The 41181-nt window shown below is 28.6% G+C and carries 38 protein-coding genes and 12 tRNA genes; 6 read left to right on the forward strand and 44 right to left on the reverse strand.

Going from position 1 to position 41181, the window contains the following annotated elements; genetic code table 11:
* Window positions 1-283: 283 nt before the first annotated feature.
* From dapD to ACRCZX_RS09075, 4 genes are all read right to left on the reverse strand, one after another.
* Window positions 284-985 carry a 2,3,4,5-tetrahydropyridine-2,6-dicarboxylate N-acetyltransferase gene (gene dapD, locus ACRCZX_RS09060; RefSeq protein WP_438582609.1) on the reverse strand — a complete coding sequence of 234 codons (702 nt, stop codon included), beginning with the start codon at window positions 983-985 and terminating at the stop codon, window positions 284-286.
* Between the two features lie 19 nt (window positions 986-1004).
* A complete protein-coding gene (dapB, locus tag ACRCZX_RS09065; protein WP_438582610.1) occupies window positions 1005-1700 on the reverse strand; it encodes a 4-hydroxy-tetrahydrodipicolinate reductase in 696 nt (231 codons plus the stop codon).
* On the reverse strand, window positions 1697-2572 hold the full coding sequence (dapA, locus tag ACRCZX_RS09070) for a 4-hydroxy-tetrahydrodipicolinate synthase (protein ID WP_438582611.1): 876 nt from the start codon (window positions 2570-2572) through the stop codon (window positions 1697-1699). The genes dapB and dapA overlap by 4 nt, the downstream gene beginning before the upstream one ends.
* 89 nt (window positions 2573-2661) lie before the next feature.
* A complete protein-coding gene (locus ACRCZX_RS09075; RefSeq protein WP_438582612.1) occupies window positions 2662-3384 on the reverse strand; it encodes an amino acid kinase family protein in 723 nt (240 codons plus the stop codon).
* A gap of 536 nt (window positions 3385-3920) precedes the next feature.
* On the opposite strand from ACRCZX_RS09075, the gene ACRCZX_RS09080 reads away from it, so the two are divergent.
* The 4 genes from ACRCZX_RS09080 (at window position 3921) to ACRCZX_RS09095 (ending at window position 6591) form a co-directional block, all read left to right on the forward strand.
* A complete protein-coding gene (locus ACRCZX_RS09080) occupies window positions 3921-5048 on the forward strand; it encodes a M20 metallopeptidase family protein (protein WP_438582613.1) in 1128 nt (375 codons plus the stop codon).
* Window positions 5045-5854, forward strand: a complete 810-nt coding sequence (locus ACRCZX_RS09085; RefSeq protein ID WP_438582614.1) for a Cof-type HAD-IIB family hydrolase — start codon at window positions 5045-5047, stop codon at window positions 5852-5854. The genes ACRCZX_RS09080 and ACRCZX_RS09085 overlap by 4 nt, the downstream gene beginning before the upstream one ends.
* Before the next feature lie 106 nt (window positions 5855-5960).
* Complete coding sequence (locus ACRCZX_RS09090) at window positions 5961-6296, forward strand: DUF2023 family protein (protein ID WP_438582615.1); 336 nt, start codon at window positions 5961-5963, stop codon at window positions 6294-6296.
* A gap of 16 nt (window positions 6297-6312) precedes the next feature.
* Window positions 6313-6591 (forward strand): DUF2325 domain-containing protein, encoded by a 279-nt coding sequence (locus ACRCZX_RS09095; protein WP_438582616.1) that lies wholly within the window; start codon window positions 6313-6315, stop codon window positions 6589-6591.
* Window positions 6592-6610: 19 nt separating this feature from the next.
* Here the strand turns inward: ACRCZX_RS09095 and ACRCZX_RS09100 are convergent, their stop codons facing one another.
* The 3 genes from ACRCZX_RS09100 to ACRCZX_RS09110 all read right to left on the reverse strand — a co-directional run bounded on the left by ACRCZX_RS09100 (window position 6611) and on the right by ACRCZX_RS09110 (window position 10500).
* Window positions 6611-8056: a flippase gene (locus ACRCZX_RS09100; protein ID WP_438582617.1), complete on the reverse strand. Its 1446-nt coding sequence runs from the start codon at window positions 8054-8056 to the stop codon at window positions 6611-6613.
* A 14-nt stretch (window positions 8057-8070) separates the two neighbouring features.
* Window positions 8071-9375, reverse strand: coding sequence for a Na+/H+ antiporter NhaC family protein (locus tag ACRCZX_RS09105; protein ID WP_438582618.1), 1305 nt, complete (start codon window positions 9373-9375; stop codon window positions 8071-8073).
* A 111-nt stretch (window positions 9376-9486) separates the two neighbouring features.
* Window positions 9487-10500 carry a PTS sugar transporter subunit IIC gene (locus ACRCZX_RS09110; protein WP_438582619.1) on the reverse strand — a complete coding sequence of 338 codons (1014 nt, stop codon included), beginning with the start codon at window positions 10498-10500 and terminating at the stop codon, window positions 9487-9489.
* A gap of 264 nt (window positions 10501-10764) precedes the next feature.
* Between ACRCZX_RS09110 and ACRCZX_RS09115 the strand changes: the two genes are divergently transcribed.
* Window positions 10765-11142, forward strand: a complete 378-nt coding sequence (locus ACRCZX_RS09115) for a RidA family protein (RefSeq protein ID WP_438582620.1) — start codon at window positions 10765-10767, stop codon at window positions 11140-11142.
* 32 nt (window positions 11143-11174) lie between these two features.
* Here the strand turns inward: ACRCZX_RS09115 and ACRCZX_RS09120 are convergent, their stop codons facing one another.
* The 17 genes from ACRCZX_RS09120 to yaaA all read right to left on the reverse strand — a co-directional run bounded on the left by ACRCZX_RS09120 (window position 11175) and on the right by yaaA (window position 29149).
* Window positions 11175-12173, reverse strand: coding sequence for an RnfABCDGE type electron transport complex subunit B (locus ACRCZX_RS09120; RefSeq protein WP_438582621.1), 999 nt, complete (start codon window positions 12171-12173; stop codon window positions 11175-11177).
* A 16-nt stretch (window positions 12174-12189) separates the two neighbouring features.
* Complete coding sequence (gene rsxA, locus ACRCZX_RS09125) at window positions 12190-12774, reverse strand: electron transport complex subunit RsxA (RefSeq protein ID WP_438582622.1); 585 nt, start codon at window positions 12772-12774, stop codon at window positions 12190-12192.
* A 1-nt stretch (window position 12775) separates the two neighbouring features.
* A complete protein-coding gene (locus ACRCZX_RS09130; RefSeq protein WP_438582623.1) occupies window positions 12776-13384 on the reverse strand; it encodes an RnfABCDGE type electron transport complex subunit E in 609 nt (202 codons plus the stop codon).
* On the reverse strand, window positions 13384-13923 hold the full coding sequence (locus ACRCZX_RS09135; RefSeq protein ID WP_438582624.1) for an RnfABCDGE type electron transport complex subunit G: 540 nt from the start codon (window positions 13921-13923) through the stop codon (window positions 13384-13386). Before ACRCZX_RS09135 ends, ACRCZX_RS09130 begins: the two co-directional genes overlap by 1 nt.
* Window positions 13923-14855, reverse strand: a complete 933-nt coding sequence (locus ACRCZX_RS09140) for an RnfABCDGE type electron transport complex subunit D (protein ID WP_438582625.1) — start codon at window positions 14853-14855, stop codon at window positions 13923-13925. The genes ACRCZX_RS09135 and ACRCZX_RS09140 overlap by 1 nt, the downstream gene beginning before the upstream one ends.
* A 10-nt stretch (window positions 14856-14865) precedes the next feature.
* Window positions 14866-16176 carry an electron transport complex subunit RsxC gene (rsxC, locus tag ACRCZX_RS09145; protein WP_438582626.1) on the reverse strand — a complete coding sequence of 437 codons (1311 nt, stop codon included), beginning with the start codon at window positions 16174-16176 and terminating at the stop codon, window positions 14866-14868.
* A 101-nt stretch (window positions 16177-16277) separates the two neighbouring features.
* Window positions 16278-16844 (reverse strand): aminoacyl-tRNA hydrolase, encoded by a 567-nt coding sequence (gene pth / locus ACRCZX_RS09150; RefSeq protein WP_438582627.1) that lies wholly within the window; start codon window positions 16842-16844, stop codon window positions 16278-16280.
* Window positions 16845-16915: 71 nt separating this feature from the next.
* Window positions 16916-18124, reverse strand: a complete 1209-nt coding sequence (locus tag ACRCZX_RS09155) for an L-serine ammonia-lyase (protein ID WP_438582628.1) — start codon at window positions 18122-18124, stop codon at window positions 16916-16918.
* 29 nt (window positions 18125-18153) lie between these two features.
* Window positions 18154-20547, reverse strand: coding sequence for a phenylalanine--tRNA ligase subunit beta (pheT, locus tag ACRCZX_RS09160; RefSeq protein ID WP_438582629.1), 2394 nt, complete (start codon window positions 20545-20547; stop codon window positions 18154-18156).
* A 15-nt stretch (window positions 20548-20562) separates the two neighbouring features.
* Window positions 20563-21579 carry a phenylalanine--tRNA ligase subunit alpha gene (gene pheS, locus ACRCZX_RS09165; RefSeq protein ID WP_438582630.1) on the reverse strand — a complete coding sequence of 339 codons (1017 nt, stop codon included), beginning with the start codon at window positions 21577-21579 and terminating at the stop codon, window positions 20563-20565.
* Window positions 21580-21604: 25 nt separating this feature from the next.
* Window positions 21605-22066 carry a YfcE family phosphodiesterase gene (locus ACRCZX_RS09170; RefSeq protein WP_438582631.1) on the reverse strand — a complete coding sequence of 154 codons (462 nt, stop codon included), beginning with the start codon at window positions 22064-22066 and terminating at the stop codon, window positions 21605-21607.
* Between the two features lie 4 nt (window positions 22067-22070).
* Window positions 22071-22844: a hypothetical protein gene (locus ACRCZX_RS09175; protein WP_438582632.1), complete on the reverse strand. Its 774-nt coding sequence runs from the start codon at window positions 22842-22844 to the stop codon at window positions 22071-22073.
* A gap of 39 nt (window positions 22845-22883) precedes the next feature.
* Window positions 22884-25343 carry a DNA gyrase subunit A gene (gene gyrA / locus ACRCZX_RS09180; protein WP_438582633.1) on the reverse strand — a complete coding sequence of 820 codons (2460 nt, stop codon included), beginning with the start codon at window positions 25341-25343 and terminating at the stop codon, window positions 22884-22886.
* 42 nt (window positions 25344-25385) lie between these two features.
* Window positions 25386-27290, reverse strand: a complete 1905-nt coding sequence (gene gyrB / locus ACRCZX_RS09185; protein WP_438582646.1) for a DNA topoisomerase (ATP-hydrolyzing) subunit B — start codon at window positions 27288-27290, stop codon at window positions 25386-25388.
* Entirely contained in the window at window positions 27283-27834 is a 552-nt protein-coding gene (locus tag ACRCZX_RS09190) for a DUF721 domain-containing protein (RefSeq protein ID WP_438582634.1), read from the reverse strand. The genes gyrB and ACRCZX_RS09190 overlap by 8 nt, the downstream gene beginning before the upstream one ends.
* Window positions 27812-28912 carry a DNA replication/repair protein RecF gene (recF, locus tag ACRCZX_RS09195; protein ID WP_438582635.1) on the reverse strand — a complete coding sequence of 367 codons (1101 nt, stop codon included), beginning with the start codon at window positions 28910-28912 and terminating at the stop codon, window positions 27812-27814. Before recF ends, ACRCZX_RS09190 begins: the two co-directional genes overlap by 23 nt.
* Before the next feature lie 30 nt (window positions 28913-28942).
* Window positions 28943-29149: a S4 domain-containing protein YaaA gene (yaaA, locus tag ACRCZX_RS09200; protein WP_438582636.1), complete on the reverse strand. Its 207-nt coding sequence runs from the start codon at window positions 29147-29149 to the stop codon at window positions 28943-28945.
* 491 nt (window positions 29150-29640) lie between these two features.
* Here yaaA and ACRCZX_RS09205 point away from each other — a divergent pair, with 491 nt between their 5' ends.
* The gene (locus ACRCZX_RS09205) at window positions 29641-30852 is read left to right on the forward strand and encodes a NupC/NupG family nucleoside CNT transporter (protein ID WP_438582637.1); all 1212 of its coding nucleotides are present in this window, start codon (window positions 29641-29643) and stop codon (window positions 30850-30852) included.
* A gap of 222 nt (window positions 30853-31074) precedes the next feature.
* Here the strand turns inward: ACRCZX_RS09205 and ACRCZX_RS09210 are convergent.
* The 20 genes from ACRCZX_RS09210 to ACRCZX_RS09305 form a co-directional block, all read right to left on the reverse strand.
* A tRNA-Asp gene (locus ACRCZX_RS09210) sits at window positions 31075-31151 on the reverse strand.
* 3 nt (window positions 31152-31154) lie between these two features.
* Window positions 31155-31230 (reverse strand) — tRNA-Val (locus ACRCZX_RS09215).
* A gap of 19 nt (window positions 31231-31249) precedes the next feature.
* Window positions 31250-31325 (reverse strand) — tRNA-Phe (locus tag ACRCZX_RS09220).
* Between the two features lie 29 nt (window positions 31326-31354).
* Window positions 31355-31438, reverse strand: a tRNA-Ser gene (locus ACRCZX_RS09225).
* Between the two features lie 3 nt (window positions 31439-31441).
* Window positions 31442-31516 (reverse strand) — tRNA-Glu (locus ACRCZX_RS09230).
* A 6-nt stretch (window positions 31517-31522) separates the two neighbouring features.
* Window positions 31523-31599: transfer RNA gene (locus ACRCZX_RS09235), tRNA-Ile, on the reverse strand.
* A 3-nt stretch (window positions 31600-31602) separates the two neighbouring features.
* Window positions 31603-31679, reverse strand: a tRNA-Arg gene (locus ACRCZX_RS09240).
* A gap of 8 nt (window positions 31680-31687) precedes the next feature.
* Window positions 31688-31763 (reverse strand) — tRNA-Lys (locus tag ACRCZX_RS09245).
* Between the two features lie 8 nt (window positions 31764-31771).
* Window positions 31772-31847, reverse strand: a tRNA-Gly gene (locus ACRCZX_RS09250).
* A gap of 32 nt (window positions 31848-31879) precedes the next feature.
* Window positions 31880-31955, reverse strand: a tRNA-Met gene (locus ACRCZX_RS09255).
* 16 nt (window positions 31956-31971) lie between these two features.
* Window positions 31972-32059, reverse strand: a tRNA-Leu gene (locus tag ACRCZX_RS09260).
* Between the two features lie 193 nt (window positions 32060-32252).
* Window positions 32253-33014 (reverse strand): glycosyltransferase, encoded by a 762-nt coding sequence (locus tag ACRCZX_RS09265; protein ID WP_438582638.1) that lies wholly within the window; start codon window positions 33012-33014, stop codon window positions 32253-32255.
* A 9-nt stretch (window positions 33015-33023) separates the two neighbouring features.
* Window positions 33024-34010, reverse strand: a complete 987-nt coding sequence (locus ACRCZX_RS09270; protein ID WP_438582639.1) for a glycosyltransferase — start codon at window positions 34008-34010, stop codon at window positions 33024-33026.
* Window positions 33992-35107, reverse strand: coding sequence for a glycosyltransferase family 4 protein (locus ACRCZX_RS09275; RefSeq protein ID WP_438582640.1), 1116 nt, complete (start codon window positions 35105-35107; stop codon window positions 33992-33994). Before ACRCZX_RS09275 ends, ACRCZX_RS09270 begins: the two co-directional genes overlap by 19 nt.
* 13 nt (window positions 35108-35120) lie before the next feature.
* A complete protein-coding gene (locus ACRCZX_RS09280; RefSeq protein WP_438582641.1) occupies window positions 35121-36242 on the reverse strand; it encodes an EpsG family protein in 1122 nt (373 codons plus the stop codon).
* The gene (locus ACRCZX_RS09285; RefSeq protein ID WP_438582642.1) at window positions 36227-37297 is read right to left on the reverse strand and encodes a glycosyltransferase; all 1071 of its coding nucleotides are present in this window, start codon (window positions 37295-37297) and stop codon (window positions 36227-36229) included. Before ACRCZX_RS09285 ends, ACRCZX_RS09280 begins: the two co-directional genes overlap by 16 nt.
* Window positions 37294-38094, reverse strand: coding sequence for a glycosyltransferase family A protein (locus tag ACRCZX_RS09290; protein WP_438582643.1), 801 nt, complete (start codon window positions 38092-38094; stop codon window positions 37294-37296). The genes ACRCZX_RS09285 and ACRCZX_RS09290 overlap by 4 nt, the downstream gene beginning before the upstream one ends.
* 2 nt (window positions 38095-38096) lie before the next feature.
* A complete protein-coding gene (locus tag ACRCZX_RS09295; RefSeq protein WP_438582644.1) occupies window positions 38097-39332 on the reverse strand; it encodes an exopolysaccharide biosynthesis polyprenyl glycosylphosphotransferase in 1236 nt (411 codons plus the stop codon).
* Window positions 39332-40945 carry a hypothetical protein gene (locus tag ACRCZX_RS09300; RefSeq protein ID WP_438582645.1) on the reverse strand — a complete coding sequence of 538 codons (1614 nt, stop codon included), beginning with the start codon at window positions 40943-40945 and terminating at the stop codon, window positions 39332-39334. The genes ACRCZX_RS09295 and ACRCZX_RS09300 overlap by 1 nt, the downstream gene beginning before the upstream one ends.
* A gap of 112 nt (window positions 40946-41057) precedes the next feature.
* Window positions 41058-41133 (reverse strand) — tRNA-Asn (locus ACRCZX_RS09305).
* Between the last annotated feature and the right edge of the window lie 48 nt (window positions 41134-41181).

Below are 41181 nucleotides of genomic sequence, written 5' to 3' on the forward strand. Positions count from 1 at the left end.
ACTCTTCATTCAAATATATTTTTAAGTCCTTAGACTTTCTTTACACCTTTTAACCATCTAAATGGTTTTACCATTACTGGTATTTTGTTGTTTACACAACTTCTGACTATTTTCTCTATTCGGTTGCTAATGTCCTTAAGTTTTCTTGTCTGCAGTTTTCGCTGCTGACATTAATAATAGTACCATAAGTTTTAAACTTAGTCAATGACTTTTTTTATTTTTTTAAAAAATTAAAAAAAGATAGAAAAGTTTTTAGCTTTTCTATCTTAAAATTTCATCATATTTATTTTCTTAAATCATCTACAAGTTTTGTTTTTTCGAATGTTTTTTCATCTTTTTGCTTAACAACTTTCGCAGGATTTCCCGCCACTACAGAACCAGGTGGAACATCATGTAAAACTATTGCTCCTGCTGCTACCACAGAACCTTTTCCGATTCTAACGCCTTCAATCACAACTGCATTTGCACCAATAATAACATCATCTTCTACTATTACAGGCTGTGCTGATGGTGGTTCAATCACTCCAGCTAAGACTGTTCCTGCTCCTATATGGCATCTTTTGCCTACAATAGCCCTTCCACCTAAAACAGCATTCATATCTATCATAGTTCCTTCTCCGATCTCTGCTCCTATATTAATAATAGCTCCCATCATTATAACAGCATTGTCTCCTATTTTAACTTTATCTCTTATTATTGAACCTGGTTCAATTCTTGCATTTATTGATTTTGTATCTAATAAAGGCACTCCTGAGTTTCTAGATAAATTTTCTACAAAATAATTTTCAATTGTATTTTCATTATTTTTGATAATAGCTTCTATCTCTTTCCAATCACCTATTAAAATAACTCCATATTCTCCTTTAAAAGAGAATATTTCATTGTTACAAAATTTTATACTTCCGTTTATATAAACTTTACTCATAGTTTTCTTTTTTGAATTTTTTATAAATCCTATTAAATCTTCAGCTGTTTCTAGTATCATTATTTTCCTCCCTAGTTTGTTAGAATATATCTTCCATTGTATACAATTTAGCTTCTTTATCTTTTAAAAATTCTGCACACTTCAAAGCTCCTATTGCAAAAATCTTTTTAGATAAAGCTTTATGTGTTACTTCTATTATCTCATCTTCACCTGCAAAAATAATTGTATGTTCACCTACAATCGTTCCGCCTCTAATCGAATGTATTCCGATTTCTTTTTGATTTCTTTTTGCTACACCCTCTCTTCCGTAAACAACAGAATATCTTTCTTTTAAAGAATTCTTAATAGTTTCTAAAAGTGTAATGGCTGTTCCACTTGGTGAATCTATTTTTTTATTATGATGCTTCTCTATTATTTCTATATCAAAATTGTTTTCCAATTTTGGAACTAAAGTCTTTAATATTCCATTTATTGCATTTACCCCTAAAGATGTATTTGAAGATAATAGTATTGGAATTACTTTTGATGCTTTTATTATTTTTTCTAGTGTTGCTCCAGTATAACCTGTAGTTGCAATAACCAAAGGATATTTTCTATTTACACAACTCTCTATCAAATTATCCAATTTACTAAAATGAGAAAAATCAACAACCACATCTACATCCTCATTTAGATCTATATTTTTTATATCATCAACAAAAGCTACAATTTTATCTTGGCCCAACTCTTTTATAGTTTTCCCCATAACTCCTGTGCCATGCATAGCTATTTTCATATTAATTCTCCAATTTCTTTTAACTCTTTTTGTAAAAATTCTATGTTTTTTTCATCCATTTCTCCTAAAGGTAAACGACACGCGCCTACATTTTTTCCTAAAAGATTCATAGCTTTTTTCACTGGAATTGGATTAACCTCTACAAATAATCCTTTTACTAATCCATTATATTTTAATTGAAGCCTCATAGCTTCTTTTGTGTCTCCATTCAAATAATTAAAAACTATATTATGAACAATTTTTGGTTCTATATTTGCTAAAACTGAAACTGTTCCTACTGCTCCTATAGATAATAATGGTACGATTATATCGTCATTTCCAGAATAAATATCTAATTCTGGAATTAATCTAGCTATTTCTGAAGCATAAGTAATATCACCACTCGCTTCTTTTATCGCAACTATATTTTTTTGTTTTGCTAATCTTTTTAACAGCCCTAAAGAAAGATGAACTCCTGTTCTTCCTGGAACGTTATAAAGCATAATTGGAAGTTTTACAAATTCAGCTATTGAAATAAAGTGTTTATATATACCATCTTCATTTCCTTTATTATAGTAAGGCGTCACTAACAACAAGCCATCTACACCCATACTTTCATATTTTTTAGACATCTCTATAGCTTTAATAGTATTGTTACTTCCTGATCCAACTATTATTGGAAGTCTTTTTTTATTAATATCTAAAACAGTTTTAACAATTTTTGTTTTTTCATCATCTGTAAGTGTACTTGCTTCTCCTGTTGTTCCTAAAACTATTAGTGCATCTGTATTATTAGTACAATGGTACTCAACTAATTTTGATAATTCTAAATAATTTACACTCATATCTTCATTAAACGGTGTAATAAGTGCTACTCCTGATCCTTTAAACATCTCTAACCTCCAATATTAAATTATTATTTAACAAAACTTTTGTTACTACCTTTATAGTAGCCTTTATAAGCCAATATTTCAATTTATTTTTAATCTAATATGTAGGTCCCGTTTTCACTTCCTAAACTTTTTCCCACAAAAATTGGCACTCTATATTTTTTCCCCATCATAACAGCTTTTGTTTCCATTATTTTAGCTCCATTTCTTGACATATTTTCCATATCGTCATAAGAAATTTTCGAAATTTTTGTTGCTAAAATATTTTTTTTAGGGTCATCTGTATAAACACCATCAACATCTGTATATATTTTGCATTCACACCTTAACATTCCAGCTAAAGCTACTGCAGTTGTATCAGAACCACCTCTTCCTAAAGTGGTTATATCCCCTATCTCATTTATCCCTTGAAAACCTGCAACTATTATAACTTTGTTTTCTTTCAATTTCTTTTCTAAAAATTCAGTGTCAACTCCTACAATTTCACTATCACCATATTCTCCAACTGTTTTCAAACCAATTTGGTAACCAGTATAAGAAATCGCTTCACATCCTATGGAATTTAAAGCTAAAGACAATAATGCTATACTTTGTTGCTCTCCTGTAGTAATTAGCATATCTATCTCTCTTTTATTAGGAGTTGATGTAAAATACTGAGCTTTTTTCAATAATTCATCTGTTGTCTTTCCCATAGCGGAAACTACAACTACAATTTCTTCTATTTTTTCTTTTAAGCTTTTTATATAATTTGCTATTTTCTCTATTTTTTCTAAAGTAGCTACTGAACTACCTCCATATTTCAATACAATTCTCAAAATACCTCACCTCATAATCTTTTATTATATTTTACTGCTTTTAAATCAAATTTTAAATTTATCAATTTTATTTTTTTTCCATTCTATTTTATACTCTATTTTTGTTGATTTCATTTAATTTTACTAAATGAAATAGTTCATATATTATGAATCTTTTTTATTTTTGATTGTTTTTATCTCAAAAAAATCATATTATTAAATAACTTATTCGTTTAGTAGGCGTAGCAACAGGACATAGTAAATTATAAAAGAAGTAAAAAATATTTCAAAAATAGGTTTCACGAAAATATGAAAATTCTAAGGAGGTGGCAATCCGTTACGACAAGAGCCAAAATATCGTGAAATTAGAAAAACAAATAAAGCTCGTTTATAGAAGGATTTCTAATATCGGTAACATAATCTGTATCAAATTACTAATGAGATATTGAAAATCAACCCATCTCGAATTAAAGTAGATAAATTAATTTATTGAAATGGGATTCTATGAATAAGGAATTCAATTTATAAACTTTTATAAATTGAAAGTAACGGAGTCTATGAATTCATTATTAGAAAATGTAACTAAATATAGAAGGGATCTACATAAAATTCCAGAAATTGGTTTCAAAGAGTTTAAAACACAAAAATATATAATAGATGAGTTAACAAATATGGGGTACTCTCCAATTTCAATTTCTGGAACAGGAGTTTATATTTATATTCCTGGAGTATCTGAATATTGTAAAGCATTTAGAGCTGATATTGATGCTCTTTCTATCCAAGAAGAAAATTGTTCTAATTTCAACTCTAAACACGATGGTTTTATGCATGCTTGTGGACACGATGGCCATACTGCTAGTCTGCTTGGATTCGCGAAATATCTAACGACAATCAAAATTAAAAATTTAAGCACTTTATTGATTTTCCAACCTGCTGAAGAAGGACCTGGTGGTGCTAAATTTATATGTGAAGAGGGACTTTTAGAAAAATTTAAAGTTAAAGAAATTTATTCTTTTCATCTTTTTCCAGATTTAGAAGAAGGAACTATTTCAACTAAAGCAGGACCTTTCTTTGCTCAAGCTACAGAGTTCGATTGTAAAGTAATTGGAAAAGGTGGGCATGGTGGAATGCCGCATAAAACAAATGATCCATTAATTCCTTTTACAAAAATTATAGATTCTTATCAAACTATAATTTCTAGAAATTTATCTCCATTTAACGCAGGAGTTATTACTGTTGGTAAAATAAATGGTGGAACTGTTAGAAATATCATTCCTAATTCTATCGATTTTTATGGTACAATTAGAGCGTATTCTCAAGATGATACTGAAAATATAATTAAAAGAATGAAAGAAATACATCGTGGAGTTGAAACATCTTTCAATGTTAAAATAGAAGATGAATTTAGAATTCTTTATCCTGCAGTTATAAATAGTTCTTATTTATATAAACAATTTTTAAAATTATCATCACAGTTTAATTTTGTAGAAGGAGAAATTTTAACTTTAGCAGAAGATTTTGCATTCTATCAAGAAAAAGTTCCTGGCCTTTTTTTTCTACTAGGAACTAAAAATAAAGAAAAAAACTTTATATCTCCACTTCATACATCTACATTCAATTTTGATGAAAAAGTTCTTCTTGAGGGAATCAAACTTTTTATTAAACTTTGGGAGGAAAAAAAATGAAATACAAAATGATTGTAACTGACCTTGATGATACTTTATTAAATTCTCAAGGAAAAATTTCTACAAAAGATAAAGAAGCAATAATCAAAGCACAAGAAGCTGGGGTTAAGTTTGTTTTAGCTTCTGGTAGACCAACATATGCCATGAAAGATTTAGCTAAAGAGTTAGATTTAGCTAAATATGGAAGCTATATTTTATCTTATAATGGTTCTATTATTACAGACTGTAAAAGCAACAAAAATATATTAGAAGAAACTCTTACTCAAAAAGAAATGCACACTCTCTATGACTTTAGCAAAACTAAAAATGTTGAAATTATAACTTATTTAGATAATACTATTGTTTCTGAAAGTTATAGTTCATATATTGAAGTTGAAGTTGATTTAACTAAAATGCCTTTTGAAAAAGTAAAAAACTTTAAAAAGGCTATAGATAAAGATTGTGTTAAGTGTATTTTATTAGAAGATCCTAGTTACCTAGCAACTGTAGAAAAAGAATTGAAAAATGAACTTGGTAAAGATTTTTCTATTGCTATTTCAAAACCTTTTTTCTTAGAGGTTACAAAATTAGGTGTTGATAAAGGAAGTTCACTTTTAAAATTAGCCAAGTTAGTTGGAGTAAGAATTGATGAAATAATAGTTGTTGGTGATTCGTATAATGATTTACCGATGCTTAAAGTTGCTGGTCTTGCAGCTTGTGTCGAAAATGCTAAGCCTGAGATTAAAGAGATTTGTAAATTTATAACAACTTCAAATAACAATCATGGTATGGCAAATTTAATTCAAAAATTAATTTTCAATAAATAAAGTGGTTATCCACTTTATTTATTTCTCTAATACTTTGATTGTAAAACTAATTGACTTATGAAATGTTTCGTGGTAATATAAGAGTATCACATTATTGGAGGAATTTATGCAAGTTTTCATTCATCATATATACGAATTCGAAAAAGGAATTAGAAATTTAATTTTACATACTATATCTGAAGACCTTTTAGCTTTTGTTAAAGAAAGATTGATATCAAAAAATATAGCATACAAAATATATAAAATAAAAAATGGCAGATATAATATTTTCTTTGGAGATGAATCTTGTATCAACGTTATAAAAAGCATAAATAAATCAAATTTATCTGAATACACAGCTGAAGAAGACTTTATGCTAGGAATTATGCTTGGATATGATCGAAAAAAACAATGCGATCGATATATAAATTTTAAAAACAAAGAAAATATAAAAGTTTCTTAATTAAGGAGGAGTTAAAATGGTTGCTATTGTTGGTGGTTTAAAAAGAGGTGAAAGAGAGTATTTAGAAATTTTAAAGTCTTACAAGTTGAAAGGTAAAGTATATAACACGCAATGCCCTGATTTTTGTAAAAAAATAAAAAATTGTGAAATGTGTATAATTTTTACTAACTTAGTAAGTCACAACCTTTTAAATAGTTGTAACAAAGTTTGTAAAACTCAAAATATACCAATTATCCACTTAAATAATAACGGCATATCTAAATTAAAAGAAAATCTTGAAAAAAATTATAAATAATAAAAAAAAGATTGCGTTTTTAAGGCAATCTTTTTTTTATAAAGTCTATCCACATAAAAACTCTTTTATTTTGAAACAAAATTAAAAATCCAAAATATAATACCCCATAAATAATTGGAACAATTAATAATGTTAATAGATTTCCAAATTCTCTAAAAACTTCAATTTTCATATATATTAAAATCGAAACTAAAGCTCCAATTAAAATCGTTAAAATTCGATCTTTCGTTAATAGTTTATACTCTGTGTAGATATTCTTCATTTGTTTAATCTTTACTAAAGCTATAAATACCTCTGTAACTAAAGTTGCTATTGCTGCACCATTTCTAAAGTAAATTGGAATTAAGAAATAATTTAATCCTATATTTAAAAAAACTCCAAATATAGATATAGTCAAAATTCTTTTTTCCATATCATTTGGTAACATTACTTGGCCACCTACAAATGAACCAATAGCTAAAAACACTAAGCAAGGTGACATTATTATCATTGTATTAATTGATCCTATAAAACCTTCCCCAGAGAATAAAATTGTAAATTCTCTTGCTAAAAGCATCATTAAAAGAGTTGCAGGTACACCTACTATAAAAGAATAATCCATAAACATATCTATGTTTTTATAAATATTTGATTTCTCTTTTCTTTTAATTGCTCCTATTATTCTAGGTGACAAAACTGTTCCTAAAGTTAATATAACAGGTAAAACCATTTTATACATCTTCACTGCAGCTGTATAAAGACCTACTTCTGTATCACCTATCATTATACCTAACATTGTTGTATCAATACTTCCGTATATTCCTATTGTAAATATATACAAAAATATTATCCACATATTTTTGATATGTCTCTTGAAATTCAATTCTTTAAAATTAAAATTAAAATATTTTCTTACACTAAAGACATCTATAATTCTTGCTAAAATTTCTGGTATAACTAAAAGTAACGCATACAAATAATAATCTTTTGGTGTTTTTATAAAATAAAAAAGAAAACCTAGTGATAAAAATCTTATTAAAAAAGATCTTATTAATCTTCTTTTATGATTTTCCATAACAATAAAAAAATGATTGATGTGAAAACATTCAAACAAAACTTGAGCTGAGAATATATAAAATATTAATTTTTCAGCTGAAAATTTTCCATATAATTTTATAGTTACTAGTAATATCAATAGTGAACCAAAACTACTTAAGGTGGTCATCAAAAAAAGCTCTGTAAATATTTTTTTAAATTCTTCCCAATCTCCAATACTTTTTGCTTTAGAGAGTTCTTTTATTCCATAATTTGGTGCTCCTAAAACAGAAATAATTACAAAATAAGCTACAACTCCCTGCACAAAATAAACTTTCCCTAAATATTCAGGCATTAAAACTCTAGATATATATGGAAAAGTTATAATCGGAAATAATGTATTACTTATAATAAGAAGCACATTATATAAATAATTTTTAGAAACAGACATATATCCACATCCTTTTAAATTTCTTTAGGATTATAGAAAATATAACCTATTGTAATTACTGCTAAAATCATCTGATACCAAAGTAAAGGTATTATATCAAAAGGCGATACTTTTCCTCCTGCAAAGCTTAACATTATTAACATTTGAGCTCCATAAGGTATCATGCCTTGAGTTATACAAGAAAATATATCTAGAACAGACGCACTTTTCTTTGGATCTACTTTATATTTTTCTGAAATCTTTTTAGCAATAGGTCCATTTATTATTATTGCAACTGTATTATTTGCTACAGCCATATCTGTTAACGCAACTAAAGCTCCAATACCCAACTGAGCACTCCTTACACCTTTTATTTTCTTTTCAATTGTTGACATAATCCAATCTATACCACCAGCCTTAGTTACTAACGCTGCAAGTCCTCCAGTTAAAAGAGATAGTAGAAATATTTCGGTCATTCCTGTAAATCCATTATATATCTCTTTAGCATAACTCAACATAGTAAAATCTCCATAAAAAAGTCCAATTCCACCAGAAAGTAATATTCCAGATGTTAATACAACAAATACGTTTACACCAATTAAAGAAAGCAACAAAACAAATACATATGGTAAAACTTTAATTACATTAAACAAGTGCTCTGCTGTTTCAGGAGTTGAATTTGGTTTTCCAAATAAAACTAATAAAATTAAAGTCAATGCAGCTGCTGGTGCCGATATTTTTATATTAACTTTAAACTTATCTTTCATTTCTACACCTTGAGTTCTTGTTGCTGCTATAGTTGTATCCGATATTATTGACAAGTTATCTCCAAACATTGCTCCGCCCATTAATGCAGCTAAAACTAACGGCATTGAAACTCCACTTTTTTCAGCTAATCCAACTGCTATTGGAGCAAGTGAAACTATTGATCCTACTGAAGTTCCTGTTGCTGTCGATATAAATCCCGCAATTAAAAATAAACCTGGAGCAATATAATTAGCAGGTATATAAGTTAATCCTAAATTAACTGTAGAATCAACACCACCCATTGATTTTGAAACAACTGCAAATGCACCTGCCAAAAGATAGATTATACACATAGTTATAATATCTTCATGTCCACAGCCTTCTAAAAACGTTTGAAATTTTTCTTTGATTGTTCCTTTAAACAATAAAAATGCTACTATTATTCCTGGAAAAATTGCTACCGGTGCTGGAAGCTGATAAAAAGCTAACTCTACACCCTTTGAATCTAATATAATTCCACTTCCTAAATAAAAACCTATGAACACTAAAAAAGGAATTAATCCTTTAAAGCTTCCTTTTATTTTTTTTTCCATTTTTCCTCCCAATTTATTTTAAGTACATTTTTATGAGTATACATTATTTTTCATTTTTTATCAAATCTAAAAAAAAAGCCCCAGATTTTCTGGAGCTTTTTTCAATAACTGCTATCCTCTTATTTCAGAAACAGTTTTTATTTTATAATTTTTAAATACTATTGATCCAACAAATCCTACTAGAATACCAGAAACAGCACATAAACCAGCTGTTATCAATACTTCTTTTGCAGGATTGAATCCAAACATTACTGCAAAACCAGCTATTGGTGTTGCTGTTCCTGTTGCATTATTTATTAATCCAAAGTAGTTAACAATCATTCCTGCAATTCCTCCACCAACAAAGTTTGTTGTAAATACTGGTATTGGATTGGCAGAAATAACGTCTGCTTGAGTTAATGGCTCAATTGCAACTGATATTGTTGTTGATCTATCTCCAAATTTCATTCTATCAAAGAAAACAAAGTTCATGAATGATGATGACATTACTGCTAATGCACCTATCGCCATTGGTAAACCAGTTAATCCTAACATTGCTGTTAATGCCATTGAACTTATTGGAGCTGTCGCAACTACTGTTATAACTCCTCCTAAAATAAATGCCATTACATAAGGACTAGCTGATTGAGCTGTTACAATGATATCCCCAATTGATTTTAAAGCAAATGTAACTCCTGGAGAAGTGAATTGTGCTATTCCTCTTCCTAAAGGTGCTGCTAAACAAATAATAACAATTAAATCCAATCCATCAGGGATTTTTTCTTCTAACTTAGGTATGATGAATGACATTACATATCCAGCAATAAATCCAGGGATTATTCCCATTCCTCCACAAACAGCTCCTAACATAACTGCATAAACTGGACTTACTCCTAAAGCTAATGGTACTAATATTGCTGCTGCAACTCCTCCCATTGATCCTGCTGATGCTCCAACAGCTCCTAAAAACTTTATTCCTAAAAGATCTCCACCAACATAATATTGGAAAGCTTCTACTAGAAAACTTGCTGTTGCTGCTCCTGCTAAAGCACCCATAGCCTTCATTCCTTTTGGGGCTTTTAAACTAAAAGCTGTAAAAAATGCTAAAACCAAAAATAATAATACTGATCCTTTTAATAGTTCCATGTTTCCCTCTCTTTTTCTCTAAAATTTATTAAATTTTTAATAATAATATAATGTATTTTTTTGTCACAGGAATTATTATACTCTATTTCTTACAAAAAGTAAAGTACTTTTTGCCAATTTGTGTTTATTTTCAAAACAATTAAATGAGCATTTAACACATTTAACTTATACTTTACATCATTATATTTTTTCCTATTAAAGTTGTTTATCTTATCAAACTATGCTAAAATTTAATTAACAAAATTTAATTGGGAGGTATTTACAATGAAAAAAGTTATCAACACTACAAAAGCTCCTGCGGCTATCGGACCTTATTCTCAAGCAATTGAAATAAATGGAACTCTTTATGTTTCTGGACAAATTCCTTTTGTTCCTGAAACAATGACAGTTATTTCTGATGATGTTAAAGAACAAACAAAGCAATCTTTAGAAAATGTTAAAGCAATTTTAGAAGAAGCTGGATATGCTTTAACAGATGTTGTTAAAGCTAGTGTTTTTATTAAAGATATGAATGATTTTGCTTCTATAAACGAAGTATATTCTCAATATCTTGGTGAAGTTAAACCTGCTAGAGCTTGTGTTGAAGTTGCTAGATTACCAAGAGATGTTAAAGTTGAAATTGAAGTTATTGCAGTAAAGTAATAAAAAAAGATGAGAATTCTCATCTTTTTTTATTACTTTATATTTTGAACATTTATTTTTATAGCTGAGAACTTGCACTTTTCATAACACAGTTGGCAACCTATACATTTCGATTGATCTATTTTATGTTTTTGCTTTACTTCTCCTTCTATACATTTCATTGGACATACTCTAGCACAAGCTGTACAGCCAATACATTTTTCTTCAATTATTTCCGCTTTCTTTATCTCTTTAACTTCACTATTTATAGCTTTTGTTGGACATTTAACTGCACACAATCCACATTCTACACATTTCTCTGGATCAATTTTTGCAACATTATTTTCTATTTCAATTGCATTTACTGGACAAGATTTTTGACAAATTCCACAGCCTATACATGCAACTACACATGCTTTTCTTGCAATAGCTCCTTTATCTTTTGAAAAACATGTTACAACAACTCTTTTATTTATAGGTAACATTTCTAAAATATGCTTAGGACAAGCTGTTACACACTTTTTGCAAGATACACATTTTTCTTCATTAATACTAACAATTCCTTTTTCTGTAACTGTTATTGCATTAACAGGACAAACCTTTGAACAATCTCCATATCCTAGACAACCATATTTACAAGATTTATCTCCACCAGCATATAAATTTATAGCCTCACAAGTTGTTAACTCTCCTTCAAACTTATAAGTTTTTGTTGTTCTAGTACAATCTCCTCCACACAATAGTTTAGCAACCATCTTTGGTCCAGATAAATCGACTGAAGCTCCCATTAATTTTGCAATTTCAGCTGCCACAGATGGTCCACCTGGAGAACAAGATGTTATTTCAGCTCCGTTTAGAGCTATTGCTTCTGCATACCCTGAACACCCAGGATAACCGCATGCACCACAATTTATACCTGGAAGTATTCCTTGAATAGCTTCTACTTTTTCATCAACTTTTACTTCAAATTTCTTAGAAGCATAAGCTAAAAATAGTCCCATTGCTAATCCTGTTCCTCCTAGTGATAAAACAGGAAATAATATTGATTCCATTAATTTACCTCCAACTTTATATTTTCATTCCGCTGAATCCCATAAAAGCCATTGCCAAAAGTCCTGCTGAAATAAAAGCTATTGGAACTCCTTTAAATGGTCCTGGAATAGATGCATATTCAATTCTTTCTCTTATTCCTGCAAGTAATACTAAAGCTAATGTAAATCCTATTGCTACTGCAGCTCCATTTATTACAGACTCTATAAAATTATATTTTTGCTGAATATTTAAAATCGCTATACCTAAAACTGCGCAATTAGTTGTTATCAATGGCAAAAATACACCTAAAGCTTTATATAAGTTTGGAGATGTTTTTTGTATTGCCATTTCAACAAATTGAACTAATGAAGCTATTATTAATATAAATGCTATTGTTTGTAAATATTCTAAATGTAATGGTACTAATAAGTAATTATAAATTGTCCACGTTACACCTGAAGCTAATGACATAACAAAAGTTACTGCCATTCCCATTCCAATTGAAGACTCTACTTTTTTAGAAACACCCATAAATGGGCATACCCCTAAAAATTTAGCAAATATTATATTTTGAATAAAAATTGCTGTTATTATTAAACTGAATATTTTTGCAAAATCCATTTTATTTCACCCCATTTTTTTTAGCTTTAAAATAATTTTGAGCTGCTATTATAAAACCTATTGTTATAAAAGCTCCTGGCGCCAAGATAAAAATTAAAGCTGGAGTAAATGATTCTGGTGTAACTGATATTCCAAATGCAGTTCCATTTCCTAAAATTTCTCTTATTGTACCAAGGACTGTTAAGGCTAAAGTGAATCCTAATCCAGACCCAATTCCATCTAAAATAGATTTGAAAACAGTATTTTTTGAAGCAAAGCTTTCTGCTCTTCCAAGAACAATACAATTTACAACAATTAAAGGAATAAATAATCCTAAAACTTTATATAAATCTGGAAGATAAGCCTTCATAATCATCTCAACTATTGTAACTAATGATGCTATTATCATTATAAAAGCTGGTATCCTAACTTTATCAGGAATTAAACTTTTTACCATTGATATCAACATATTTGAAAATAATATAACTGCCATTGTTGCTAATCCCATAGCCATTCCATTTATTGATGAAGAAGTTACTCCTAATGTTGGACATAGCCCTAATAACAATACAAATACTGGATTCTCTTTTATTATTCCGTTTAATAATATTTCTTTATTTGATTTTGCCATTATTTTTTATTCACCTCACTATTGAAACTATTTAAAGCTCTTTTAACTCCCTTGTAAACTGCATTTGGTGAAATTGTTGCTCCTGCAAATCCATCTGTTGATTTATTAAATTCATAAGCACTATCTTTTCCTATAATTTTTTTCTGCCATTCTAGCTCTAAAATTTTAGATCCCAATCCAGGTGTTTCTTGGCTTCCTATTATATTTAATCCAGTAACTCTTCCACGTCTGTCTATTCCCAATACAAAATCTATATTAGCAGCATACCCTGGCTCTGATACTGTTACAACATAACCTACTGGTCTTCCGTTCTCACCTTTTCCTGGAATAAACTCGAACTCATCAACTTTAATAGTATCTTCTTCATCAAATGCTACTGCTTTTGGTAAAACCATTGTTCTTGCAGTATTTACTGCTGCTTTTTCATTTTCTTTAATAACTTTTTGAGTTGCTCCATTAACTATTGATAAAATTCCAGCTGAAATAGAGGCAATCAATGTTAAAACTAAACCATAATGAATAAATCTATTTTTTCCCATTACTTTACCTCCCCAAATTTTTTAGGGCTTATATATTTATTTATTAAAGGTACAAATCCATTCATTATAAGTATTGAATATGCTACTCCTTCTGGATATCCACCTTTAAATCTAATCAGACCTACTAAAATTCCAACTCCTAAAGCAAAAATCGCTCTTCCTTTTGGTGTATGTGGCGAAGTAACCATATCACTTGCCATAAAGAATGCTCCTAAGAATAATCCTCCTGAAAATATATGTAAAAATGGATTTGCTCCAGCTATTAAAGCTATTATAAATACTGTTCCTATAATAATCGTTGGAACTTTCCAATCTACTTGTTTTTTGTAAATTAAGTACAATCCTCCTAAAAGTATTGCTAATGCTGATGTTTCACCTAAACATCCTCCCATTTTACCTACAAAAGTATTCAAATAAAGATTTCCTTTTTCTATTAAAGCTGAATCTGTTGACAACCCTCTTTTCATTGCATCCAGTAAAGTAGCCCCTCCAATATCATCATACATAAATGTTGTTATTGCAACTGGCCAAGACGCTTGAACAAACGCTCTTCCCACTAAAGCAGGATTAAATATATTGTGTCCTAGACCACCAAATACCATTTTCCCAAGTAAAATTGAAACAATAGCTCCTATTACTATATAAATTAATGACATATATGGCGGTATTACAAATGCATATAACACTCCTGTTATTATAGCGCTACCATCAAAAATTTGAATTTCTTGCTTTAGTAATTTTTGACATATAAACTCTGTTAACATACAAGATAAAATAGATACCGCTGTAACTACAATTGCTCTAACTCCAAAAAAATAACTTGCTGCTAGAAGTGTTGGTAATAGTGCAATTAATACATCATACATTACATCATCAACAGTTTCCTTCGTTCTTATATGAGGCGATGGCCCCATTTTCAAAATTTTTGCCACTTTTTCCCTCCTATTTTTTCATTGATCTAAGTTTAGCTTTTCCAATCTTTATTGCTTCTGTTAAAGGTCTATTTGATGGGCAGATATACGAGCACGAACCACATTCAATACAATCCATCAAATGATATTTAGCCATCTTTTCCCACTCTGAAAACTCTGCTAATCTAGCATACATAACAGGTTCTAAAGACATTGGGCAAGCATCCACACATTTTCCACAACCGATACAAGCTTTTGGTTTACAATAGTTTGTCTCTTCTTTTGTTAAAGCTAAAATCCCTGAAGTTCCTTTTATAACAGGGACTTCTAAAGTTAACTGAGCCATTCCCATCATTGGTCCACCCATTACAAGTTTTTTTACTTCTTCTTCATTATAACCACAATTTTCTAAAACTTCTGATATTTGAGTTCCTATAAGTACTCTTAAATTTTTAGGTTCTCTTATTGCTTTTCCTGCGACTGTTATTACCTTATCTATTAAAGGTAATCCATTTACTACTGCATCATATATTGCAGCAGCTGTTGTTGTATTATTAACTACAACACCAACAGATGAAGGTAATTTTCCTGATGGAACCTCTTTATTTAAAATTGCTTTTATTAAAGATTTTTCTCCTCCTTGTGGATACATTGTTTTTAATGGCATCACTTTTATACTTGTTCCAAGTATAGCTTTTTTCATCACTTCTATCGCTTCTTCTTTATTATCTTCAATTCCAATAACAGCACTGTCTACATTTAAAATATGCATCATTATCTTAATACCTTCTATAACTTTTAAAGGCTCTTCAATCATAACTCTATTATCCGAATTTAAATAAGGCTCACATTCTGCGCCATTCAATAAAAGAGTGTCTATTTTAACATCTTTTGGTGGATTTAATTTAATATGAGTTGGAAATGCTGCTCCACCAAGTCCCACTATTCCTTTTGATCTTATTACTTTTAAAAGATCTTCTTTTGACAATTCTTTCCAATTTTCAATTTTCTTTAAATCTACCCATTCATCTTGCAAATCATTCTCAATTACAATTGTTTCTACTACTCCCATTAGTGGAAATGGTAATTTTTCAATTTTTTTTACTATTCCACTTACTGTTGAATGAATTGGTACAGATAAAAATGCATCTGAATCCCCTATCATTTGACCTTTTAAAACTCTTTCCCCGATTTTTACAGAAGATAATAATGGAACTCCTATGTGTTGAAGCAATGGTATAAAAACCATTTTTGGAGCTGCTAATCTCTGTATCAATTGATTTTGTGTTTCAATCTTGTTTTCTGGTGGATGTACTCCACCCTTGAATCCGAAGAATTTCATAAAATATCCCTCCTTTTTATTTTGAAATCATATTTCTATTTTAGAATATCACATTTATTTATCTTTAACAACTTTTCTAAAAAAAAAATCACTTTCACGATTTATTTTTTGTTATATTTCTGCATTATTTTATCTATTTCAGTATCTTTAATTACATCTTCCAATAAAAATTTTATGCTTAAAAACATAGGGTCAACTAATTCTGATTCTTCTTTTGTAAATTTACTCAATACAAAATTTATATTTTCATCTTTATTTTTAGCTTTTCCAATTCCACATTTCACTCTTATAAAATTAGATCCTAAATGAGATATTATAGATTTTATTCCATTATGACCACCAGCACTTCCATTTATCTTAACTCTTGTTTTACCTAAAGGTAAATCCATGTCATCATAAACTACAACTAATTCATCTACTGGATCTATTTTATAAAATTTAACGACTTGTACAACAGAATTTCCACTTAAATTCATATAAGTCTGTGGTTTTAATAAAATAACTTTTTCTCCATTTATCGTTTTTTCTGTTATCATTCCTTGAAACTTATCTTTAAATTGATTAAATCCATTTTTTTGAGCAAATTCATCAATTATATCAAATCCTACATTGTGTCTTGTTCTTTCGTACTCTCTACCTGGATTTCCTAATCCTACTATTAACTTCATTTTTCCTCCTAGAATTTATAATTACAAAGAAAGAGAGAATCAAAGATTCTCTCTTTCTTAAAATTTTTTTATTAGCAATTTCCATCAAAGTGATATTTTGCAAGTCCACCTAATGAAGTTTCTTTGTATTCATCTTTTAAATCTTTTCCTGTTTCACCCATTGTTTTTACAACTTGGTCAAATGAGATACTATGCTTTCCATCTGTATATAAAGAATACTGAGCGGCATCTAAAGCTCTTACTGCTGCTGCTGCGTTTCTTTCTATACAAGGAATCTGTACGTATCCTCCAACTGGATCACAAGTTAATCCTAAGTGATGCTCTAATGCCATTTCTGCTGCATATTCGATTTGCTCTAATGATCCACCTAATATAAAACAAGCCATTGCTGCTGCCATTGCACAAGCTGATCCAACCTCTGCTTGACATCCACCTTCTGCTCCTGATATAGTTGCATTCTCTTTTATTATATTACCTATTAAACCTGCAATTGCAAGTCCTTTAAGCACTTCTTCATTTGATAAATTATACTCTTCTTTTAATGCATACATTAATCCTGGAATTACTCCTGCAGCTCCACAAGTAGGTGCAGTTACAACTCTACCACCACCTCCGTTCTCTTCAGAAACAGCTAGTGTATATGCAAATATTCTTCCAACAAATCCACCTCTAGATTTATCATTTCTAGCTTTTCTATAGAACGATTGTGCTCTTCTTTGTAATCTTATTGTTCCTGGTAAAATACCATTTTTAGAAAGACCTGATTGCACAGATTCTTCTAATGCTGTTCTTATTTGATCTAAGAAATACCAAATTGAATCTCCTTCATTCTCAGTTACAAATTCCCATAATTCTTTTTTATACTTGTCACACCATTGCATAATTTCTTGCATTGTTCCAAATGAATAAACTTTTGATCCACCTTGTCTTTGTTGTCCCTCTTCCATAAGAGTTCCTCCACCAACAGAGAATGATAACCACGATTTTAATTCATTTCCATCTTTATCTAAAGCTATAAATTTCATTCCATTAGTATGGTACGGATGTACATATTCTGGCATCCAAACTATTTCTGTAGATTTAGGTTTTAATGTTTCTATTATTACATGATCAGTTAAATGTCCTTTTCCTGTTAATGCAAGTGATCCATATAACTCTACTTTAAAACTTTCTGCAGATGGATTTTCTGCTTTAAATCTTTTTGCTGCTCTCTCCGGTCCCATTGTATGAGAGCTTGATGGTCCATTTCCTACTTTAAATAATTCTCTTAGTGAATCCATTTTTTCCTCCTGAACTTTTAATTAATTTTCTATTGTCTGATCTCTCCGTTATAATTTTTAGATATTAACTTTAAGATTTTATCAACAGTTATATTGATATCGCCTTCTTCTAGAGTTCCATCTTTTTTTCTTAAAACGATGCTTATAGCAACTGATTTTTTATCAGATTCTATTTTTTCTCCTTCATAAACGTCAAATATAGCAACATTTTCTATTAGATTTGATGATTTTTTAATGTCTTCTAGCATCTTCCCTACTAAAGTCCCTCTTTCTAATACAACCGCTAAATCTCTAGTAACTTCTGGATATTTAATTATTTTCTCATACTTAAGTTTTTTAGCTCTATAGTTTAGTAATAAAGTTAGGTCTAACTCTGCTACGTATGCTCTTTCTCTCTTTAAATCCATATTCTCAGCAATTTCTGGATGAATTTCTCCAAAAGTTCCTATTTTTATTTTTCCTACTCTTATATCTGCACTTCTTCCTGGATGGAAATTTTTATCTTCTGATCTATCTAATTGATATCTCGTTACTCCTATGTACTCTAAGAATTTTTCAACAAATCCTTTCAAAGTATAAAAATCCATTGCTTCTGGTTTTGGATTCCATAACGATTTAGAATTTCTTCCAGCTAAAGCTATAGAAGCTTTTAAAGTTTCATTTGCTAATCCATCATCTTTCGGTGAAAATACTCTTGAAACTTCAAAAAATCTCATTCCATTTTGATTTCTATTTAAATTGTCTTTAATATTAGATAATAAGCTATAAATTAAAGTTGGTCTCATAACTGCCATATCATCACTTATAGGATTAGTAATTTCTAAAGTTGGCTCAGTTATTCCCAATAATTTTATAGCATCTTTTGATATAAAACTATAGTTTATAACTTCTTGTAATCCTAATTTTGCAAGAATCTCTTTAGCTTCATCAACTACAACAGTCATTGAATCTTTTACTCCTGGTCTAATACTTTCTTCTGGCATTTTATTTTCAATATTTTCAAATCCATACATTCTTATTATCTCTTCATATAAATCTGCAGTTCTAGTAAGATCTCCTCTATAAGAAGGTGGTGTTGCTAATATAGTAGTTGAATTTAAAGTTTTTATATTTATACCTAAATTTGTAAGAATTTTTCCAACTATATCAATTTCAATATTTTTTCCTACGAATTTTCTTAATTTTTCTAAATTTAAAGGAATTTCTATTTTTTCATATTTTTCGATATATTTATCAATATTACCTTCTAACAGTTCTCCTTCAGTTAATTGAGATATAAGCTGAGCTGCTCTTTCTAGAACTTCTACAGTATTTTCTATATCTAAACCTCTTTCAAATCTGTATGAAGAATCACTTGATAAAACTAACTCTTTAGATGTTTTTCTAATGTTTTCTGGTGTGAAATAAGCGCACTCTAAGAAAATTTCAGTTGTTTCTTCTGTAACTTTAGAAGATTCTCCACCCATTATTCCAGCTATTCCTAAAGGTTTTTCAGCATCTGCAATAATAAGTTCTTCTTTATTAAGTTCTCTTTCTATCCCATCTAAAGTTACTATTTTTTCACCTTGAACTGCTTTTCTAACTATAATTTTTCTATCTGAAATTTTAGATAGATCGTATGCATGTAAAGGTTGATTACATTCAAATAAAATATAATTTGTTGCATCTACAACATTATTTATTGGTTTTAATCCCATAGAAATCAATCTATTTTTTAACCATTCTGGAGATTCTTTAACTTTTACATTTTTTATAACTTTTCCAGCAAACCTCTTACATCTATCTTTATCTTCTATTTTAATATCTATATGTCCTGTGTTTATTCTTTCAATTATACTTTTTGATTCAAATTCAGGCCATTTTATTTTTCTACCATAATAAGCACCTATCTCTCTTGCTATTCCTATATAAGATAAACAATCTGGTCTATTTGGTGTAATTTCTAATTCAAATATAACATCATTTAATTTTTTATATTCTCTATATTCTACTCCTAATGGAGCATTTTCTGGAAGGATAATTATTCCATCTCCATCAGTTCCAAGACCTAATTCTACTTCAGAGCAAAGCATTCCTTGAGATTCTATTCCTCTTATTTTACTTTTTTTTATTTTAAAATCACCAGGTAATACAGCTCCTATTGTTGCAACAACAACCTTATCACCTAATTTATGATTTGGTGCACCACAAACAATTTGAAGTTCCTCTTCTTCTCCTATATTAACTTTTAACAAAGTTAACTTTTCAGATTCAGGGTGATTTCCATATTCTGTTACTTCACCAATAAGAACTTTTGCTAAGTCTTTTCCTTGTTCATCTATAGCTTCAACCTCTTGACCTATCATTGTCAAAGTGTTCTCTAACTCTTTTATGTCCTCTTTTATATCGACATATTGCTTCAACCAATCCAACGAAATTAACATTTATGCCTCCACCTTTTATTTAAATTGCTTTAGGAATCTTACATCGTTTTCAAAGAATGCTCTTAAGTCATCAATACCATATCTTAACATTGTAACTCTTTCTATTCCCATTCCAAATGCAAATCCAGATACCTCTTCTGAATCATATCCTACTGCTGCTAAAACTGCTGGGTCTACCATTCCACATCCCATTATTTCTAACCAACCAGTATGCTTACAAAGTCTGCAACCATCTCCTTTGCAAATAACACATTGTACATCCATTTCAGCACTCGGCTCTGTAAACGGGAAAAAATGTGGCCTGAATCTTACTTTTGTTTCTCCAAATACTCTAGTAACGAATTGCTCTAACATAGCTTTTAAGTTAGCAAAAGATACATCTGGCCCTACCATTAATCCTTCCATTTGATGGAACATAGGAGTGTGAGAAATATCGTAATCATTTCTATAAACTTTTCCTGGGCAAACCATTCTAAATGGTGGCTGTTGTTTCTTCATATATCTCGCTTGTACTGGAGATGTATGAGTTCTTAATACAACATTTTCACTCATGTAGAAAGTATCCTGTAAATCTCTTGATGGATGTGTTTCTGGTATATTTAATGCATCAAAGTTATATGAAGTAAACTCCACTTCTGGTCCTTCTGCAACATCAAATCCCATTTCCACAAATATATTTTTTAAAAAGTTCATAGTTTCAGTTATTGGATGTAATCCACCTGTAGAAACTGCTCTTCCAGGAAGAGATATATCTAAAGTTTCTGTTTCTAATTGTTCTTTTTTTACTATTTTTTTTATATCGTTTGTTTTTTCTTCAACTAAAGTTGTTATAAAGTTTTTTACTTCATTTACCATTTGGCCAAACGCTGGTCTTTCTTCTGGAGATAAATCTCTCATTGATTTAGATATTTCTGTAAAATCACCTTTTTTTCCTAGATACTTAACTCTAATATCATCTATCTCTTGTAATGTTTCTGCTTTTTGGATATTTAAACTAGCTTCATCCTTTAAAGCATTCAACTTATTTTTCATCTGTTTCCTCCTAAACAAGGCTTTATTATTTTATCTCTTTACAATTAAAAAATAGCTCTTTGTTTTCTATTAATAATACTCCATATCTATTATCCTTTAAAGCCCCTGGATTAAAGTACTTTATTCCTGATTTTTCATTAAAATATGGTATATGTGTATGACCAAAACAAACAGCATTTACTTTATATTTTTCTGCTACTGCTTCTAATTCTAATAGATTTTGTTTCACATTATAAAGATGTCCATGTGTAATAAATATTTTTATATCATCTATCTCCAAGATCTCTTCATTATTAAATTTTCTATCAAAAAAATCACAATTTCCTTTTACTATATAAAACCTAATTTCTGGAAATAAAAATGAACACTCTTCTCCATCACTACTATGATCTCCAGTCCATATAACTAAGCTTGGATTTTCTTGTGCTATTATAGCATAAATTTCTCCCATGTTTCCATGAGAATCTGTAATTATTAATATTTTCATATTCTCATCCTATAAATATCGATACTTTTGATTTTTCCATAATACTTAATCCTTTTTTACCAATTATTTTTTCTACAAAATAATTGCTATTGAGATTTCCCATAATTAACAAATCCAATTTATTCACTTCTTGTAAATATCTATCTTTTGCAATATCGCCATCAAAATTTTCATATTTTATTTTTTTTTCTTTATCTTCTAAATATTTCATTAATAAATTTTTTTCAATTTTATAACGAAGTGTAAACATTGAAAAATAATTAATTTCAGGAAAAATATTTATAAAAGAAAACATACTTTTATGTATTTTTGTTCCATCATCACTAGAAATTCCAATTTTATCAAAAGAAGTAATCGCTTTTTCACCAATCATTATGATTGGTTTAAAATGATTTTTTAAAATCATAAGTGCTGTGTCTGAAAGAGTTAATCGTTTTTCAAGTATCAATAAATCTGTAGTTTTCATATACTCTTTTATTATATCCCAAGGAAAACCAGATTCTACATTTAAAGTAGAATCTATTCCCTTATCTTTTATTTTTTCTTGAATTTTTTTCATTTTCATCTCTTCTAAAGAATTTGCTTCTTCAGAGAAAGGGTCGTTATTAAAGTTTAGTATCATTCCATCCATTGTTGCAGGAATTATTTCTTCCCTTCTTATATCTTTTATATATAGAGGAACTATTTCATATCCAAATTTATCTTTAAAAAATAAAGCACTATCTATCAATATATTTTTTTTTGATTCTTCTTCAAATATAACTAAAACTTTTTTCATAACAACTCCTCCTATAAATTTCATATTATCAAATTTAAATTATTCTTGAATTGTTTCTTCTATTTCTGCATCTTCCTCTTTAAAACTTGCAATTGAAACTACTTTTTCAGATTCTGATTCATTTACTCTCATAATTTTCACACCTTGAGTTGCTCTACCAATTATTGAAACTTGATTAACTGGTGTTCTAATAACTATTCCAGAAGATGTTATAACCATTAACTGATCTTCATCTTTAACAGGTTTTACTGCAACAACATCTCCATTTTTATCACTACATCTTATGTTTATAACACCTTTTCCACTTCTAGATTGTAATGGATATTCATCTACTCTAGTTCTTTTTCCATGACCATTTTCTGTTATAGTTAAGATTGTTTCATTTGATGTATCATCAATCAGTAAAGCTGATATTACTTTATCATTTCTCTTAAGTGAGATTCCTTTTACTCCACTTGTATCTCTTCCAGTTACTCTAACATCATCTTTAGAGAATCTTATTGATTGTCCTAATTTTGTTGCTAAGAATATCTGCTCTGTTGATTCAACTGGTAAAATTCCAACGAATATTATATCGTCTCCATCTCTTAATTTTATAGCTTTTAGTCCAGCTGTATTTATATTCTTGTAGCCACTTAGATTTGTTTTTTTAACCATTCCATCTCTAGTTACAAATACAAGTTCTTTATCTTGACTAAACTCTCTTATTTTTATTATTTCTCTAACTTTTTCATCTTCTCCTAGCTTTATAAGGTTTCCAATTAGTCTTCCTCTAGCTTGCTTTGAAGATTCTGGAATTTGATAAACTTTTAAATGGAAAACTCTACCTTTATCTGTGAATATCATCATCGTGTCTAAGTTAGACATAACTTCCATTCTTTCAACAAAGTCATCTTCTATGGTATTCTGAGTAGAAACTCCTTTTCCACCTCTTTTTTGAGCTTTATATTTATCCAATTCCATTCTTTTTACATAACCTTTATTTGTTACTGTAACTAGTACACTATCATCTTTGATTAAGTCTTCAGGTCTTATTTCTAATCTTTCTTTTTCAATTTTAGTTCTTCTTGGGTCATCATACTTTTCTTTTATCTCTTTTAATTCATCTTTTATGATTTCATAAACTTTAGCTTCATCTAATAAAATTGAGTTAAATCCAATGATTAAAGCTTTTAATTCAGCGTGTTCTTTATCAATTTTATCTCTTTCTAGCCCAGTTAATCTTTGAAGCTTCATATCTAATATTGCTTTAGATTGTTCTTCTGAGAATCCGTATTTATCTATTAAAGCCACTCTTGCTTCAGCACCATCACTTGAACCTCTAACAATTTGAATTACTCTATCAATATTTTCAAGAGCAATTATAAATCCTTTTAGTAAATGAGCTCTTCTTTCAGCTTTAGCTAAATTATATTTTGTTCTTCTTGTTACAACTTCAAATCTATGCTTTAAGTATTCATTTAAAACTTCTCTTAAATTTAAAACTCTTGGAATGTTATTTACTAAAGCTAGCATAATTATTCCAAATGTTGTCTGTAACTCTGTATATTTATATAGTGAATTTAAAACTAACTCTGGTTCTTCACCTTTCTTTAATTCAATTACAACTCTAATTCCATCTCTATCTGACTCATCTCTTAAATCCGATATTCCTACAATTCTTTTTTCTTTTACTAAATTAGCTATTTTTTCAATTAATGAAGATTTATTAAGTTGATAAGGAATTTCATTGATTATTATACTTTGTCTTCCTGCTTTAGTTTCTTCTATCTCAACTTTTCCTCTTACTCTTACTCTTCCTCTTCCAGTAGTATAAGCATCATATATTCCAGCTTCACCATCTATTATTCCTCCAGTTGGGAAATCTGGTCCTTTTATATGTTGCATTAACTCTACTGGTGTAATATCTCTATTTTCAATTAAAGCCAAAATTCCATCTATTACTTCACCTAAATTATGTGGTGGAATATTAGTTGCCATTCCTACTGCAATTCCTGTTGCTCCATTTAATAAAAGATTTGGTAATTTTGCTGGTAATACAATTGGCTCATCTAAAGAGTCATCAAAGTTCTTTCTAAAATCAATTGTATCTTTATCAATATCTTCTAAAAGTTCATTACTTATTTTTGACATTCTAGCTTCAGTATATCTCATCGCTGCTGCTGAATCTCCATCTATTGATCCAAAGTTTCCATGTCCATCAACTAATTCATATCTGTAAGCAAAACTTTGAGCCATTCTTACCATTGTATTGTATACAGCCGAGTCTCCATGTGGATGGTACTTACCTAAAACTTCTCCAACTATTCTAGCTGATTTTTTATATGCTTTATCACTTGTCATTCCCATTTCGTTCATAGCGAATAAAATTCTTCTATGCACTGGTTTTAATCCATCTCTTACATCTGGTAAAGCTCTACTAACTATTACACTCATAGAGTAATCTAGATAGGATTGTTTTAACTCTTCCTCTATATATCTATTATTTACATTAGACATTACTTTTCCCTCCTAGAACATTCTTTTTATTGCTATCGGTATTTATATATCAAGATTCTTTACGTATTCTGCATGTTCCTCTATAAATTCTCTTCTTGGTTCAACTTTATCACCCATTAATTTATCAAATAATATATCTGCTTCTCTAGCATCATCTATTGAAACTCTTAATAAAGTTCTTGTATCTGGATCCATAGTTGTCTCCCATAATTGATCTGGGTTCATCTCTCCTAGACCTTTATATCTCTGAAGGCTATACTTTCTTTCTTCTCCTTCAAAGTTTGCTAAAACTTCTTTTAATTGTCTATCACTATATGCATAAGACATCGATCTTCCCTGAGTAATTTTATATAGAGGTGGTTGTGCTATATAAATATTTCCGTTATGAATTAAATCTACCATATATCTATAGAAGAATGTTAAAATTAAAGTTCTGATATGAGCTCCATCAACATCGGCATCGGTCATTATTATTATTTTTCCATATCTTAACTTTTCTATATTAAAGTTATCACCTATACTAGTTCCAAAAGCAGTAACTAAAGCTCTTATTTCTGCATTTTCCAATGCTCTGTGAAGTCCAGATTTCTCAACATTTATTATTTTTCCTCTAAGTGGTAAAATAGCTTGGAATGATCTATTTCTTCCTTGTTTTGCAGATCCTCCTGCTGAGTCTCCCTCAACTATATAAACTTCACATTCATCAGCATTTTTTGAAGAACAATCCGCCAATTTTCCAGGTAAAGATCCTATATCTAAAGCTGATTTTCTAAGTACTAATTCTCTTGCTCTTTGTGCTGCTTCTCTTGCTCTTTTAGAATTAAGTATTTTTTCAATTATGATTTTTAGATCGTTTGGTGCATCTTCTAAATACATTTTTATTTGTGATCCAGCTACTGCTGAAACTATTCCTGTTACTTCACTGTTTCCTAATTTTGTTTTAGTTTGACCTTCAAATTGAGGTTGTGGAACTTTTATAGAAACTATTGCAGTTAAACCTTCTCTTATATCAGAACCTTGAAGTTTTCCATCTTTGTCTTTTATAAGACCTGTTGTTTTACCTAAATCATTCACAATTCTTGTTAAAGCAGTTCTAAATCCACTTACATGAGTTCCACCTTCATGAGTATTTATATTATTAACAAAAGAATAAATTGTTTCTCTCTGATTTGTATTATATGTCATAGCAATTTCTACAGAAACATTATCAACTTCTCCACTCATATAAAATGGTTCTTTTATTATAGCTGTACTATCTTTTTCAATCTCTCTTATATAATCTAAAATTCCACCTTCAAATTCTAAATCAACAGTTTTAGGAGTTTCTTTTCTTAAATCAGATAAAACTATTTTTAGTCCTTTATTTAAATAAGCCAATTCTTTTAATCTTGTTTCTAGAGTTGAGAAACTGTATACTAAAGTTTCAAAAATTTCATGATCTGCTTTAAATCTAACAGTAGTACCTGTATTTTCAGAAACTCCAATCTCTGCAACATCATTTTCTGGAACTCCTCTATTATATTTTTGATAGTAAAGTTTTCCAACTTTTCTAACTGTAACTTCTGTCCATTCAGAAAGAGCATTAACTACTGAAACTCCAACTCCATGAAGTCCACCTGAAACTTTATAGTTGTTATTTTCAAATTTTCCTCCTGCATGAAGAACTGTTAAAACTATTTCTAATGCTGATTTCCCATATTTTGGATGAATATCAACTGGAATTCCTCTTCCATTATCTGTTACTTCAATTATATTATCTGGTAATATTGAAACCTCAATTTTCGTTGCAAATCCAGCTAATGCTTCGTCAACAGAATTATCCACAATTTCCCAAACTAAATGATGTAGCCCTCTTTCTGAAGTTGTTCCAATATACATTCCAGGTCTTTTTCTTACAGCTTCTAGCCCTTCTAGAACCGTAATATTTTCTGCTTCATAATTATTCATTGTCATCTTTATCCTCCAATACCTTATCTTTAACATCTTTTAAAGAACAAAGCTTGCATACCTCTGCTTCTCCTAAAAACATCATTCCACAAACACTACACTTCTTGTATCCTTTTAATTCTAAGGCTTGTTCTCTTTCTTTTGCCTTTCTTTTTAAAATACATATTTTTTCCTCTAAACTTAATTCTTTGAGTTCTGAAATAAATTCTTCTTTTTTTTCGATCACAATTTTTTCATATTTAAATTCTGAATAATCACATTTTTGAACTTTAGAAACTTTAAATCTTATGTCTTTAACATAGTCAACTTTCAAAGTTTCTTGAACTTTTTTTAGATACTTATTTTTGTTCATAGACATATGATGAAGGTATATTGTATCTTCTACTACTACATATAAAATTCCTTCTTTTATCCAAAGTGGTTCACTCTTTTCTGAAAGCTTTTCCACAATATTTTTCCAATGCCCTCTTATTATTCCCTCTTTTAACTTTTTACTTTTAAGAATGGCTTCTTCTACTGCTTCACTTACATTCATGATTCCCATTTTGAATTTCTCCTTTATCAATTCTAAAGTTTTTAGATTCTATATTCAAATCAGATGTTGAACTAATGAAAACTTGTAATTCTCTTTTTTTTAAATAATCAATAATATTATCTTTTCTTACAGAATCAAAATATGATGCTATGTCATCTATCAAAAAAATTGGTGCTTCTCTTTTTTCTCTTATTACCATATCTATCTCTGAAAGTTTTAAAGAAAATATTATTGATTTTTTTTCTCCTTGAGAAGAATAAGATTTAGCATCTTTATTGTTTAAAATAAATTTAAAATCATCTCTTTGAGGTCCAACTAAAGAATATCCATATTTAATTTCTTGATCTTTCAATTCATTTATTTTAACTTTAATTTTTTCTTCTATTTTTTCTAAATTCAATCCCTTAAATTCGCCAATAAAACTTTCATATTTCAAACATAACTCTTTCTTATCATCAAAGAGTTTTCTGTAATTCAGATTTAATATTATTGATATATTTTTAACATATTCTATTCTTTTCAATATTATCTTTGAAGCTGATTTAATAAATTCCTCTTCATAAATTGAAAATATAACTTCTTTTGTTTTTTTCTCTTTTAAATATTTATTACGTATTTTTAAAATTTTGTTATAATTTTTTAAATTTTTAAAATAATCATAGTTACTTTGGGCTATTTCAGAATCAAAAAAACTTCTTCTGAAACTTGGACTTCCCATAATTAACTCTATATCTTCTGGAATAAATGTTATTACATTTATCTTTCCATAAAATTCATCAAATGAAGTTTTTTTATTATTATATTTGTATTCTTTATTTTTTTTATCACTTTTTACACTTAATGTTTTTTCAGAAATTAAGTCTCTATATGATATATAACTACCCATTTTATCTTTATTATATTTTATTAACTCTATATTTTTTGAGGTTCTAAAACTTTTTCCGGTTGCACTAAAATAAATAGCTTCTAATATACTAGTTTTCCCCTGGCCATTTTTCCCAAAAAACAAATTAAACCTTGGTGAAAATTGTATATTTCTATCCTCAAGATTTCTGAAATTTATATAATTCATTTCAAGAATTTCCAATGTATTTATCACCTCAAAATTATAGTAAAATTAAGCAACTATAAATATTAATCCTAAAAATTCCACTTTGTATCCTGGATAAAGTTTCTTTCCACGTCTTTCTTCTATTTCTCCATTAACTTTTACTTGACCATCTAAAATAAGCTCTTTTGCTTGTCCACCAGTTCCAATTTCACCAGTAAATTTAAGGAATTGATCTAATTTAATGTACTCTGTAGAAATTTTTATCTCTTGCATTTTAACCCTCCTGAATATTTTTAGTTCATTATATATTTTACCATAAAACTAACTTTATTTCTATAATTTTATAGGTCTCTCATAGGTGGATTCGCCTTCTAAAATATGATTTCTTTGTATTTACATTTGTTTTTTTTAATTTTCCAATTAAAAGACATTTAGTTTGTTTTCAATTCTAAAAAATGTATATTATATATTGTTTTTATACTACTTTCTAATTTAAAATCTCTTTTTTTAATTACAAAAAAAAGTGTACATCTTAATATTTGATGTTATTTTACAAACTTTTAGTTTCATTTAAGTTTTTTTTGTTATAATTTTGAAATAAAAAATTAAAATTAAAATCAATTTTTCAAATGATATACATTTATTTTTTTTTACTAGGCAATTTGTCCTATGGATATTATATATTTTAGAATATAATTAAAAGGATGAAGTGATTTTTGATAGTACTATCAAAATAACAATATAATTATAGAGGAGCTGGTAATGTGCCCGTACTGAGAAGTATATTCGGAATTTTTGTAATTTTATTTTTAGGTTATCTTCTATCTTATGATAGAAAAAATATTAAATGGCGAACAATTTTAGCTGGATTTGCTCTTCAATTCGGATTTGCATTTTTAGTAATGAAAACTTCCGCAGGAGCTTTTGCTCTTCAATCAGTTTCAAATGGATTTAATAAAGTTATTGCTCAAGCTAACGAAGGAATACAATTTGTTTTTGGAGGAGCTGTTGGACCTTCAAGTAATATTGGATTTGTTTTCGCTTTTAATGTCTTACCTCTTATTATTTTCTTTGGTGCTTTAATATCAGTATTATACCATATTGGTGTTATGCAATTTGTTATTAAATATATTGGTGGTGGAATATCTAAACTTTTAGGAACAAAAGATGCTGAATCTGTTTCTGCAGCGGCTAATATTTTCTTGGGTCAAACAGAAGCCCCTTTAGTTATAAAACCTTACATTGCTAATTTGAGTAGATCTCAACTGTTTGCAGTTTTAACATGTGGTGTTGCATCTGTATCTGGTTCAACTCTTGCAGCATATGCTGCACTTGGTGTTCCTATGAAATATCTTATTGCAGGTTCATTTATGGCAGCTCCAAGTGGATTAGTTTTTGCTAAACTAATAATGCCTGAAACTCAAGAAGATTCTGAAGATGAAAAAATTGAGTTCACAAAAAGTGATTCTGTTAACGTAATTGAAGCTGCTGCAAAAGGTACTATCGACGGTATGAATATCGCGTTAATAATAGGAGCTATTCTGATCTCTTTCATTGCTTTAGTTTCTCTTGTCAACATGATTCTAGGTGGCATTGGAGATTTATTTGGTATCCACATAACTCTTCAAATAATATTAGGATATTTATTCGCACCTATCACTTATGCTATGGGAGTTCCTTGGAAAGAAGCTGTTTATACAGGTAGTTTACTTGGTCAAAAAATGGTTCTTAACGAATTTGTTGCGTATGTTGATTTTACAAAAAATTTAGCTGGTCTTTCTGAAAAAACAATAGCTATAATGAGTTTTGCTCTTCTTGGATTTGCAAATGTAGCATCTTTAGGATTGCAAATTGGAGCTCTTGGAGCTATCGCCCCTAATAGAAGAAGTGAAATTGCTCAAGTTGGTATGAGAGCTGTTTTAGGAGGTTTCCTTGCATCCCTTTTAAATGGAGTTATTGCAGGATTATTCTTCTAAGATTATTTTCAATCATAACTTTATTTTCTGTAATTGTTTAGGTATAAATTACAAAAATAAAAACTAACAAAATAAAAGGAGAATTCTTAAAGAATTCTCCTTTTTTATTTAGCCAACAATATAGTATTACTCAGTTTAATTTTTATATTTCTTTCGCCACAGTTTATGTTTTTAAGTAAATAAAAAAAAAGATGTATCTCTACATCTTTAAAAATCTTTTTATGGCGGGAGTGACGAGGGTCGAACTCGCGACCTCATGCGTGACAGGCATGCGCTCTAACCAACTGAGCTACACCCCCATATGGTGGAAACAACTGGACTTGAACCAGTGACCCCCTGCTTGTAAGGCAGGTGCTCTCCCAACTGAGCTATGCTTCCTTGCTATTAGATTTTTTTATGGTGCCCAGAGGCGGAATCGAACCACCGACACGGGGATTTTCAGTCCCCTGCTCTACCGACTGAGCTATCTGGGCATCATTTTGATACTTACCTTAGTACCTTATGGCGGAAGGTCAGAGACTCGAACTCTGAAGTCTTACGACGCCGGTTTTCAAGACCGGTTCCTTACCAATTAGGGTAACCTTCCATATGGTACCCCGTAGGGGAATCGAACCCCTGTCTATAGAGTGAAAATCTATTGTCCTAACCGTTGAACGAACGGGGCGGTTAGTGGTGGATCCAGCTGGAATCGAACCAGCGACCACTCGGTTATGAGCCGAGTGCTCTAACCAACTGAGCTATGGATCCGTATGGTGTGCTTGAAGGGATTCGAACCCCTGACCCACGCCTTAGAAGGGCGTTGCTCTATCCAACTGAGCTACAAACACGTTTGTGATGGTGCGTCATACTGGGCTCGAACCAGTGACAACACGATTAAAAGTCGTGTGCTCTACCATCTGAGCTAATAACGCATATTTTATGGAGCGGGAGACGAGGGTCGAACTCGCGACATTCAGCTTGGAAGGCTGACGCTCTACCAACTGAGCTACTCCCGCATATTAATTCCATCTTTACTATTTAGTTGTTTTGGTGGCGGGGGCTGGATTCGAACCAACGACCTTCGGGTTATGAGCCCGACGAGCTGCCAACTGCTCTACCCCGCGATATGTTAAATTTAAATGGTGCCTGGGGCCGGAATCGAACCGGCACGCTATCAGATAGCTCGGGATTTTAAGTCCCGTGCGTCTACCTATTCCGCCACCCAGGCTTCCTAGTTGAAGGTGCTTGTTGCTTTCGCTTTTCGCTTTCCCTCACGGACATTAATAATAATATCATAAATAATAAACAAAGTCAACATGTTTTTTTACTTTTTTTAATGTTTTTTATACTTTGTCAGTTTTTATGCTCATAAAACCTTTGTTTACAATGGTTTTATGAGCATAAAAAAAAATACATCCTTTTTATTTTTTTTTATTTTTTTCATATATTTTTCTTGAAAATTCCAAGATATTAAAAAAAATAAGTAAATTTACAAATATTTTTTTATAATTTTTTAAAGTTTTAAACTCTAAAAAGTAAAGTTTCTTATTATTTCCATGCCAACTTTTACCCCACCAATGAATTCCAAATGTATCTTTTGTTATTTTTTCAAAAGAAAATTCTTCTGTAAAATGGTAAGGATAAAAATACTGAGATGGATATATTTTTATTCCATCATCCAACTCTTGTATTTCAGAGTTATTTTTAAATTTGTAATCTCTTTTTAAAATGTGTTGAATTATTGCTGGAATTGTATATATATTTATATTCCAAATATCTTTTTCATAAAATTCCAACATTTTTTTAAAAAATATATGTCCTTTTTTTGCTCCTATAATACCTGCACTTACTTGATTTAAATCTTCCATTCCAAAAAATAATTTATCATCTAAAAAAATGTCCAAAGATTTTAAAATTTGCATATCTGAATCTAAATATATTCCACCATGTTCATACAAAATTTTAACTCTAAAATAATCTGATAAAAATGCCCATAACTCTCTTTTATAACATTCTTTTAAAAATTTGTTTTTTTCAATTTCATTATAAAAATCTAAATTATCTTCATCCCATTTAATTATTTCATAATCAGGTAATTTTTCTTTCCATGAATTTATACAAACATCCATAATATTTGGTTTAGAACCCTTTCCCAACCAAATATAGTGTATTTTTTTTTCCATAAATCTCTCCTAAAATTTTGGTATTTTTTGTGAATTTCCTATTTTTTTCCCCAATAAACCTCTTAATAAATTTGGAATTTTTGGAAAAATATAAATCAAAATCTCTTCTAAATTTTTATTTTTTACACCTTTAACTTCTTTAAATATAGCTCTATAATTCTTTAGTTTTTCTTTGTAATCATTACCTGAATTTATATGTCTATATAATACTACTTTATAAAAACTTGGTAATAATTTCGATAAAGCTTTTCTTCCATAATCATCTGTTTTTATATATTCACTTAATAACATATAACATATATTTTCTAATGAATTGATACTATTTTCTGTTATAGAACTCATTATGCTGCCACTTCTTTGACGATAATAATAAAATGCTATATCTATATATTTTACTTTTCTAGCTTTCAAATAAACCATTGGTGTAAAATAACTATCTTCATGAACTAAATTATCATGAAAATATAATTTGTTTTCACAAATAAATTCTCTTTTATATATATCATCTACAACTTCTTCTCTAAAACATTTTGTCCCTTCAAATAATGTTAAAAAAAATTTTGTTCCTTTTCCTACTGTAAAATCTTTAATCTCTTCAGACCTAAATAACGGTTCTCCAATTTTATCTTCTGTAAAATATCTCATGTTACCAACCATTACATCTAAATCTAATTTTTGCCCCTCTTTAAAAAAATCTTGAAAACCTTTAAAATCAATTATATCGTCACTATCTATAAAAGATAAATACTCTCCTCTTGCTTCTCTAATTCCAGCATTTCTAGCTGAAGAAAGCCCTCCATTTTCTTTGTCTATTATTTTTGTGAAATTAGGGTACAAGCTATAGTATTCTTTTAAAATATTTAAGCTACTATCACTTGATCCATCATTCACTAAAATAACCTCATATTTGATAGTATTAATTTTATATATACTATCTAAGCAATCTTTTAAATACTTTTCAACATTATAAACAGGCACTATAATTGTAAGCTCCATAGTTTTCTCCTATAAATCTCTATTATTTTTTTTTCGTCAAACTCTTGAAGAATTTTTATTCTTCCATTTTTACCCATCTCTTTTTTTTCTTCAAAAGATAATTCTATAAATTTTTGAATTTTATCTGCTAAATCTTCTACATTTTTAACTTTCACTAAAAAACCATTCTTGCCATCTTCAACAATTTCTTTACAACCAGTTACATTCGTGGCTATAATAGGTTTTTCCATGCTTGCCGCTTCCATTAGTACTTTTGATACACCCTCTCTATAAGATGGCAAAATAACACAGTCTGAAGAATTTATAACCTCTTCTACATCTTTTCTATGACCTAAATATTTTAAAATACCTTCTTGTTCATACTGATCCATTACAACTTTGTCTATTCCATTTCTACTATCTCCACCAAGAGCTCCTAAAAACCAAAATTCGACAGAAAAACCTTTCTCTTTTGTAATCTTCGCCGCTTCAACATACTCTCTCACACCTTTATCATAAAAAGCCCTTGCAACCATTAAGAAGACTATCTTTGAATTTTCAACTCTTTTTCGAGAAGTAAATCTATCAACATCAACTCCCTCACCTGGCAAAATGAATATTTTTTTAGATTCTAAAATATTTTCAAAAACTATCGTATTTTTATCATCCTCATTTAAAACCCACACTTCATTTGCATACTTCAATGAAAATGAATACAATATTTTCGCTATTTTAGAAACAATTCCACCTTCAACAAACGAATACCCCAACCCTGTTAGCACAGCTACATTTTTAACATTTTCTATTTTTGCAGCTAAGGTCCCATATATATTAGGCTTTATAGTATAATGAAATACAATATCAGGCTGCTCTATTTTATAAATTTTTTTAAGTTGTAAAAATAGTTTGAAGTCTTTTATAGGATTAACCCCTCTTAAACTCAAATCTATTTCAATGTGTTTTATTTTGAGCTCTTTAGGAAAATCTATTCTGGAATCTCTTGGTGCTACAACAACAACTTCATGTCCGTCCTCTATTAAAGACTTTATAACTCCATATCTAAATATATAAATATCCCAAAGAACATTAGCAGTAAAAAATATTTTTAATTTTTTCATAAAATACCTCACATTAATATTGAATTAAGAGCTCTTTTCCATAACTTTCTTTTAAATAAATTTTTGATTTTATTATTTCACTTTCTCTTTTTTTATAATCTAAGCCATAAAAAAATACATTTTCATATTTATAATTTATAATATTTCCTGGAAATAACAAACTTCTACAAATTCTATTTCCACATAAAAAAATAACGATTGAAATTATTAGATATTTATTTTCTACTTTTTCTATACTCCTTGTTAAAATAAACCATGAGCTATATACAAATAAAACTCCAATTCTTAAAGATACTATTGATAATTCTGAAGTAAATAGAAAAATCATTACCCAAATATACAAACTATTTTTCAATATATTATTTTTTTCATACTTGTAAGCTAAACAAAACAATATCACTCTTTCTAAATAATAAAAATTAAATTCTCTCTCTATATTTTTAGAAACAAACTCTTTATAATTTAATATTTTATTTTCTAAAATCTGTGGTAAAAAACTCCAATTTAAATTTATTAAATTTTGAATTCCTTTAAAATTTGATAAATAATATAAACTTCCACCTATAAAAAAGATTAATACAACTTGTTTTTTATATTTATAGTTTAAAACAAAATACATAGGTAGATATAAAATTGCACTCATATGAAAAGATATTCCTATTATATTCAAAATAAAAAAAGGAATTATTTTTCTTTCTTCTATATATCTTAATGAAAATAAAAATAAAATTATAGCTTTTATATTTCTTAATAATTCTACTTCAATATGTAAACCTTGAATACTAAAAAAAATAGCAAAAGCCATTATATTATATTTGCAATATCTTTTTAAAACATAATATAACGCTATAAAATCAATGGTTGTTGTCACTACTTGGTAAAAAATATAGTCTTTAAAAACACCACTAATTAAAGATGAATAAATCATATAACCTTTTTCATAAATATAGGTTCCATTCATAAATGAAGGATAATAAAAATACCAATCCCAGCCTAAAAAACCTCTAGTACCAAGTATAAAAATCAAAGAAATTAAAATTGATTTCAACATTCTATCTTTTATTTTTTGATTTTCTGAAAATATATCGTATATTCCTAATAAAATTAAAACAGAAGCTATTAGTATGAAGAACATCCTAACTCCTCATTGTACAATTCTAGATACTTTTTAGACGTTGTTTCTATAGAATATAGTAAACTTTTCTGAATTCCTGATTTGCTTTTTTCAAAATATAATTCTTTATCTTCAAGAGAAATTATTTTCTGAACCAAATCATTAACATCCCCAACTTTAAAAAGTAATCCACCATGAAGTACTATATCCGACAACCCTTCTACATTACTAGCTATTATTGGAGTCCCAGATGCCATTGCTTCTAAAGCAGTCAAACCAAATCCTTCAAAATTTGATGATTGTATAGCTATATCTGCTCTTTTTAATAATGCCGAAACTGAATTTGAATACCCTAAAAATTGTACTCTATCTTCTAATTTCAACATTAAAACTTCTCTTTTGATAATTTCTTCAGTTTCACCTTCTCCAACAAATGTTAAAGTATACTCTTTAGGAAGTTTTTCTAATGCACGAACTACAGTTAAATGATCTTTTGAAGAGTGAAATCTAGAAACCATAATTAAAGAGTTGTTTTTACGCTCTTTAGGCTTGCCCATAAAGGTTCTCAACGAAACTCCATTTGGTATAACTTCTATTTTTTTGAAGCTCATTCCTGTCCATTTTATGAGCTCTCTTGCTGTCGGTTCTGAAATAGCTATAACTTTGTGAAACGAGTTATATATAAATTTATCTAAAATTTTATATATAGTTTTCTCTCTTCTTCTATTATGAGTGCTGTGTTCAGTTGTTATATACTTTATTTTTTTATTTGAAATTTTTGTTAAACTTGTCCAAATTTGTGCATGAATTAAATGAGCATGAACTATATCAAATTTTCCATTTTTCAATACTTTTGATATCTCAAAAATATTTTTAAAACTAAATTTATTATTTGTTTTTGTTATATGAACTTTAATACCTCTTTTTTCATACTCTTGTAAAAATTTTTCGCCTTTCATATCTAAAACTAATAACTCTACTTCTGCTTCTTTTCTTTTTTGAGCTGGAATCAAGTCTAAAAGTAATTTTTCTGCTCCACCCAATTCTAAAGATGTTATTATATGAAGTATTTTCATTTTATTCTCCTATTTTTTCTAATTTCATAATAAACAGATTGAATTAATCTTATTATAAATTTTATTTTATTTTTTAAAGGAATTTTTTTCTTCAACATATATCTATAATATAACCCTAAACCCTGAGGATTGTTTTTTAAAACTTCTCGAAATTTTTTAGTGTATCCATCTTCTAAGTATCTATAGTAATATATACCTTTATCAATATATCTAAATGAATAATTTTCACCTATCTGATTCCAAATATATCCTTCTGGTATAAATTTTTCATTTTTTATTTCTGGGAAAGGATATTCTCTCATTATTGAAGTTTTTATAATTTCTGCTTTATCTCCAAAAATTTTTTTGTTATAAAAAATATCTATTGGATTACTGTCTATTTGATATTCACCAAAGCTGTCATTTTCTTTTATAACTTTTCCATCTTCAGAAATTTCAACTTTTCTAAAAACAAATCCAGCATAATCTTCTGGTAGAGTTATTTCTTCTTCTGTTATAATTTCTATAGCTTTTTCACTCAAATAATCATCACTATCTACAATAAAAAAAAGTTTTTTAGAAGCCAAAGCTACGCCTTTATTTATGGCTCTCATCTTTCCACCATTTTTTTCTTTTTTATAAACAATTGGAACCTTTTTTTCTTTTTTGAATTTTTTTATCAAATTTTCAGTATTATCAGTAGAGCCATCATCAATTATTACCCATTCAAAATTTTTTACCGTTTGATTTTTTAAACTTTCGTACAATCTCTTTAAAGTTTTTTCCCTATTATAAGTAGGTGTAAATACAGTTATCATTTTTACCTTCCTTTTCCAAAAAGAACTGTTTTTAAAGTTTTAAATAATATAATTATATCTAAATATAAATTATAGCACTTTATATAGTAAAGATCATACTCCAACTTGTTTTTTGCGTCCTCTACTGTAGCTCCATAAGGATACATAACTTGTGCCCAACCTGTAAGACCTGGTTTTATCATGTGTCTCAATCCATAATATGGGATTTTTTTTTCCAACTCTTTTATAAATACCATTCTTTCAGGTCTTGGACCTATAAAACTCATGTCACCCTTTATTACATTAAATAACTGTGGTAACTCATCAATTCTTGTTTTTCTCATAAAATTACCAAATTTAGTAACTCTTGGATCATTTTTTTGAGCCCACTTTGCTCCATCTTTTTCAGCATCTACTGACATACTTCTAAATTTATATACTAAAAACTCTTTTTCATTTTCTCCAACTCTTGCTTGAGAATAAATTATTGGCCCTGGACTTTCTAATTTAACAACTATAGCAGCTATTATCATAACTGGAAATGTTGATAATCCTATTCCTAAAGACATTACAATATCAAATATTCTTTTTAATCTATTTTGAAATTTACTTCTTAATATTTCAAATCCGTAAGCATTAAGTAACCACTCTTCATTAATATGTGAAACTTCTATTTTATTTTCAACTTCTAGCATATAATCCAAATATCCCATTACACGTGTATTTTTTAACTTAATCTTCAATATTTTTTCAATCTCTTTTTCTTCTAACTTTATTTCGCCTAAAAGTAATAATTTAATCTCTTTTTCCTCTACAAATAGTTCTAATTTTTCTATTTCATCTTTAAAATTTATATATTGATAACCCTCTAGTTTTTTCAAACTTTTTTCCAAATTAGATTTTAATTCTCCACTTCCATATATTGTCACAGGTTTTATTCTGTATACAAATATATTTATAATATCCCTTAAAAATATATTTATTGAAGTGAATAAAACACAAAATACTATCAACCAAAAATCCCAACTGATCAAATACCAAATTGAAAAAAAGAATGTATTTAATGCTATAACTGTTGAATAATTTTTTAATGAATACTTTGGTGTATCAAAATTCATTAAATCAAACAAATAAATTCCTAATAAAATGAAACTTAATAATATAAACCCTATTAAACTTATTTCTGAAGTTAAACTAAATAAATTTATCAACATTGAAAATACAACTACTAAAAATCCAGAATAAAATAATTTTAACATTAATTTTCACTATCTCCTTCATAGAGAATTACTCTTTCTCCATCTTCAATTAAATTTTCTTTTGCACTATCTTTATCATAAAATATTATTGCTTTAAAAATTTCATCTTTTGAGTCTAAACCATATTCTGAAAATAATGCAGAAGGATATGCTCCACTTATATAAGAAACTACTGTTAAAATATTATTATTTCTAACAAGGTACTTCGTTTTTTTATTTTGAGCAATCAAATCCTCTTCTTCTTTTCCTATTCTTCCTAAAATTTTTCCTAATATATTTAACTGAAACTCATCTTCATCATTCTTTACTTCCCAAACTCCATAATCTTGTTTTTCTACTCTCACTTTTCTCATTTCTTTTCCAGTTTTTAATATGTATCTTATGTTTCCCATACTATCAAAAGCAAAAGGTATTCCTTCTTTTTCCAAGTTGTATGATACTAAATTAAATCCTGGTTGAATACTATTAACTATTCTTTTTTCTATATATATTGAAGGTAATCTATCATCTACTGAATCAGTTTTTAACTTTATTTTTTTAGTTTTTAATATTTTTTTACTAGTTGGTTCTAATTCTTCTAATAAAATAGTATTTTCTACTTTTGGATATAATCCCACTATTGGAAATAATTCACCTGGAAAGTATTTTTTTTCATACACAAAATTTGGCATTCCTCCCATACCTAAAACTGTCACTCTCAGAAGATCTACTTTTTCATTTTTACCATATTTCATTCCATAAGCCAATGGTGTTCTTCCATAAGGATTGTATTTTAAAAATGGATTATCAAATGTAAAATTACCTTTTTCATACTCTTTTTTTATTTGTTTTTCAAATTTTTCATCTTTTACATATAAATCTCCATATAATGAAGCTTTTCTAATATCGAGTCCTTTTAACATATCTCCTATTTCTATTGCTAATAATGGGCTTACTAAACCTATGCTATATAATGTTTTGCTTATCTCGACAACTTCTTCAAGATTATATTTTTTTAAATCTTTTTTTTCTGCAAATTCAATAGTTAAAGGGGATTTAGAAAGAATTTCACTTATTTGTATCAATTTAGCTTCTGAAAGCTCTTTAAAAGTAACCTCGCTATTTTTAACTGGTAAAAGTTTAGTTATTCTACTTTTAATTTTTATAACTTCGGGTCTATTTTCAATAATTTTTATAAATGTATCAAAATTATTTTTTATTAAATTTTCCCTGAAGTATTTTCCTAGTTCTGGTGATAATAAAGATAGTTCTTCTATATTTTTTATAACTTTCGCATTTTTTATAGCTTTGTCATAATCTTTATTTTCTATATATGAATTAATATCTCCATTATTAATAAAATTTACTAGTTCTTTATCATTTAAAATTAAAATTGCTATTGCAGTTTTATCTGGTGATAATTCTTCTAATATTATTTTTAATCTATTATCTTTTAATTTAGTTGAAAATATTTTTTCATTTTTTTTCTTTTCATTTTTTTTATATATATTAGATAAAATTTGATTTGTTTCTAATTTTGTTTCTAATTTTTTCCGATTTAATATAAAACCAATACTTACTATTATTATTATTACTGAAATTAGTAATGTTAGTATTTTTTCTCTTTTTATCATTTTTCACCCCTTTTGATATTTTAATGATTCTTTAACATTATACACTATATAGAAATAAATGTATAAAAAAAAGAGCCTTTAAGCTCTAAAAAGTTTACAAAAAATAAAAAAATGGCGCTTCTTGCTGGGCTCGAACCAGCGACAACACGATTAACAGTCGTGTGCTCTACCAACTGAGCTAAAGAAGCACTTTTTTAAGATTGGCAACTTCCTATCCTCCCAGGGGGCTGCCCCCC

The organism is Cetobacterium sp. (assembly GCF_051658645.1).
GTDB lineage: Bacteria > Fusobacteriota > Fusobacteriia > Fusobacteriales > Fusobacteriaceae > Cetobacterium_A.

Bases quoted from the DNA above. Each gene is read 5' to 3' on its own strand.
- ACRCZX_RS09090 (WP_438582615.1), top strand. From the start codon at position 5,961: ATGCAAGTTTTCATTCATCATATATACGAATTCGAAAAAGGAATTAGA.
- ACRCZX_RS09080 (WP_438582613.1), top strand. From the start codon at position 3,921: ATGAATTCATTATTAGAAAATGTAACTAAATATAGAAGGGATCTACAT.
- ACRCZX_RS09130 (WP_438582623.1), bottom strand. From the start codon at position 13,384: ATGGCAAAATCAAATAAAGAAATATTATTAAACGGAATAATAAAAGAG.
- ACRCZX_RS09100 (WP_438582617.1), bottom strand. From the start codon at position 8,056: ATGTCTGTTTCTAAAAATTATTTATATAATGTGCTTCTTATTATAAGT.
- ACRCZX_RS09285 (WP_438582642.1), bottom strand. From the start codon at position 37,297: ATGAAAATACTTCATATAATAACATCTTTAGAATTGGGTGGAGCAGAA.
- pheS (WP_438582630.1), bottom strand. From the start codon at position 21,579: ATGAAAAATAAGTTGAATGCTTTAAAGGATGAAGCTAGTTTAAATATC.
- ACRCZX_RS09300 (WP_438582645.1), bottom strand. From the start codon at position 40,945: ATGATAAAAAGAGAAAAAATACTAACATTACTAATTTCAGTAATAATA.
- ACRCZX_RS09275 (WP_438582640.1), bottom strand. From the start codon at position 35,107: ATGAAAAAATTAAAAATATTTTTTACTGCTAATGTTCTTTGGGATATT.
- dapB (WP_438582610.1), bottom strand. From the start codon at position 1,700: ATGAAAATAGCTATGCATGGCACAGGAGTTATGGGGAAAACTATAAAA.
- ACRCZX_RS09120 (WP_438582621.1), bottom strand. From the start codon at position 12,173: ATGGAATCAATATTATTTCCTGTTTTATCACTAGGAGGAACAGGATTA.
- ACRCZX_RS09265 (WP_438582638.1), bottom strand. From the start codon at position 33,014: ATGGAAAAAAAAATACACTATATTTGGTTGGGAAAGGGTTCTAAACCA.
- dapD (WP_438582609.1), bottom strand. From the start codon at position 985: ATGATACTAGAAACAGCTGAAGATTTAATAGGATTTATAAAAAATTCA.
- ACRCZX_RS09155 (WP_438582628.1), bottom strand. From the start codon at position 18,124: ATGGATTCACTAAGAGAATTATTTAAAGTAGGAAATGGACCATCAAGC.
- rsxA (WP_438582622.1), bottom strand. From the start codon at position 12,774: ATGGATTTTGCAAAAATATTCAGTTTAATAATAACAGCAATTTTTATT.
- pth (WP_438582627.1), bottom strand. From the start codon at position 16,844: ATGAAGTTAATAGTAGGATTAGGAAATCCAGGTAGAGAGTACGAAAGA.
- ACRCZX_RS09085 (WP_438582614.1), top strand. From the start codon at position 5,045: ATGAAATACAAAATGATTGTAACTGACCTTGATGATACTTTATTAAAT.
- pheT (WP_438582629.1), bottom strand. From the start codon at position 20,547: ATGTTAATTTCGTTGGATTGGTTGAAGCAATATGTCGATATAAAAGAG.
- ACRCZX_RS09170 (WP_438582631.1), bottom strand. From the start codon at position 22,066: ATGAAAATATTAATAATTACAGATTCTCATGGAAACATGGGAGAAATT.
- ACRCZX_RS09270 (WP_438582639.1), bottom strand. From the start codon at position 34,010: ATGGAGCTTACAATTATAGTGCCTGTTTATAATGTTGAAAAGTATTTA.
- ACRCZX_RS09105 (WP_438582618.1), bottom strand. From the start codon at position 9,375: ATGGAAAAAAAAATAAAAGGAAGCTTTAAAGGATTAATTCCTTTTTTA.
- rsxC (WP_438582626.1), bottom strand. From the start codon at position 16,176: ATGAAATTCTTCGGATTCAAGGGTGGAGTACATCCACCAGAAAACAAG.
- ACRCZX_RS09115 (WP_438582620.1), top strand. From the start codon at position 10,765: ATGAAAAAAGTTATCAACACTACAAAAGCTCCTGCGGCTATCGGACCT.
- ACRCZX_RS09110 (WP_438582619.1), bottom strand. From the start codon at position 10,500: ATGGAACTATTAAAAGGATCAGTATTATTATTTTTGGTTTTAGCATTT.
- ACRCZX_RS09295 (WP_438582644.1), bottom strand. From the start codon at position 39,332: ATGTTAAAATTATTTTATTCTGGATTTTTAGTAGTTGTATTTTCAATG.
- ACRCZX_RS09135 (WP_438582624.1), bottom strand. From the start codon at position 13,923: ATGGGAAAAAATAGATTTATTCATTATGGTTTAGTTTTAACATTGATT.
- ACRCZX_RS09095 (WP_438582616.1), top strand. From the start codon at position 6,313: ATGGTTGCTATTGTTGGTGGTTTAAAAAGAGGTGAAAGAGAGTATTTA.
- ACRCZX_RS09175 (WP_438582632.1), bottom strand. From the start codon at position 22,844: ATGAAAAAAGTTTTAGTTATATTTGAAGAAGAATCAAAAAAAAATATA.
- ACRCZX_RS09280 (WP_438582641.1), bottom strand. From the start codon at position 36,242: ATGTTCTTCATACTAATAGCTTCTGTTTTAATTTTATTAGGAATATAC.
- ACRCZX_RS09190 (WP_438582634.1), bottom strand. From the start codon at position 27,834: ATGGGAATCATGAATGTAAGTGAAGCAGTAGAAGAAGCCATTCTTAAA.
- ACRCZX_RS09290 (WP_438582643.1), bottom strand. From the start codon at position 38,094: ATGATAACTGTATTTACACCTACTTATAATAGGGAAAAAACTTTAAAG.
- dapA (WP_438582611.1), bottom strand. From the start codon at position 2,572: ATGTTTAAAGGATCAGGAGTAGCACTTATTACACCGTTTAATGAAGAT.
- yaaA (WP_438582636.1), bottom strand. From the start codon at position 29,149: ATGCAAGAGATAAAAATTTCTACAGAGTACATTAAATTAGATCAATTC.
- gyrA (WP_438582633.1), bottom strand. From the start codon at position 25,343: ATGTCTAATGTAAATAATAGATATATAGAGGAAGAGTTAAAACAATCC.
- gyrB (WP_438582646.1), bottom strand. From the start codon at position 27,290: ATGAATAATTATGAAGCAGAAAATATTACGGTTCTAGAAGGGCTAGAA.